Annotated in this window: 45 protein-coding genes (1 of these 45 running past the window's edge); 37 read left to right on the top strand and 8 right to left on the bottom strand. The window is 66.1% G+C overall.

Annotated features, from left to right (window positions below):
- Window positions 1–208, bottom strand: partial view of a CDP-alcohol phosphatidyltransferase gene (locus ACULPM_RS03730; RefSeq protein WP_075280645.1) — the 5' portion only. Its footprint begins 98 nt before the window's first position; 208 of the gene's 306 nt are visible here — the first part of the coding sequence; the start codon lies at window positions 206–208; the stop codon falls past the left edge of the window.
- A gap of 109 nt (window positions 209–317) precedes the next feature.
- Window positions 318–986: an HAD family hydrolase gene (locus ACULPM_RS03725; protein ID WP_445331653.1), complete on the bottom strand. Its 669-nt coding sequence runs from the start codon at window positions 984–986 to the stop codon at window positions 318–320.
- 260 nt (window positions 987–1,246) lie between these two features.
- Between ACULPM_RS03725 and ACULPM_RS03720 the strand changes: the two genes are divergently transcribed.
- From ACULPM_RS03720 to ACULPM_RS03705, 4 genes are all read left to right on the top strand, one after another.
- Window positions 1,247–1,609: a hypothetical protein gene (locus ACULPM_RS03720; RefSeq protein ID WP_167930992.1), complete on the top strand. Its 363-nt coding sequence runs from the start codon at window positions 1,247–1,249 to the stop codon at window positions 1,607–1,609.
- A gap of 353 nt (window positions 1,610–1,962) precedes the next feature.
- Window positions 1,963–2,646 carry a DUF3800 domain-containing protein gene (locus ACULPM_RS03715; RefSeq protein ID WP_445331654.1) on the top strand — a complete coding sequence of 228 codons (684 nt, stop codon included), beginning with the start codon at window positions 1,963–1,965 and terminating at the stop codon, window positions 2,644–2,646.
- Between the two features lie 542 nt (window positions 2,647–3,188).
- Window positions 3,189–4,958, top strand: coding sequence for an aspartate--tRNA ligase (gene aspS, locus ACULPM_RS03710; RefSeq protein WP_445331655.1), 1,770 nt, complete (start codon window positions 3,189–3,191; stop codon window positions 4,956–4,958).
- A gap of 78 nt (window positions 4,959–5,036) precedes the next feature.
- Window positions 5,037–5,159 (top strand): hypothetical protein, encoded by a 123-nt coding sequence (locus tag ACULPM_RS03705; protein ID WP_445331656.1) that lies wholly within the window; start codon window positions 5,037–5,039, stop codon window positions 5,157–5,159.
- A 342-nt stretch (window positions 5,160–5,501) separates the two neighbouring features.
- On the opposite strand, the gene ACULPM_RS03700 is transcribed toward ACULPM_RS03705, so the two are convergent.
- A complete protein-coding gene (locus ACULPM_RS03700; protein WP_286163416.1) occupies window positions 5,502–6,215 on the bottom strand; it encodes an aquaporin in 714 nt (237 codons plus the stop codon).
- A gap of 260 nt (window positions 6,216–6,475) precedes the next feature.
- Here ACULPM_RS03700 and ACULPM_RS03695 point away from each other — a divergent pair, with 260 nt between their 5' ends.
- The 7 genes from ACULPM_RS03695 to ACULPM_RS03665 all read left to right on the top strand — a co-directional run bounded on the left by ACULPM_RS03695 (window position 6,476) and on the right by ACULPM_RS03665 (window position 15,894).
- Entirely contained in the window at window positions 6,476–7,303 is an 828-nt protein-coding gene (locus tag ACULPM_RS03695) for a transporter substrate-binding domain-containing protein (protein ID WP_167930996.1), read from the top strand.
- Between the two features lie 16 nt (window positions 7,304–7,319).
- The gene (locus tag ACULPM_RS03690) at window positions 7,320–10,430 is read left to right on the top strand and encodes a mechanosensitive ion channel domain-containing protein (protein ID WP_445331657.1); all 3,111 of its coding nucleotides are present in this window, start codon (window positions 7,320–7,322) and stop codon (window positions 10,428–10,430) included.
- 153 nt (window positions 10,431–10,583) lie between these two features.
- Window positions 10,584–11,081 (top strand): MarR family winged helix-turn-helix transcriptional regulator, encoded by a 498-nt coding sequence (locus tag ACULPM_RS03685; RefSeq protein ID WP_206109103.1) that lies wholly within the window; start codon window positions 10,584–10,586, stop codon window positions 11,079–11,081.
- A complete protein-coding gene (locus ACULPM_RS03680) occupies window positions 11,081–12,820 on the top strand; it encodes an ABC transporter ATP-binding protein (protein WP_445331658.1) in 1,740 nt (579 codons plus the stop codon). The genes ACULPM_RS03685 and ACULPM_RS03680 overlap by 1 nt, the downstream gene beginning before the upstream one ends.
- Window positions 12,821–14,659 carry an ABC transporter ATP-binding protein gene (locus ACULPM_RS03675; protein ID WP_445331659.1) on the top strand — a complete coding sequence of 613 codons (1,839 nt, stop codon included), beginning with the start codon at window positions 12,821–12,823 and terminating at the stop codon, window positions 14,657–14,659.
- 40 nt (window positions 14,660–14,699) lie between these two features.
- The gene (gene crcB, locus ACULPM_RS03670) at window positions 14,700–15,074 is read left to right on the top strand and encodes a fluoride efflux transporter CrcB (protein WP_445331660.1); all 375 of its coding nucleotides are present in this window, start codon (window positions 14,700–14,702) and stop codon (window positions 15,072–15,074) included.
- Between the two features lie 214 nt (window positions 15,075–15,288).
- Window positions 15,289–15,894 carry a flavin reductase family protein gene (locus ACULPM_RS03665; RefSeq protein ID WP_445331661.1) on the top strand — a complete coding sequence of 202 codons (606 nt, stop codon included), beginning with the start codon at window positions 15,289–15,291 and terminating at the stop codon, window positions 15,892–15,894.
- A 5-nt stretch (window positions 15,895–15,899) separates the two neighbouring features.
- Here the strand turns inward: ACULPM_RS03665 and ACULPM_RS03660 are convergent, their stop codons facing one another.
- The gene (locus ACULPM_RS03660) at window positions 15,900–17,363 is read right to left on the bottom strand and encodes a lipopolysaccharide biosynthesis protein (protein ID WP_206109104.1); all 1,464 of its coding nucleotides are present in this window, start codon (window positions 17,361–17,363) and stop codon (window positions 15,900–15,902) included.
- Between the two features lie 644 nt (window positions 17,364–18,007).
- On the opposite strand from ACULPM_RS03660, the gene ACULPM_RS03655 reads away from it, so the two are divergent.
- From ACULPM_RS03655 to ACULPM_RS03610, 10 genes are all read left to right on the top strand, one after another.
- Complete coding sequence (locus tag ACULPM_RS03655) at window positions 18,008–20,731, top strand: phosphoenolpyruvate carboxylase (RefSeq protein ID WP_445331690.1); 2,724 nt, start codon at window positions 18,008–18,010, stop codon at window positions 20,729–20,731.
- Between the two features lie 484 nt (window positions 20,732–21,215).
- On the top strand, window positions 21,216–22,211 hold the full coding sequence (locus tag ACULPM_RS03650; protein WP_445331662.1) for an Abi family protein: 996 nt from the start codon (window positions 21,216–21,218) through the stop codon (window positions 22,209–22,211).
- Window positions 22,212–22,401: 190 nt separating this feature from the next.
- Entirely contained in the window at window positions 22,402–22,563 is a 162-nt protein-coding gene (locus ACULPM_RS03645; protein WP_445331663.1) for a hypothetical protein, read from the top strand.
- A gap of 221 nt (window positions 22,564–22,784) precedes the next feature.
- Window positions 22,785–23,129, top strand: coding sequence for a MarR family transcriptional regulator (locus tag ACULPM_RS03640; protein WP_445331664.1), 345 nt, complete (start codon window positions 22,785–22,787; stop codon window positions 23,127–23,129).
- Window positions 23,130–23,368: 239 nt separating this feature from the next.
- Window positions 23,369–23,782, top strand: a complete 414-nt coding sequence (locus tag ACULPM_RS03635) for a hypothetical protein (protein ID WP_445331665.1) — start codon at window positions 23,369–23,371, stop codon at window positions 23,780–23,782.
- A 424-nt stretch (window positions 23,783–24,206) separates the two neighbouring features.
- Window positions 24,207–27,935 carry a SpaA isopeptide-forming pilin-related protein gene (locus tag ACULPM_RS03630; RefSeq protein WP_445331666.1) on the top strand — a complete coding sequence of 1,243 codons (3,729 nt, stop codon included), beginning with the start codon at window positions 24,207–24,209 and terminating at the stop codon, window positions 27,933–27,935.
- 112 nt (window positions 27,936–28,047) lie between these two features.
- Window positions 28,048–29,523 (top strand): SpaA isopeptide-forming pilin-related protein, encoded by a 1,476-nt coding sequence (locus ACULPM_RS03625; RefSeq protein WP_445331667.1) that lies wholly within the window; start codon window positions 28,048–28,050, stop codon window positions 29,521–29,523.
- Between the two features lie 175 nt (window positions 29,524–29,698).
- Complete coding sequence (locus ACULPM_RS03620) at window positions 29,699–30,751, top strand: class C sortase (protein WP_445332317.1); 1,053 nt, start codon at window positions 29,699–29,701, stop codon at window positions 30,749–30,751.
- The gene (locus tag ACULPM_RS03615) at window positions 30,744–31,721 is read left to right on the top strand and encodes a class C sortase (RefSeq protein ID WP_445331669.1); all 978 of its coding nucleotides are present in this window, start codon (window positions 30,744–30,746) and stop codon (window positions 31,719–31,721) included. Before ACULPM_RS03620 ends, ACULPM_RS03615 begins: the two co-directional genes overlap by 8 nt.
- A gap of 245 nt (window positions 31,722–31,966) precedes the next feature.
- A complete protein-coding gene (locus tag ACULPM_RS03610) occupies window positions 31,967–32,638 on the top strand; it encodes a DUF3800 domain-containing protein (protein WP_445331670.1) in 672 nt (223 codons plus the stop codon).
- A gap of 193 nt (window positions 32,639–32,831) precedes the next feature.
- Here ACULPM_RS03610 and ACULPM_RS03605 read toward each other — a convergent pair whose 3' ends face one another.
- Window positions 32,832–33,743: a PPK2 family polyphosphate kinase gene (locus tag ACULPM_RS03605; RefSeq protein ID WP_445331671.1), complete on the bottom strand. Its 912-nt coding sequence runs from the start codon at window positions 33,741–33,743 to the stop codon at window positions 32,832–32,834.
- 366 nt (window positions 33,744–34,109) lie between these two features.
- Between ACULPM_RS03605 and ACULPM_RS03600 the strand changes: the two genes are divergently transcribed.
- The 4 genes from ACULPM_RS03600 (at window position 34,110) to ACULPM_RS03585 (ending at window position 38,523) form a co-directional block, all read left to right on the top strand.
- Window positions 34,110–34,340 (top strand): FeoA family protein, encoded by a 231-nt coding sequence (locus ACULPM_RS03600; RefSeq protein WP_445331672.1) that lies wholly within the window; start codon window positions 34,110–34,112, stop codon window positions 34,338–34,340.
- A gap of 46 nt (window positions 34,341–34,386) precedes the next feature.
- The gene (locus ACULPM_RS03595; protein WP_445331673.1) at window positions 34,387–34,626 is read left to right on the top strand and encodes a FeoA family protein; all 240 of its coding nucleotides are present in this window, start codon (window positions 34,387–34,389) and stop codon (window positions 34,624–34,626) included.
- Window positions 34,627–34,778: 152 nt separating this feature from the next.
- A complete protein-coding gene (gene feoB, locus ACULPM_RS03590) occupies window positions 34,779–37,442 on the top strand; it encodes a ferrous iron transporter B (RefSeq protein WP_445331674.1) in 2,664 nt (887 codons plus the stop codon).
- 271 nt (window positions 37,443–37,713) lie between these two features.
- Window positions 37,714–38,523, top strand: coding sequence for a ZIP family metal transporter (locus ACULPM_RS03585; RefSeq protein ID WP_445331675.1), 810 nt, complete (start codon window positions 37,714–37,716; stop codon window positions 38,521–38,523).
- A gap of 467 nt (window positions 38,524–38,990) precedes the next feature.
- Here the strand turns inward: ACULPM_RS03585 and gpmA are convergent, their stop codons facing one another.
- On the bottom strand, window positions 38,991–39,755 hold the full coding sequence (gpmA, locus tag ACULPM_RS03580; protein ID WP_075280621.1) for a 2,3-diphosphoglycerate-dependent phosphoglycerate mutase: 765 nt from the start codon (window positions 39,753–39,755) through the stop codon (window positions 38,991–38,993).
- Between the two features lie 129 nt (window positions 39,756–39,884).
- On the opposite strand from gpmA, the gene ACULPM_RS03575 reads away from it, so the two are divergent.
- The 10 genes from ACULPM_RS03575 (at window position 39,885) to ACULPM_RS03530 (ending at window position 51,070) form a co-directional block, all read left to right on the top strand.
- Window positions 39,885–40,079, top strand: a complete 195-nt coding sequence (locus ACULPM_RS03575; protein ID WP_274958358.1) for a FeoB-associated Cys-rich membrane protein — start codon at window positions 39,885–39,887, stop codon at window positions 40,077–40,079.
- Between the two features lie 204 nt (window positions 40,080–40,283).
- Entirely contained in the window at window positions 40,284–41,624 is a 1,341-nt protein-coding gene (locus tag ACULPM_RS03570) for a glutamine synthetase family protein (protein ID WP_445331676.1), read from the top strand.
- Between the two features lie 275 nt (window positions 41,625–41,899).
- Window positions 41,900–42,727: an ABC transporter substrate-binding protein gene (locus tag ACULPM_RS03565; RefSeq protein ID WP_167930341.1), complete on the top strand. Its 828-nt coding sequence runs from the start codon at window positions 41,900–41,902 to the stop codon at window positions 42,725–42,727.
- 85 nt (window positions 42,728–42,812) lie between these two features.
- Window positions 42,813–43,640 carry an ABC transporter substrate-binding protein gene (locus ACULPM_RS03560; RefSeq protein WP_445331677.1) on the top strand — a complete coding sequence of 276 codons (828 nt, stop codon included), beginning with the start codon at window positions 42,813–42,815 and terminating at the stop codon, window positions 43,638–43,640.
- A 113-nt stretch (window positions 43,641–43,753) separates the two neighbouring features.
- Window positions 43,754–45,127 carry an ABC transporter permease subunit gene (locus ACULPM_RS03555; protein WP_445331678.1) on the top strand — a complete coding sequence of 458 codons (1,374 nt, stop codon included), beginning with the start codon at window positions 43,754–43,756 and terminating at the stop codon, window positions 45,125–45,127.
- Complete coding sequence (locus ACULPM_RS03550; RefSeq protein ID WP_445331679.1) at window positions 45,117–45,977, top strand: amino acid ABC transporter ATP-binding protein; 861 nt, start codon at window positions 45,117–45,119, stop codon at window positions 45,975–45,977. The genes ACULPM_RS03555 and ACULPM_RS03550 overlap by 11 nt, the downstream gene beginning before the upstream one ends.
- Before the next feature lie 164 nt (window positions 45,978–46,141).
- The gene (locus ACULPM_RS03545; RefSeq protein WP_167930338.1) at window positions 46,142–46,816 is read left to right on the top strand and encodes a response regulator transcription factor; all 675 of its coding nucleotides are present in this window, start codon (window positions 46,142–46,144) and stop codon (window positions 46,814–46,816) included.
- A 254-nt stretch (window positions 46,817–47,070) separates the two neighbouring features.
- The gene (locus ACULPM_RS03540) at window positions 47,071–48,552 is read left to right on the top strand and encodes a S1C family serine protease (RefSeq protein ID WP_445331680.1); all 1,482 of its coding nucleotides are present in this window, start codon (window positions 47,071–47,073) and stop codon (window positions 48,550–48,552) included.
- A 146-nt stretch (window positions 48,553–48,698) separates the two neighbouring features.
- Window positions 48,699–50,444 carry a DUF2130 domain-containing protein gene (locus tag ACULPM_RS03535; protein ID WP_445331681.1) on the top strand — a complete coding sequence of 582 codons (1,746 nt, stop codon included), beginning with the start codon at window positions 48,699–48,701 and terminating at the stop codon, window positions 50,442–50,444.
- Window positions 50,445–50,485: 41 nt separating this feature from the next.
- Entirely contained in the window at window positions 50,486–51,070 is a 585-nt protein-coding gene (locus ACULPM_RS03530; RefSeq protein ID WP_167930335.1) for a Crp/Fnr family transcriptional regulator, read from the top strand.
- 15 nt (window positions 51,071–51,085) lie between these two features.
- Here the strand turns inward: ACULPM_RS03530 and ACULPM_RS03525 are convergent, their stop codons facing one another.
- Window positions 51,086–52,843 carry a 1-deoxy-D-xylulose-5-phosphate synthase gene (locus ACULPM_RS03525; RefSeq protein WP_445331682.1) on the bottom strand — a complete coding sequence of 586 codons (1,758 nt, stop codon included), beginning with the start codon at window positions 52,841–52,843 and terminating at the stop codon, window positions 51,086–51,088.
- A 179-nt stretch (window positions 52,844–53,022) separates the two neighbouring features.
- Here ACULPM_RS03525 and ACULPM_RS03520 point away from each other — a divergent pair, with 179 nt between their 5' ends.
- Entirely contained in the window at window positions 53,023–53,883 is an 861-nt protein-coding gene (locus ACULPM_RS03520; protein ID WP_167930333.1) for a DegV family protein, read from the top strand.
- A gap of 42 nt (window positions 53,884–53,925) precedes the next feature.
- Here ACULPM_RS03520 and ACULPM_RS03515 read toward each other — a convergent pair whose 3' ends face one another.
- Window positions 53,926–54,864 carry a D-2-hydroxyacid dehydrogenase gene (locus ACULPM_RS03515; RefSeq protein WP_445331683.1) on the bottom strand — a complete coding sequence of 313 codons (939 nt, stop codon included), beginning with the start codon at window positions 54,862–54,864 and terminating at the stop codon, window positions 53,926–53,928.
- 352 nt (window positions 54,865–55,216) lie between these two features.
- On the opposite strand from ACULPM_RS03515, the gene feoB (ACULPM_RS03510) reads away from it, so the two are divergent.
- On the top strand, window positions 55,217–57,571 hold the full coding sequence (feoB, locus tag ACULPM_RS03510) for a ferrous iron transport protein B (RefSeq protein ID WP_445331684.1): 2,355 nt from the start codon (window positions 55,217–55,219) through the stop codon (window positions 57,569–57,571).
- The last annotated feature ends 100 nt before the right edge of the window (window positions 57,572–57,671 follow it).

Below are 57,671 nucleotides of genomic sequence, written 5' to 3'. Positions count from 1 at the left end.
CAACGGTGGGGACGAGCTCGGAGCAGTCGACGAAGTGGTCCTTCTCGTTGCGGCGGCTCGTGTCCTGCGCGCGCCAGGACTCGAAGTTGCAGTCAGTCAGGTAATAGATGGCGGAGCCGGTCTTCATGTAGACCGAGTGGTTGCAGTGCAGGTACTCGGCCAGCTCGTCGTAGTTGATGTCGAGGGCCTCTGCTGCCTTCTTTCCCATGGCGGTTCCTTTCTCCGGAATACCAAATGGACGATAGACAAACTATAACCCGTCTCGCCGCCTGTTATGCGTCTGTTCCCGAAATGTTAGGTGAGCGTAGCCTCTGCGGTCACTGAGCGCTGGCGAGAAGAACGCGCTCCAGCTCGTCAGGCGTGTCCACGAAGGTGGTCGCCCCCGCCGCCACGAGCTCGTCTCGCCCGCGGAATCCCCACGTACATGAAATGCAGCTGCACCCGACGGCCTCGGCGGTCTGCACGTCGACCTCGGAGTCGCCCACGTACGCCATGCCCTCGTGCGTGACGCCCATGCGCCCGAGCGCTGCCTCCACCATGTCCGGGGCTGGCTTCTTGCGGATGCCGGCCGCCTCGTTCTCCCCGAGCACCGCGTCGAAGGCGCCCGGGAACTGCCGCGCGATCAGCTCCTGCACGGCGAAGTCGCCCTTGTTGGAGACCACGGCCAGGCGCACGCCTGCGGCGCGCAGGTGGGCCAGGAGCTCGGGGATGCCGGGGTAGGGGCCGGTGTGGTCCTCGCAGTGGGCGGCGTAGTGAGCGCAGAAGTCCTCGTAGACGGCCCCCTCCGTGGCGGCGTCCGTGCCGGCGGGCACGGCCCGGTGGATGAGCAGGCGAATGCCGTTGCCCACGAAGCGGCGCACGTCGTCGATGGAGTGCGGCGGCATGTCGTGCGCGGCGAGCGCCGCGTTGGTGGAGAGGTGCAGGTCCTCGAGGGTGTTCAGGAGGGTTCCGTCAAGGTCGAAGACGACGGTCTGGTATGCGGGCATGTGCGCTCCTTCGGTTGGCCGGCGCTAGGGTAGCACGTACGACGGGGGAGCGTCTTAATTATCACGTGCTTCTTCATGACGCCGATGAGCACCGAGGAGCGATGGGATCTCATCGAGGAGTACTTCCTTGGAAACGACGACTATGTCGCCGCGCGGCTTGGGCTTGAACCCACTACTGGAGGCTTGCCTGATGATGAGGTAACGACAGAGGTGAGGTTCAGAGGAAAAAGAAGTTTTTTACTGGCCTCTACGCAACGGTGATGAATGAGGGGATGGGCTTTCCGCCACAGCCATACTTCAGGATTTGGAGGAGCCTTATCAAGGGTGATGTCCAGCCTGAGGAACAGGCCGATCTCGACAGGCTGCGGGCTGCCACCAAAGGTGCTCGCTATGAGTATCCGTCTCTGAACCCAGAACTCAGGATAGAGAGCACTGGAGAGACGCTTCATCCGCTGCTCGCCTGGAAGGAGCACCGCGTACTTCTCTTCAGGCTGAGGTCGGCAGCGGAGTATGACCTTGCCAGGAAAACGGATTGGACGCCGTACTTGCTCGGCCAGGGAGAGTCGATCGTCAAACTAGTTGATGACATTCAGACAAGGAAGCATAGGAACAACGAGGAATGACGTGAGCCGACGCCTGAGCCCGCGGTGGAGGCTACGTCGCAGCACCTGCCCGTCCTTCTCGCCAGCAGCTTGACTCCATCGAGGTCGGCGACGTCGTGCGCCACAAGGCGTTCGGCCAAGGTACGGTGGTGAGTCTCGACGAGGGCTACATCGTCGTTCATCTGGGCGGCAAGGACCGCATGTTCGCGTTTCCTGGTGCTTTTGAGCAGGGATTTCTGGGATTGTAGGCCATCTGAGGTGGCAGCGCGTTTGGAGCGCCCCCAGTGTGGTATAAGAGAAGTGGGCCCTTCGGGGTCTTCCAAGCGCCGGGGGCGTTTCCCCCGGCATTTTTTATATCGAGAGGGGGGGTTGAGTTGCGAGAACTGAGCGTCTTCGTAGACGAGTCTGGAGCCGACGGCCTGGACTCAGACTACTACCTTCTGACACTTGTGTTCCATGACCAGAGTGCTCCTCTGGTTGACAGCGTTTCTCGGTATGAGCGGAGCCTTGTGGCGCGCGGCCTCCCCAATCTGCCCTTTCACGCCTCGCCCCTGATGAACGGGCACGACGACTACTCCTTTATGAGCGTTGAAGATAGGCTGCGGCTTCTTGCGGCGTTTCGCGTCCTGTTCCGATACCTCCCCATCCGCTACAAGACCTTCTCGTACCGGAAGCGTGAGTTCTCGGATGCTGAGCACCTCTCCGAGCGGATGCGTCGGGATGTGGTCAACTTCCTTTTTGATAACCTCGACTATCTGCAGCAGTTTGACCGGGTGAAGGTCTACTACGACGGTGGCCAGCACGCGGTGACGCAGGCGATTCACGATGCGCTCGAATACGCGCTCGCCCGCGAGGCTGTGGTGTTTCGAGCTGCCTCGCCTTCAGAATACCGACTCGCGCAGGCGGCCGACTACGCCTGCGCGGTCGAGCTGACGGCGCTCAAGTACCAGGCCCATGAAGAGACCGCCACTGATCGTCGCTTCTTTGGCTCGTGGGGTATGTTCAGAAGAAATGTCCTCAAGACGGTACGCAAGAAGGTGTTCGTCGATACTCCGTAGGGTCCTTCTCGGCGCTTCGGTTAAATGGACCGGCCCTGCTCGTTCCCCGGGGCCTTTGAGCAGGGGTTTACGGGCTGAAGCTGAAGGAACGATCGGCGTAGCCTTTCGTCTCCAAGCCCAGGGGGGTTGCATGAGGTTCGGTTTTGCTGGCTGCGGTGCGCGGCTGGCGTTCGTGACATGCTCGGTTCTGCTGGCGGTGCCGCCCGCTCTTGCTTTCCCGCGACGGTAGGAGCTACACCTGAGTAAGAGCAGTAAGTTCTGAGTCTACTTATCGACTGGCGCATACATTGGCAGAGCTGGGCTGCCAATTCTGGAGGCTGCCACGAACGAAGCGATTGCCTCCGCACTCTCCAAGGGTGCGCACCGCTTCTTTGACGAGCTGCATCGTCCGCGTGATTATTGTCGTCCGGTTACGCTCGCTCGCCGCGCACGTCGCCCGTAGTACAATCACCCCCGCTGTGACGTGCGCCGTTTACGTGCGCCGCGGCCATCCGGCAGGCGCCGCCCGTACGGCACGGGGCGGCAGGACGAGAAAGGCAATCATGGACTCCCACACCATGCATACCCACACCTGCGGCGAGCTGCGCCGCGAGCATATCGGCCAGCAGGTGACCCTCACCGGCTGGGTCTGGCACCGCCGCGACCACGGCGGCCTCATCTTTGTTGACCTGCGCGACCGCGACGGCGTGACGCAGGTCTCCTTTGACCCGGAGCACTCCGGCGGCGAGGCCTTCCACGCGGCCGAGACCATCCGCTCCGAGTGGCCCATCAAGGTCACCGGCGTCGTCCGCGAGCGCCCCGAGGGCATGGAGAACCCCAAGCTCGCCACCGGCGAAATCGAGGTCCTTATCGACGCCATCGAGGTCCTCAACTCCTCCAAGACGCCGCCCTTCCAGATCGAGGACCACGTGGACACCTCCGAGGACGTCCGCCTGCGCTACCGCTACCTCGACCTGCGCCGCCCGCGCATGACGGCCAACCTCAAGATGCGCTCCGACTTCACCTTCGCGCTGCGCCAGGCGCTGCACGACCGCGAGTTCCTCGAGGTGGAGACCCCGGCGCTCTTCAAGTCCACGCCCGAGGGCGCGCGCGACTTCCTCGTGCCGTCCCGCACCCAGCCCGGTCACTTCTACGCGCTGCCGCAGTCCCCGCAGCTCCTGAAGCAGCTCCTCATGGTCGGCGGCGTCGAGCGCTACTACCAGGTTGCCAAGTGCTTCCGCGACGAGGACCTGCGCGCCGACCGCCAGCCCGAGTTCACGCAGGTGGACATCGAAATGAGCTTCGTCGAGCAGGACGACGTCATGGGCGCGCTCGAGGACGTGCTGGCGGACGCCTTTGCCAAGATGGGCGTCGAGATGCCCACGCCGCTTCGCCGCCTGGACTACTGGGACGCGATGGACACCTACGGCTCCGACAAGCCGGACACCCGCTTTGGCATGGAGCTCCACGACGTGACGGGGATCTTCCAGGCCTCCAAGTTCAAGCTCTTCGCGAGCGCCGCCGCGACCGACGGCCAGTACGTCAAGGCCATCAACGCCAAGGGGGCCGGCGCCTGGCCGCGCGCGCAGATTGACAAGCTGGCCAACGTCGCCGCCGAGTTTGGCGCCAAGGGCCTCGCGTGGATCGCGTTCCGCGAGGACGGCTCCGTGAACAGCCCGATCGTCAAGTTCTTCTCCGACGAGGAAATGGAGGCCCTCAAGGCCGAGATGGACGTCGAGCTGGGCGACCTCGTGATGTTCGCCGTGGCCGACCGCAAGACGGCCGACGAGATCCTCGGCGGCATGCGCCTGCACATGGCAAACGCGCTCGACGTCCCGCGCGAGGGCCACGACTTCCTCTGGGTGGTCAACTTCCCGCTCTTCCACTGGGACGACGAGACCAAGCGCTACGAGGCCGAGCACCAGCCCTTCACCCTGCCCACCGAGCTCGACGTCGAGAAGATCAAGGCGGACCCGCTGGCCATTGGCTCGGCGACGTACGACTTCGTCATGGACGGCTGCGAGGCGGGCGGCGGCGGCATGCGTATCCACAACTCCCAGATGCAGCTCGACATGCTCGAGCTCATGGGCTTCACGGTGGAGCGCGCCCGCGAGCAGTTCGGCTTCCTGATGGACGCCCTCGAGTACGGCGCGCCCCCGATGGGCGGCTTCGCCCTCGGCCTCGACCGCGTGTGCATGTTGCTGGCCGGTGAGGACTCCATCCGTGACGTCATGGCGTTCCCCAAGACGTCCTCCGGCAGCGACCTCATGTCCGAGGCCCCCAGCGAGGTCTCCGGCAAGCAGCTCAAGGAGGTCGGCCTCCGCCTCCTGTAAAAGGGGACGGGTTTTTCTCTCAGAGAAAACGGGACAGGTCTCAGGGACCGTCCGGCGCCAGCTGGCGAAGGGAACGGCATGAGCGACAAGCGCGAGCAGGTCGAGAAGCTCCAGAAGGGCACCGCCAAGCTCTACGCTGGCATCCTCATCGCGGTGCTGCTGGTCGCGATGGTATGGGCCGTGGTCTCTAACCTCGGGTAGACCGTCCTTCTCGCCAGCATCTTTTAGTCTGCGTTCTCACCGAGACAGAGGAACGGGACAAAACGTGCTTTCAAACGACCCCGTTTTGTCCCGTTCCTCTGTCTCGGCGCAAGCGCAATGGGCGAGAAGGGCGTCGGCCGGAGGGCCCGCGCGCGAGCAATGGGCGAGAAGGGCGTCGGCCGGAGGGCCCGCGCGCGAGCAATGGGCGAGAAGGGCGTCGGCCGGAGGGCCCGCGCGCGAGCAATGGGCGAGAAGGGCGTCGGCCGGAGGGCCCGCGCGCGAAAAAACGGCGCCCGCCGGGAGTGGCGGGCGCCGCAAGGTGGGGGCATGTGCCGAGAAGGACTACTTCTCGGAGCCGTAGAAGCTCTTGAAGCCCTTGAAGATGACCGCGGCGAGGGCGGCGCCGGCGAGCGGCGCGAAGATGAAGACCCAGACCTGCTCGATGGCGACGGTGTTGCCGGTCACGGCCATGGCGAGCGCGGGGCCGAAGCTGCGGGCGGGGTTCACGGAGGTGCCCGTCAGGGGGATGCCCATGATGTGCACGAAGGTGAGGCAGAGGCCGATCACGAGGCCGCCGAAGTGGCTGGTCTTGACGTCGGCGGTCACGCCGAGGATGGTGAGCACGAAGACGCAGGTGAGGATGACCTCGACGACGAAGGCGCCGATCATGGAGAGGCCGGTCGTGGAGGCGTCGCCGAAGCCGTTGCAGCCGAGGCCGGTCTCGGCCACGCCGCCGAGGGAGCCGCACTGGGTCACGATGAACAGCAGCACGAAGGCGGCCGCGATGGCGCCGACGAACTGGGCGATCCAGTAGCAGTAGAGGTCCTTGAGGGAGATGCGGCCGTCGACGTAGCAGCCGAAGGTCACGGCCGGGTTGATGTGGCAGCCCGAGACGTTGCCGATGACGAAGGCCATGGCGACGATGGACAGGCCAAAGGCCAGGGCGATGCCCACGGTGCCGAGCGTGGTGCCGGCTATGCAGGCGCTGCCGCAGCCGAAGAGCGTGAGCACGAACGTGCCGAGGGCCTCGGCGAGGTACTTCTTGGTGGAATCCAAAACATCCTCCTTCATGAAACGTGCCCGACGGCTGAGGTCCGCCGGGCGACAAAACGCTCGCCATTGTGCCGAAGCGGATGGGCTCCCACAACAGGGCGCGCTCAATTTCAATGGGAAGTTGAACAAATGAACTGCAGGTCAAGAGTTAGCTCAAAGCTAGGTTGAAACTGAAAAAGAATACGATTACCTGCAATTTTGTACGAGATAATGACAAATCGTGTGAATCAGCTGGTTAACGAGAAGTTCAAGGGGGAAGGACGTTGAATTTGACGAGACGGTCCTTCGGCGCGCTGATGCTTGCGGCGCTGCCGGTGGGAATGCTTGCGAGCGGGTGTGACGGCGCGCCCGTCGCGATCGGCGGGTTGAAGGGGACCCTGCGCGCCGGCGTGCGCGCGGACGTGGTGGGGTTCGGCTACCTCAACGAGGGCACCGGCAACTACTACGGCATGGAGATCGACCTCGTCAACCAGCTCGCCGACCGCCTCGGCTACGGCGAGGTCGAGTTCGTCACCGTGCTCCCGGAGAACCGCAAGGAGATGCTCCTCAACGGAGAGATCGACCTCATCGCGGGCTGCTACTCCATCGCCGACTCCCGCCTGGAGAACTTCGACTTCTCTCCCGCGTACTATGACGACCGGGTCATCGCGGTGGTCCAGAACTCCTCCCTCTTCGAGGGCATCGACGACCTGCGCGGATGCACGTTCGGCACCATGTCCGGCGCCAACGCCGCGCCTTTGCTCTCCATCAAGCTCTATGAGATAGGCTTCACGAACGGCGAGGTCGTGACCGCCAACGAGGACAACTCCGACGTCACCTTCGACACCTGGAACCTCGTGCAGTACCCCAGCTACCAGGAGCTCTCCGACGCGCTCGAGTCCGGCGAGGTCGACGCCATGGTGCTCGACGGCGCCATCGCGCATACCTACATGGACGACAAGCGCACCGTGCTCCCCGACTTCGTGGTGGCCGAGCAGTCGTTCGGCGTGGCCACGCAGAAGGGCTCCGAGCTCTCCCAGCCCGTGTCCGAGGCGGTGCAGGAGATGCTCGACGACGGCACCATCGCCGCGCTCGTGGACAAGTGGGACTAGGGGGATAGCGATGCGGATGTCACGTAACCTCAAGATCAAGATCGCGGCCATCGTCATCGCCGCGCTCGCGAGCATCGCCGTCATGGGGGTGCTCCTCTCCAACATGCAGAGCGAGCTCACGCGCGCCAACTATGACGTCGAGATGGAGGAGGAGGCCAGGCAGCTCACCTCCCTGCTCGCCGAGGCGGACGAGGAGAACGCTCAGAACAAGGAGACCTTCGACGCCATCTACCAGTCCAAGGCCCAGAGCGTCTCGTTCCTCGTCGCCAACGACACGGGCTTCGAGGCCACGGACGCCAAGATGCGCGAGTACCAGGAGCTCCTCGGGGTCGACAACGTGCTGCTGGTGAGCGCCGACGGAACCGTGGTCGCCAAGGCGGCCGACACCCGCGCGGACTTTGCCGCCGCGCGCTTCAACTACCTGCGCGAGTCGCTCGCCACGGGCGAGCCGTCGCGCGCCGTGGAGATCGACCTGCCCGAGCAGGACTGGAACGTGCGCTACTACGCCGCGCGGATCGACGAGGGCACCATGGTGGTCATCGAGCAGAGCCCCGCGGAGCTGCACGAGCTCGTCGACTCCACCGGCTCGACCGCGAGCGTGCTCAAGGGCATCCAGATCGGGCAGGACGGCTACGTCTTCGCCCTCTCCGCGCAGACCTACGTGATCGAGTACCACCCCGACGAGCGCCTCATCGGCGCGGACGCCATCGACGAGGGCATCGACGTCGAGGACCTCGAGGACGGCTTCACCGGCTGGATGAGGCTCGACGGCAAGAGCATCTACGGGCGCGTGTGCCTCGTCGACGACACGTATTACATCGAGGCCGTCCCCGCGGCCGACATGAACGCCTCGGGTGACGTCACCGTGGGCGTCATCCTCTTCGCGTTCGCCGTCGTGGCCGCGTCGGTGGCCCTCTACGGCATCTTCGTGCTGCGCGAGGACGAGCGCAACGGCCACGAGGGCGTGGAGGAGATCCGCGCGCTCGGCGGCGTCCGCGTCAACCGCCGCATCGCGAGCCGCGCGGCGGTGCTGTCCGTCGTGGGCTTCATCTGCATCGTGGTCATCTCCTTCTACATGCAGACGCTCTTCGCGCTCTCCTCGCAGTCGCTCACGCTCTCCGAGCGCGTGGACCAGGTTGCCTCCACCATCGACCGCAGCCAGGACCGCGCGGCCGAGCTCGAGTCCCAGTACAACGAGCGCTACCTCTCCAAGGCCAACGTCGCGGCCTACGCGCTCGACCACAACCCCGCCCTCGCCACGCGCGAGAAGCTCCAGGAGCTCGCCGACGTCCTGCAGATCCAGTACCTCTTCACCTTTGACATCAACGGCACGATGACGGCCACCAACTCCAACTTCACCAACTTCGTGCTCTCCGAGGACCCCGAGGACCAGTCATACGACTTCCGCAAGCTCCTCCAGGGCGTTGACTCCGTCGTGCAGGAGGCCGGCCCCGACGAGGTCTCCGGCGAGCTCAGGCAGTACATCGGCGTGACCACGCACGACGAGTCGGGCACCGTGAACGGCTTCGTCCAGCTCGGCATCCGCCCGACGCGCCTCGAGACCCTCCTCGAGAGCGTCCAGATTGAGAACGTGCTCGACGGCGTCCACGTGGGCGCGGACGGCTTCGCCTTCGCCGTCAACAAGTCCGACGGCACCTTCGCCTACTATCCCGCCGACAACATGGTCGGCAAGCTTGCCACCGACTGCGGCATGACCGACGACCAGCTCAAGGACGGCTACAGCGACTACATCTCCATCAACGGCGAGCAGCTCTACGCCGCGTCCGCCGAGACGAGCGACTACTACGTCTTCGCCGTCGGGCCCGACGGCGCGCTCATGGAGGAGCGCGGCCCGCTGACCATCGCCACCGGCGGCGTGGCCATCGCCTGCCTCGTGGTCGTCTTCTGCATCATGGTCCTCGAGCCCCGGCCCAAGCCGGGCTCCCAGGCCGAGGCTGCCGAGAAGGACGAGGGCGACGACTCGCGCCCCAAGATGGTGAACGTCACCGTGGGCGGCCGCACCATGCGCACCGTGAGCGCCGCGAGCCGCTGGTTCCACCGCTCCTTCAACTGGTACGAGATGTCGCCCGAGCAGAAGCTCGGCACCGTCCTGCGCTGGTTCATGGGCGTGGCCGTCATCATCGTGTGCGTCGCGGTCATCTTCAAGGACGCGATCTTCGAGAAGAGCTCGATCTTCTCGTACATCCTCGGCGGGAGCTGGCAGCACGGCCTCAACATCTTCGCCATCACCGCGTCGATCATGTTCGCCTGCGTGATCGCGACCATCGCCGAGGTCCTGCAGCAGATCCTCATGCTCATCGCCCGCGTCGTCGAGGCGCGCGGCGTGACCATGTGCCGCCTCATCGCGAGCGTGGTGAAGTACGCCTCCGTGATCATCGCGCTGTACTGGTGCCTCGCGCTTCTCGGTGTGGACACGGCGACGCTGCTCGCCTCGGCCGGCCTGCTCACCTTCGCGGTCTCCCTCGGCGCCAAGGACATCGTGACCGACATCATATCGGGCCTCTTCATCATCTTCGAGGGCGAGTTCCGCGTCGGCGACATCATCCAGGTGAGCGGCCAGCGCGGCACCGTCATGGAGATCGGCGTGCGCACGACCAAGATCAACGACGGCTCCGGCAACATCCTCGTGCTGCGCAACTCCAACATCTCCAACGTGGTCAACATGACCAAGGAGCACTCCTACGCCGCCGTCGAGGTGGGCATCGAGTACGGCGAGAGCCTCGAGCGCGTTGAGAGCATCCTCGCCAAGGAGCTGCCCAACATCAAGAAGCGCCTGCCGGCCATCATCGACGGCCCGTTCTACAAGGGCGTCACGATGCTCGCGGACAACTCGGTCAACATCAAGATCGTGGCGGAGTGCGCCGAGAAGGACCGCGCGCCCCTCACCAACGACCTGAACCGCGAGATGAAGCTCCTCTTCGACCGCTACGACATCTCGATCCCGTTCCCGCAGGTCGTGGTCAACCAGCCGACGGTCTTCAAGAAGGCGACCTTCGCCGAGAAGATGGCCGCCGACAAGTTCAACGCGGAGCAGAAGGAGGCCATCAGGAACATGGTGGACGAGGACGAGGACTTCGACGAGTCCAACGACTCCGAGCGCCGCTAGCCGTGAGCTGGGGGCAGTCCCCAACCCACCCACATAGGTGACACGAGCGCCCGTCTCCGCGTCGCGGGGCGGGCGCTCTGCCGTCGGCCCTTGACACGGCGGCGCCCTGTCGTATTCTTGCATGGTCAACCATTGACGTGTCAAGGAGTCACCATGCCCATTCCGGAGCGGGGGTCCTCGCTCGAGGACTTCCACATGCGCCTCATGCGCGCCTTCCACGCGCAGCGCACCTACCTGAGGCCGCGCGTCGACGAGCTCGGGCTCGGCCCCGGCCAGCCGAAGATGCTCGTCTACCTGGCCGTTCACGGCCCGTCAAGCCAGCGCGAGGTCGCGGACTTCTTCGAGTGCGACCCCGGCGCCGTCTCGCGCATGTTCGACTCCCTCGAGCGCGCGGGCTTCGTGACCTCTGCCCCTGGACGGGACCGCCGCACGAAGGCCCTCGAGCTCACGGAGCGGGGCCGTGCCGCCGCGGACTCCTGGGACGCCATCTGCGCCGATGAGCAGGAGGTCATGCTCGCGGGCTTCTCACCCGAGGAGCGTGCCGCCTTCGCCGACCTTCTCGCCCGCGCCCGCGCCAACCTCTGGCGCGCCATCGACGACGCCGACCCCGCGCGCGACCCCGCCGGCGGCGCGAAGGGGGGCGAGGCCTGATGGACGGCGTCCGCCTCATCGCCCGCTACCTGGGGCCGTATCGTCGCGACTTCCTCATGGCCGTGCTCTGCGTGGCCGTGGAGACCTCGCTCGAGATCTTCATCCCCGTGCTCATGGCCTACGTCCTGGACGAGGGCATCATGGCCGGCAGCCTGCCCACCGTCCTCAGGGGCGGCGCCGGCATGCTCGTCTGCGCGCTCCTCTCGCTCGGGCTGGGCTTTCTCTACGCGCGCTTCTCGGCCCGCGCCGCCATGGGGCTCGGCGCGCGCCTGCGCGAGGCCGAGTACGCGCACCTGCAGGAGTTCTCCTTCGCCAACCTCGACGACTTCGAGAGCTCGTCTCTCGTGACGCGCCTCACCACCGACGTCACGGTGGTCCAGAACGCCCTGGTCTCCGGCACGCGCCCGCTCGTGCGCGGCCCCGTGATCATGGTGATGGGCCTGCTGTGCGCCTGGCTCATGTCGGCGGAGCTCGCGGTGGTGTTCTTCGTGGTGATGCCGGTGCTCGCGGTGGCGGTCTTTCTCGTGGTGCGTCGCGTGGGACCGCTCTACCGCGTGCTCCAGGGCGTGATGGACAGGCTCAACGACGCCCTGCAGGAGGACCTCGCGGCCATCCGCGTGATCAAGGCCTACGTGCGAGAGGGGCATGTCGCCGAGCGCTTCTCGGACGTGAACGGGGAGCTCGCCTCCACCGCCACGCGCACCTTCCGCACGGCCGTGCTCAACCTCCCGATCTTCCAGGCGACCATGTACACGACCTGCGTGGGCATCATGTGGCTCGGCGGCCAGATGATCCTCGCGGGCACGCTCACGGTGGGCACCTTCACGGGCTTCATGAGCTACGTGCTGCAGATCGTGAACTCGCTCATGATGATCTCAAACGTCTTCCTGCTGCTCGCGCGCGCCGTCACCAGCGTGGAGCGCGTGGGGGAGGTGCTGGACGAGAAGCCCACCATCGCCTCCCCGCACCACGCGGTGCGCGACGTGCGCGACGGATCGGTCTGCTTTGACCACGTGAGCTTCAAGTACGCGAGCACAGCCGAGAAGAACGTCCTCGAGGACGTCTGCCTGGACTTCCCGGCGGGCTCCACCATAGGCATCCTGGGCGGCACGGGCTCGGGCAAGACCACGCTCGTGCAGCTCATCGCCCGTCTCTACGACGTGACCTCGGGCTCCGTGCGCGTGGGCGGGCGCGACGTGCGCGACTACGACCTCGCGCGCCTGCGCGACGCGGTGGGCGTGGTGCTGCAGAAGAACGTGCTCTTCTCGGGCACCGTTCGCGAGAACCTGGCCTGGGGAGACGCGGGCGCCTCGGACGAGGACATGCTCGAGGCGTGCCGCCTCGCCTGCGCGGACGAGTTCCTGGACCGCATCGGCGGGCTCGACGGCGACCTCGGCCAGGGCGGCGCGGGCGTCTCGGGCGGGCAGCGCCAGCGCCTCTGCATCGCCCGAGCCCTGCTCAAGCGTCCGCGCGTCCTCATCTTTGACGATTCCACGAGCGCCGTGGACATGGCGACCGACGCCACGATCCGCGAGAACCTGGCGTCGCTCGCCGACGTCACCAAGATCGTGATCGCCCAGCGCGTGGCCTCCGTGATGGACGCCGACAAGATCGTGGTGCTCGACGACGGGCGCGTCCACGCCTGCGGGACGCACGAGGAGCTTCTCGCCAGCGACCCAATCTACCAGGAGATCTACGAGTCCCAGATAGGCTCTGGAATCAGCGGGGAGGTGGCGTAGATGCCGTCCCGTCAGACCGCGGCGCCCGCGCGCCCCGCAAACCCGCTCGCCACGCTGCGGACGCTCCTCTCCTACATGAGCCACGCGCGCTGGATGCTCCTGCTCGTGGCGGTGCTCGTCACCGTGAGCGCGCTCGCCAACCTCTTCGGAACGTACATGATCAAGCCCGTGGTCAACGCGGTGGGGGAGGGCGACTTCGCGTCCTTCGCGTCCGGCGTCGCGCTGACCGCGGTGATCTACCTCCTGGGCGTGGCGTCTGCTGCCGGCTACACGCAGACGATGGTTCGCGCGGCGCAGCGCGTGGTCTTTGACATCCGGCGCGACCTCTTCGACCACATCGAGCGCCTCCCGCTCTCCTTCTTTGACCGCAGCCGGCACGGCGACGTGATGAGCTACTTCACCAACGACGTCGACACGGTCTCCGAGGCGCTCAACAACAGCTTCGCGAGCCTCGTCCAGGCGGGCGTGCAGATCGTGGGCACGCTCACGCTGCTTCTGGTGCTCGACTGGCGCCTCACGCTCGTCACCCTGGCGTGTGACGCGGGCATCGCGCTCTACGTGCGCTTCTCGGGCGGACGGAGCCGGCGGTTCTTCTCGCGCCAGCAGCACGAGCTGGGCGCGCTCGACGGCTACGTGGAGGAGATGATCTCCGGCCAGAAGGTCGTGAAGGTCTTCAACCACGAGGCCGCAAACCTCGCCGGCTTCCGCGAGCTCAACGAGCGCCTGCGCGAGGCGGGCACGTCGGCGCAGGCGTACGCCTCCACGATGGTGCCCGTGACCGTGTGCGTGGGCTACATCAACTATGCCATCGTCACCATCCTGGGCGCGGTCCTGGCGCTGGGTGGGCAGATGGACGTGGGGTCGCTCGCGAGCTACCTCGTGTTTGTCCGTCAGGCCACGGCGCCGCTCAACCAGTTCACGCAGCAGGGCAACTTCCTGCTCACGGCGCTGGCGGGCGCCGAGCGCATCTTCTCCGTGATGCGCCTTGAGCCCGAGGTGGACGAGGGCGTGGTGCGCCTCGAGCACGCCGACGACGTGGAGGCCGCGCGCGTGGCGGCGGGCGCCGCGGGCTGGGCGTGGCTCATCGACGGCGAGCACGTGCCGCTGCAGGGAGACGTCCGCTTCTACAACGTGGACTTTGGCTACGAGGAGGGGCAGACGGTCCTCAAGGACCTCACCCTCTACGCCAAGCCGGGCCAGAAGATCGCCTTCGTGGGCTCCACGGGCGCGGGCAAGACCACCATCACCAACCTCATCAACCGCTTCTACGAGACGCGCTCCGGCGTGATCACCTACGATGGCATCGACGTGCGCGACATCGAGAAGGCGAGCCTGCGCCGCTCGCTCGGCATCGTGCTGCAGGACACGCACCTCTTCTCGGGGACCATCGCCGAGAACATCCGCTTCGGCAAGCTCGACGCCACGGACGAGGAGGTCCGCGCCGCCGCGCGCGTGGCAAACGCCGACGGCTTCATCTCGCGCCTGCCGCGCGGCTACGACACGCCCGTGGTGGCCGACGGCGCCAACCTCTCGCAGGGGCAGCGGCAGCTCCTGGCCATCGCCCGAGCGGCCGTGGCCAACCCGCCGGTGCTCATCCTCGACGAGGCCACCTCGAGCATCGACACGCGCACCGAGGCGCTCATCCAGCGTGGGATGGACGCGCTCATGGCGGGGCGCACGGTCTTCGTGATCGCGCACCGGCTCTCCACGGTCCGCAACGCGGACGCGATCATGGTGCTCGAGCACGGGCGCATCGTGGAGCGCGGCACACACGAGGAGCTCCTCGCGCTTCGCGGGGAGTACTGGCAGCTCTGGACCGGCGCCAAGGAGCTCGACTAGACGCTTCGAGGGCCCGCGGGCGGCGGGAGAGGGGATTCGCATGATCGAGCTTGTGGCCGTAGCGCTGGGCGGCGCCGTGGGAAGTGTGGGACGCTGGGGCCTGGGGCTGGCGCTCTCGTCACTCCTGCCGGGCCTGCCGGCGGGGACCTTCGTCGCCAACGTCCTCGCCGGGCTCATCATCGGCGTTGTGAGCGGCGCGAACGCGGCCTCTCCGCTGCCCGAGCCCGCGCGCCTGCTTCTCACCGTGGGGCTCTGCGGCGGGCTCTCCACGTTCTCGACGTTCTCCAACGAGACGTTTCAGCTGCTCGAGGCGGGCAACGGTCTGGCTGCGGCGGTGAACGTCGCGGCGAACGTGGCCACGTGCCTCGTTGCGGTCTGGGCGGGCACGCGCCTCGGCGGCGCGCTCTGCTCCTGAGGCCCCGGGGTCGCGTCGCACAACCCGACAAATCTGAGGAAAAATCGCCCGTTTTGTCGGGTTGTGCGACGCGGACGCTCTACCCCGCGCCCCCGATGGGGCGAGGCTGCTCGTTCCGACTGTACACATGCCGCGTTTTGATGCCAGAATTGGGTTGAAAACGCGGCATGTGCACAGTCGGGGACTCTATGGCCCGGCCAACGAAAGGGGAGTCATGGCGAAGCAGGCCTGGAAGGGCGGCAACATGCTCTACCCGCTTCCGGCAGTGATGGTGAGCTGCGCAAACGAGGCGGGCGAGAGGGACATCGTGACCGTCGCCTGGGCGGGGACCGTCTGCACCAACCCGCCCATGCTCTCCATCTCCCTCAGGCCCGAGCGCCACAGCTACCACATCGTGCGCGAGTCCGGCGAGTTCGTCGTCAACCTCGTGACCACGCGGCTCCAGCGTGCGTGCGACTGGTGCGGCGTCCGCTCCGGCCTCGACTTCGACAAGTGGGCGGAGTGCGGCCTCACCCCCGCCCCGGCAGCGACGCTCGAGCTTGCGCCCGCAATCGAGGAGTCGCCGGTGAGCATCGAGTGCCGCGTCCGTGACGTGCTCGAGCTGGGAAGCCACCACCTCTTCCTCGCGGACGTGACCGCCGTCCAGGTGGAGGAGGGCCTCCTCGACGCGCGCGGCAGGCTCGACCTGGGCCGTGCAGGCCTCACCGCGTACAGCCACGGCGAGTACTTCGAGCTGGGAAGGCGCATCGGGTCCTTCGGGTACTCCGTCCGCAAAGACCGGCCTCGCCAGGGGCCGCGGCGCGGCGGCCGCCCGAGATAGGGCGCCTAGCGCCCTCCCGCCATGCGCTTGCGGATGGTGAAGTACTCCGTCACGAGCAGCACCAGCAGGATGGCCATGGAGACGAGGCTCGAGACCACGGCGCCCGCGAGCCCGGCGAAGTTGACCAGCAGCATCGAGACCGGCACGGCAAAGGCGATGGCGATGAGGTAGAGCCTCGAGACCTGCTCCTGCGCCCGGAGCACCGTGATGATCTGATAGAGGAAGTCGATGCACGCGCAGACGCCGCCCGTCGCCACCATCACGAGGCAGAGGCTGCGGAACTGCTCGAAGTCGATCCCGTACATGAAGCTCATCACCGGGATGCCCACCGTGCCCATCACGAGCGCCATGCCGCCGGAGATGAGCGCGATCACGCCCATCATGGCCAGGACCAGCAGGTCGAAGCGCCGGTGCTTCTCGGGGTCGTCCCAGATGCGGGCCAGGCGGACGAGCTGCGGCTTGTAGATGAAGCCCGCCGCCATGAGGATGGAGTGGGCGGGGAAGTACATGGCGTTGTAGTAGAGCTGGTTGTCGTAGCTGAGCGCGCCCTCCATCGTGAACTTGGGCACGGAGTCGATGAGGTTGTAGAGGAAGAGCGCGAGGAACAGCGGGAAGCACTGGACGAAGAGCTCCCTCACGCCGCGAAAGCTCGCCGGGAGCGACCGCTCCGTCTCGAAGAAGGCAAGCGGCAGGGAGAGCAGCAGCAGCGACGCCACGCCGCCCACGGCGAGCCCCCAGCTCGCCCACGCAAGGTTGCGCGTCACGAGCAGGACCACGAAGAAGACCACGATCCCCAGCACGCAGCGCGCCGCCTGGGAGAGCCCCGCCAGGTAGAGCTTGTCCGCCTGCTGCAGGCGCCCCTCGTAGACGTCGGCCAGGCCGTCGACCGCGCGGAAGACGAGCACGCCCATGCAGATGGAGAACATGTAGCCGTCATATCCGCGGAACTGGCACCACAGCCATCCCACAAGCAGCATGAGCGCGCACGTGATGATGCGGTTGACCTGGTAGTCCAGAAACGTCTGCATCTCGTCGAGGTCGGAGACCTGATAGGTGCGCACCCCGTAGTTGGCGAGGAACAGCAGCAGCGTTCCCACGGTGAAGGCCATCGAGAAGAGGCCTGCCTGCTCGGCGCCCACGAACCACGTGGCGATCATTGTGAGCAGCGGGAACAGCATGCCCCAGGCGGCCTGCCCCAGGGTGTTGCACACGTAGTCGCGCTTGGTCTGGTGGGCGAGGTACTGCTCGGTCTCGCTCGAGAAGGTGCCGCCGAAGACGGCTCCGATGAGGCGGTTCCACCAGTCGTTGGCCACGCGGGCGAGAAACCCGGGCTGCCTGTCGGCCGCCGCCTTGGGCGGGCGCTTCCGCTTGCGGCCCTTCACCACCACGCCATAGCGCGGCGTCTTGGGCGTCTGGTTTGCGGGTCGCACGGGCGTGACCTCGTGGCGCTTGAACGGGTTGCGTGGCATGGACGACTTGTTTCCTTTCAGGGCTCTTCTCGCCCTACGATTGTAGCGTCCTGCCGTGACGGGAATGTAAAGCGCGCCGCGCCGCCGTCTGGCTGACCCCTGCGCTGGCGGGCGGCCCCGATGCCCCCGCGCTCAAATCCGGAACTGCGTACAGCGCGGCGCTCAAATCCGGAACTGCGTGCCAGCCGGGCGCCTGGAGTCGCGGCCGAGCATGGATGTCTGGTCGCAAGCCCAGATTACGCATGCCGAACGGCACTCAAATCCGGAACTGAGCACGGGGCTGTACTCAAATCCGGAACTGAGCACGGGGCTGTACTCAGTTCCGGAACTGCGCACAACCCGAGCAGGCAAGGCCGCGGTCAGGCGAGAGGGGCTAGGCCTCAGCCCGAGCCTCAGGCCCCGATTGTCGCTCAGTTCCGGAACTGAGCGCCAGCCGCCAGCCGCCGACCGCCAGCCGCCACCCACCCGCGCCCCCGCCCGCCCCGCGTGAACAACGCGTTTCCCCCATGGGTCTTTCTTGCGCGGTCTTCTCGCCGGGCCCCCACTCACGCTATGGTGGATACGCATCGCACGTGTACCGCCCGCCCGTCAAAGGAGACACGTTGGCCGAGAAGAACCTCTCGCCCGAGAGCCCGTCCGCTATCATGCCCGCCTCCCCGGAGCTGGCCGACGCCGTCCGCGCCGCCACCGACTCCGCGCGCCAGGCGCTCTCCGGCGTCGACCTCCCCGAGAGCATCGCGGAGAACATGGCCCTGTTCCTCCGCCTGGTCCGCAAGGTGCTCGAGGAGTTCGACCCCGAGGTGCGCGCCACCTTCGACGTCCTTCTCGCCGACGCGATCCGCGCCAACGCGGACGAGGCGGAGGAGACCGAGGGCGAGCGCGCCGCCTTCTCCGACCTCGAGCGCATCATCGACGGCCTGGACGAGGAGCGCGCCACCATCATCATGCGCGCCTTCACGGCGTACTTCCACCTCGCCAACATCTGCGAGGAGAACTACCGCGTGGAGTCGCTGCGCAGCCGCGAGAGCGCCGTGCCCACCACGGCGGACGAGGATCCCATCAACGACATCACCGTCGCCTATCGCCAGCTCGTGGACGAGTGCGGACGCGGCAAGGCCATCGCCCTGCTCAACCGTCTGGAGTTCCGCCCGGTCTTCACCGCGCACCCCACCGAGGCGCGCCGCAAGGCCGTCGAGGGCAAGATCCGCCGCATCGCCGGGCTTCTCGCTGCGCGGCAGGGCCTCGCGGGGATCGCGCTCGCGGAGAACGAGCGCTGCCTCCTGCAGGAGATCGACGCGCTCTTCCGCACCTCGCCGATCGCGCACAAGAAGCCCACGCCCGTCGAGGAGGCCGACACCATCATCGACATCTTCGACAACACGCTCTTCGACATGGTGCCCGAGGTCTATCGCCGCTTCGACGACTGGGAGCTCGGCGAGCGCGCCGGCACCGTGCCGCCCGTCTGCCCGGCGTTCTTCCACCCCGGCAGCTGGATCGGCTCCGACCGCGACGGCAACCCCAACGTCACCGCCCGCGTGAGCCGCCAGGTCGCCGAGAAGTTCCGCGCCCACGTGCTCGAGGCCCTCGCCGAGGCCACGCGTGCGACGGGCCGCAACCTCACGCTCGACGCCGCGTCCACGCCGCCCTCCGACCAGCTCGTCAACCTCTGGAACCACCAGATGGAGATGAGCGAGGCCATCACCGCCCGCGCGCTCGAGGTCTCCGCGAGCGAGCTCCACCGCGCGTGCATGCTCGTCATCGCCGAGCGCCTGCGCGCCACCATCGGGCGCACCGCGGACATCATGTACCCCGACGCGCGCGCCTACATCGCCGACCTGCGCGTGGTCCAGCTTTCGCTCGCCAAGGCGGGTGCCGTTCGCACGGCCTACGGGCCCCTGCAGAAGCTCATCTGGCAGGCCGAGACCTTCGGCTTCCACCTCGTTGAGATGGAGTTCCGCCAGCACTCCGTCGTGCACACGCGCGCCCTCGAGGACATCCGCGAGCACGGACGCTGGGGCGAGCGCGGCGAGCTCCAGCCCATGACGCGCGAGGTGCTGGACACCTTCCGCGCCATCGGGCAGATCCAGCGCAAGAACGGCGTGGACGCCGCGCGCCGCTACATCATCTCCTTCACCAAGTCCGCGCAGAACGTGGCGGACGTCTACCGCCTGGCGCACCTCGCCTTCGCGCACGAGGCCGACGTCCCCGTGCTCGACGTCATCCCGCTCTTCGAGCAGGCCGAGGACCTGGAGAACGCCGTCGCCACGCTCGACGAGATGATTCGCCTCCCCGAGGTCCAGCGCCGCCTGGAGCAGACGGGCCGCCGCCTCGAGGTCATGCTCGGCTACTCCGACTCCTCCAAGGACGCCGGCCCCACCTCCGCCACGCTCGTCCTGCACGCCACGCAGGCCGCCATCGCGCGCTGGGCGGACGAGAACAGCATCGACCTCGTCCTCATGCACGGCCGCGGCGGCGCGGTCGGGCGCGGCGGCGGGCCCGCCAACCGCGCGGTGCTCTCCCAGCCTTCGGGCTCGGTGAACTGCCGCTTCAAGCTCACGGAGCAGGGCGAGGTCATCTTCGCCCGCTACGGCGACCCCACGCTCGCGCGTCGCCACGTGGAGTCCGTCGCAGGCGCCACGCTGCTGCAGTCCGCGCCCTCCATCGACTGGGTCAACACCGAGGCCACCGAGAAGTACGCGGAGCTCGCGCGCACGCTCGACGCCGCCTCGCGCGAGAAGTACCTCGACCTCCTGCACACGGACGGCTTCGCGGAGTGGTTCTCCACGGTGACGCCGCTCACCGAGGTGGGCCTCCTGCCCATCGGGTCGCGCCCCGCGAAGCGCGGCCTCGGCGCCACCTCCCTCGACGACCTGCGCGCCATCCCGTGGATCTTCTCGTGGAGCCAGGCGCGCATCAACCTGGCCGCGTGGTTCGGCCTGGGCACCGCGTGCGAGCGCCTGGGCGACCTCGACCGCCTGCGCGAGGCCTACGCCGAGTGGCCCCTCTTCACCACGTTCGTGGACAACGTCGAGATGTCGCTCTCCAAGACCGACGAGCGCATCGCACGGCTCTACCTCTCGCTCGGCGACCGCTCTGACCTCGCCGAGAAGGTCCTGGACGAGATGGCGCTCACCCGCCGCTGGGTGCTCGCCATCGTGGGCGACGCCTGGCCGCTCGAGCACCGCCGCGTGCTCGGGCCCGTGATCCGCATGCGCCTGCCGTTCGTGAACGTGCTCTCTGTGACGCAGGCCCTCGCGCTGCGGCGCCTGCGCGCGGGCGACCTCACGCCCGAGGAGCGCGACGCCCTCACCTACCTCATCCTCTGCACCGTCTCCGGCGTGGCGGCCGGCCTGCAGAACACGGGGTGATCCCGACTGTGTCGTGTTGGCCCCGCGGAGCTGACGTGCGGGGGATTTGCGACAGATTGGCCCTGTAGAACGTCGCCGGGCCCCCGCGGAGTGGGTGTGCGGGGCCCCGGCGACGTTTCCGGCCCGCGGTTTGTCGCCAAGCCCCCGCACGGCAGCTCTGCGGGGGAGAGGCGACGTTCCTCCCGCGCGTTCCGTCGCGAATCCCCCGCCCGGCCGCTCCGCGGGGGAGAGGCGACGTTCCTCCCGCGTGTTCCGTCGCGAATCCCCCGCACAAGCACTCCGCGGGGGAGAGACGACGCACCCCGCGACGCGGCGAGCCCCTGTACCCCGCCCATCCCCGCATTCCCGCCACCCGCCGAGAAGAACCATGGCTCGCGGTTCCCCAAACCCGCACTGACCTGCGGGCGCAGCAACGCGTCAGCAACTGGGAAGACACCTCTGCCGCCCCGGGTGCTACGCTCGCACCCTGGGGAGGTGAGATGCCATGCCGAGCAGTGAGAAAAACCAATCAAAGCCTCTGCTTACCGTGAATCAGCAGATAGAGCACCTCAAGTCGAGAGGAGTGACCTTCAACCTCTGTAGCGATGAGGAGGCCGCAGACTATCTTGCCCATGCGAACAATTACCTTCGTGCGGCGTGTTACCGCAAGCTATATCCCATGCGCTCTTCGGGTGAGCGGGCGGGGAGCTACATCGGGCTAGACTTCGGAGCACTCGTCAGACTGTCGTCTGCTGATCGCGTTCTTCGCTCTGCACTGCGTGAGATTACCCTTGACGTCGAGCACTTTGCTCGAGTCGAACTGCTCGATAGGGCAAGCGGGCAAGGGGAGAATGGCTACGACTTAGTTCACGACTATGTCTCTGACCTGAGAGGCCGAGAAAGGCAGAGGATAAGCTCAGGACTAAGCCGCAGGGCTCGAAAGGGCGCATCCCATGATGAGTATACGGGCGACCTCATCGCTCGCTATGAGAATGGCTACCCGCTCTGGGTTTTCCTTGAGGCGGTTGATTTCGGCATGCTCTGCGACCTGTGGCTGTTCTGCGCTCGCAGGTGGAATGACAATGAGATGTTGGGAGTGCATTATGTCCTCAAGAGCGTGAAGTCCCTCCGGAATGCGGCATGTCATAATAGCTGCATAATTAACGGCTTTCAGGCATCCGCTCAGAGGGCAGGGTATTCGCCGCCGGCCGTTCTGCTTGCATCCATGGGAGCCCACGGGATAAGAAACACAAAGGCACGGCGGGCTAAGATGCATAACCTGCGAGTTGCCCAGATCGCCGCGTCCCTCTACGCGTCGTACAGATTCTGCGTAAGGAGCTCAACAAGGCATCGACATGCCGCACTGATGATGGACGTGAGGGATGCGTTTTCTCAGGTAGAACCGCTCTGCCCGAAGGATGGGTCTCTCGTGTCGTTTTTCGATTTCATACTGAGGCTAGTTGACATCTGGCTCCCGGCGACAGAGACTGAGAACAGATGAAAAAACCGTCTCGGTTTTGTAAGGGCGTGTCCGCATAGACGGATGCGCCCTAGTTTTTTTAGCTGTCCATTTGTTCCTGCGATGCCGCTGTGTGTCCGAATTTGTGGACGATGAGAGTGTCCACAAGAGGCGCTCGGACAGGGACGTGGCTTAATGGTACAAGGCGCTTGTAGAACGAATGGGGGATGACATGGCCGAATACAAGCTGGCAAACGGCAAAGTCCTCACGGACGAGGACATCGACCGCATCTGCAGGGAGTTCGAGACCGAGTCCTGGGCGGGCTGCCTCCAGTGCATCCACCAAGGCCCGATAGCCGGCACCCACGCGTCAGACCCCCTCCCCACGAAATGATGACGGTTTGATGGCGCGCCGCGGATTGCGCAACGCCTTGCGCGGACGCGCCCCCGCTCGCCCCGTACACTTTCCGCAATGATTGGAACAATGTGGCTTGCGCGACCAGAGGGCTAGGCTCTGATTGGTCGGGCACGTGACGGGAAGGGCGCAGGATGGCGCGCATAGGGGCGAAAAAAGTGCAGTGGGGGGGGGGTTCCTCACCGGATAAACCCCTGGAGATGACGCCCGGACCCGAGGACGCCACCCAGGCGCGCGGGGCCGCCGACACGCGGAGGCCGCGGGGCGCGCGCGGTGCCAAGCGCATCCGCATGACCGCCGCGGGGCCCGTCCGCCTTACCCCCACTGAGGCAAGGATCATCGAGTTCATCGAGCGGCACGAGGGAAAGCCCTGCTCCAAGGCGCAGATAGCGGCCGTGCTGGGCCGCAACGAGAAGACCGTCGATCGTCTGCTCTCCCGCATGCGCCGGGAGGGCATCGTCATATCCACGCCCGTCCACGCGGAGAACGGCGCGCAGCTCGCCAACGTCTACGAGGTGGTTGAAGAGCCGCAGCCGCTCGACTGACGAGCGGGCGCAGGGCGAGAAGAACGCGTTGGTCGGACGGGGCGTTCCCTCTGCAGCGCGATGCCCCCAGGCACCAAATCCGTGGGCTCCGCGTGTGCTGCCCGCACGTGAGCTGCCCCGATGCAATGTTGCGCAATCTTGCTGCCGCGTTCCCTCCGTAACGTAGGGGGGCGGCGGTCGCCCGGCCTCGTCGTCGGCCCGTCGCCAAGTGATAGAACTTGGGTGGAGGGACGTGGCTCATGGCGCGCATCGGCGCAAGCAAGGTTCAGTGGGGCGGGGCTGCCCCTCGGGGCGGCGTGCCCGTCGAGGGCGCCGAGCGCGATGCGGCGAAGGACGCCCGCGACGGTGGGCGCATGAGCGACCGGCCGCGGCGCGAGCGGCGCTCCAAGCGCATCCGCATGACGGCAAACGGGCCCGTCCGACTTACGCCCACGGAGGCGCAGATCATCGAGTTCATCGAGCGGCACGCGGGCAGGCCCTGCTCCAAGGCAAAGATCGCGCTTGCCCTGGGGAGAAACGAGAAGACCGTCGACCGGCTGCTCTCCCGCATGCGCCGAGAGGGCATCGTGCTCTCCGAGCCCGTCCACGCGGAGAACGGCGCTCAGCTTGCCAACGTCTACACGGTGGTGGACGAAGTGTGGCCCGAGGACTGACGTCCCTCAGGTCGTAGTTATAACATTTGATAATGCTCTGACCGTGGTGTCAATCGCGGGCGTGTAAAAATCTCGTGAGTGAAAGAAATACCCCCTCTCAGCAGAATGGTGGAGGTGGCGTGAGGCGAATAACGTGCACGGATGCGTTATTCCAGCTCAGCGCTCTCATAGGAACGCTGGTTCTCGGCGAGAAGAACCAGTCGATATCCGCAGCATGAGAATGCTGTTTCGAAATATACGTACCCCCTCCCTATAATATTGCGAATATGATGCGATTTCGGTACCCCCTATCATAAAACAGGAAAAGAGATTAGCCCTCAACCAACCCTAAACTTGCCTACATGTGATTCAAAAATGCGTCTCGATTTATGACACGCAATGAAGCATGGACGCATTGGCGCTCCAAAGGCATGGAGGTAGGCGGATGAAGGTACCGAGAAGAACGGCGTTGAGGAGGGTCGCCTCGCTGGTGGTCGTGATGGTCGTTGCGACTCTGGCGGTCATGGGCGTGACCTCGACGGTCGCGATGGCGGCAAGCGCGATGACTTCGGCGACGAGCTATGAGGCGACCACCGAGGACGGCGTTAAGGTGAGCGTCAGCGCTCCCCAGGGCGCGCTTCCCGATGGCGCGGCGCTCCACGTTGACCCCGTCACGTCCGACGAGGACGTTCAGGTGGTCACGGACGAGCTCGACGAGGCCGAGGCCTCCTACGACGGCTTCGCCGCCTTCGACGTCTACTTCACAGATGCCGATGGCAACGAGATCGAGCCGACCGAGGCCGTGAGTGTCCGCTTCGAGCTTCCCGAGGGCTCCGTGCCCGAGGGTGCCGAGGACCTCGCCGTCCACCACCTCGCCGAGGCCGAGGACGGTACCGTCTCTGACGTCGAGGCCGTGGCCGACGGCGCCGACGCCACCGAGGGCACCGTCGCCGTCCAGGACGACGCCACCGTCGATGCTGAGTTCACGGTAAGCGATCTCTCCGTTTTTACCGTCGTATGGTCTGGAGCTAAGTCGAGCGAGAGCGATGTGATGGAGGCGTCGGAGGAGTTCACATCGGATGAAGTCGTGCCGCTTTCCGTCCAGGGACGTGCTGTCGGCGACGGCAGCGACATGACGATCAACCTGCACGATTACAGCAGGGAGAACCCTGACATCAACGAAGGGCATACTCTGAAATTCGGCAGTGTCGGTGGTCAAGCTGGAGAGAATATCAACGCTTGGACTGGTAGCAACGGCGGTGTGTATCAGGGTATCGTTGCCAGCACGATTGGCGATACCGGGTATCCGTACCTTGCAAGCAATCGTAACGAGAGCCTGGCATATCTGTTCCAGTCCGAGCTCGGGACGTCCGGCGTTACAAGCTATGACAACGTGACCGGTCTGTTCCGTCTGGACAGTGAGGGCTACTACGTCTACGACAGCAGCGAGAACTACGCGTATTACGACGAGGACAGCAATTCGTTCGTGCGCTCGGACTATCCGCGCTTCGACGAGTATGGTGACAACGGTAGCATCGCTCCTTCGCTGCCGCAGTTTCTGCCGTTCAACAGTTTGACCAATGAAACGAGCACGTACGACAGCAGTGGTAACGTTCTGGAACAGCATCAAACTGGTGGATTTTGGAATCCTAAGTATGAATGGGGATATTACGACGACTACGGTCGTTGGCATCAGTCTGACCCCGCGGCAACCGGTTACAACATCAACGGTGAAGAGAACTACTCCTTCGGCATGGACTTCACCAAGACGTTCTATATGCCCAAGGACGGTCAGGTCAACGGCGAAGAGATGGTCTTCGACTTCACGGGCGATGACGACGTGTGGGTCTTCATCGACGACGTGCTCGTGCTCGACCTCGGTGGCATCCACGATGCCTATAACGGTTCGATCAACTTTGCCACCGGCGAGGTGATCGTCAACGCGACGAACAGGGGTCAGGCGATTGAGACTAAGAGCATCGCCGATATCTTCGAAGCTGCTGGTGAAGAGTGGGACGGGTCCGACTACAGCACGCACACCATCAAGTTCTACTACTTGGAGCGCGGTAACGGCGGTTCCAATTGCCGTATCCGCTTCAACATGCCGACTGTACCCGATGGCACGATCGAGGTAGGCAAGCAGGTCACCGACACCAACACAGCCGACTTCGTAAACGCCGAGTTCACCATGAAGGTCGATACCGCCGATTCCGAGAATGGTCCCTGGTCGACGTACGTCGGTGAGTACAAGCTCTTCGATTTGGACGGAAACCCGATTTATGACGAGAATGGCGTGCAAGTTACTGGGCAAACCAACGAAGACGGCACCTTTACGCTGAAGCATGATCAGGTTGCACAGCTGACGGGAGCCGTGCAGCACGAGGGAGACGCTGAGGCCCATAAAATCCGCGCCAACACCTGGTACAAGGTGACCGAGACGGGTGCCGACGGCTATTCTGATGATTATGAGTTCGATCTCCAGAATACGGATCTTATTGATGATTCCGGAGATGAGCAGACCGATCCCAGCTTGATTGGTAAGTCGAAGCCTGTCCGCGTGGATAGAAGTGCGCGTATGGTCGTGCGCAACAGGTTTACGGCGAAGGACAAGTATTCTTTCTCTATCCAGAAGCACATGGAAGACAACTCGACGCCCGACGATACGTTCTACGTCAAGGTGACCGATGCCGACGGTAACGCGGTGACGGGTGCACAGTATTACGTGCGCACCATCGGTGAGGGCGTGGGTGAGACCCAGGCCATGCCGGAAAGCGGCATCATCGAACTCAAAGCAAACCAGGAGATCGTCATCCTTGACGTTGCCTTGGGTGCCACCTTCAAGGTCGAAGAGGTCAACGCAGATGGCACTCCGTTTACGAGCGATGAGTTCAAGGATCCGAAGTATGCCGTCCAGGTGGGCACAGATAAGACGGAGCCGTCAACTGAGCCTGTGACCGTGACGATCGAGCATAGCGACGGTGATCAGATCTCCTATATCGCTCACGTGATCAACGCGTACCAAGTCGTGCCCGTGACCGCCCCCATGGGGATCGGTATCACCAAGACCCTCAACGGGCTTGACCTTGATGAGAACATGTTCGAGTTCAAGATCGAGGCTCAGGCGACCGGCGAGGGAGATACCGCGGTGAGTGCCGAGGAGGCAGCTAGCAAAGCCGGATGGCAGGGCACGGAGATTACGTTCAACAATGGCAACACCACCGCAGAAGCCGGCGAGGAGAGCGATTCCCTCTTCAACTTTGGAGGCGATCCGGTTACGCAGGACCGCCTGACCTTCACGAAGGACGATGCGGGCAAGACGTATGAGTATGTCATCTCCGAAGTGGGCTTGAGCGATGACTATGACGGTACGCATAAGAGCGAGTCTGAGTACGTTTTTGACACCACGCAGTATCGCATCCAGCTTGTTCCGACGATTGTTCAGGAAGACGGAGCCGATATTCTTCACCTGGCGGTGTATCAGGCGACCCGTGATGGCTCCGAAGGCGCATGGAGCGATAACGAGCTGATTGCTACTTTCGATGCGTACGGCCCCGTACACGATGGAAGCGCGCAAGCATCGAGTCGCGCACTCGTTCCCTATCACACGGTCAACTTCACCAACAGCTATCAGCCACTCGGACTGCAAATTGTGAAGGTCGATAAGGTGACCGACGAGAGGCTTTCCGGAGCTTACTTTTCCCTGACGGATTCTGAGGGTAATTCGGTCGTGGCTTATAAAACGTCGACACCGTCTGATGAAAGCAAGCTCGATGAAGGTAAACAGTCGACTAATGACCAGGGCATTCTCTACTTTTTCGGTCTGGAGAATGGTGAGTACACTCTGACTGAAACTAGATTCCCGTCTGGCTATCAGAGTGAGTCGCCAGATCAGCAGGTCGAGATCAAGTTGAAGGTTAGCAACGGGTCTATCTCGGTTATGAATTCGCATGATGATTGGAACCAGCTCGATCTCGCTTACGAGAGCGGCAACCCAGATGAACCTGGCAGTGAGGCGATTGCAAATTGTTTCTATCTTAGGGTTGCCAACACTCCGTTGCCCGACCTCCCATCTTCGGGCTCTTCTGGCGCAATCCTCATGATGTCGGTTGGCATTGCGTCAGTCGTCCTCGGCATGGCTTACCTGGCGAGAAGGAAGAGCCTGCTCCGAGGCTAGAGGCGATGTCTCATCAGCAACTCCCATCCGGTAATACCGGATGGTGTTGATAGGTAATTCATTAGCAATTTGTGGGCAATGCCGGCGGGGAGTCGGCGAAAGGAGAAGAGAAATGGCTCACATTAAGAACAGGCTGAGGGGGCTGCTCGTCGCATTTGTGGCGATCGTTGCCGCCCTCGCCATCGTCCCGGGCGTGGCAAAGGCTGCCCTCGTGGACTTTGACCCTGTCATCACCGGCAGCGTTACCATCACGGGCGAGGATGTCACTGTTGATAGCGACATCACCGTCTATCAGGTGGCCACCATTAAGGTCGACGGCACCACCAACGTGCCTGGCTACGAGTATGTCGATGGCATGCAGACGACTGTCGACGCTTGGGTCAAGGCAGACGGCACTGCTAACAGCGCCGCCGACCTTGTCCAGGCAGTCACCGACAACAACGTTGCTGCCATGGACCCGCAGCCTCAGATCGAGGCTGGCACTCCCGATGGCGTTGTCATCTCTGGCCTTGTCCCCGGCGTGTACTACATCGACATCGCTGATGTTGCTGCCACCGATACTACTCCTGGCATTACTTACCAGAACATCGTTGTGGCCATCGAGCCCGCTCGTGATGGCGATACGAACGACTGGGTTGCTGTCGACGAGGAGATTGCTGTTAAGAGCGCCGACTCTACCCTCGATAAGACTGCCACCTCGGTTGATAAGGGCGACGTGAGCGCTGACGGCTCCACCGTCACCGCCGTCACGGGCTCCAAGATCGAGTTCAAGGTTGAGTTCACCCTCAGCAAGAACATGTCCAACTTCTACCTCGAGGACACCATGACGGGCATGACGTTCGGCAACGACGTCAAGCTCTTCACCGTTGACGGCACTGAGATTGTTCTTGATGACGTCGCTGAGGTTGTAACCGAGGGTCTCGATGGTGCGACCTTCAAATTCAACATCGCCGATGTCTCCGTGCTTAAGGACTACATTACTGAGGGCGATACCGCCGACTTCTACATCACCTACTCCGGCACCGTGAACGACGATGCTGAAACCGGTGTTGCCGGCGCCAAGAACGAGGTCACTTCGAGCGTCAACACCAAGGGCGATGAGGTTACTGTCGACCTTGCCTCCCTCAAGATCACCAAGTACGGCGACGATAACAGGGACGGGGTTGTTTCCGAGGGCGATTCCACTCTTGTCGGCGCCGAGTTCAGCCTCTACACCGAGCTCAACGCCGATGGTACCGCCGTTGACGAGAGCTCCATCGTCACCATCGACGACAAGACCGTCTTTACGACTAACGAGAATGGTGTCATCGAGCTCGTGAACGTCCTCGATCCCACTGAGACCTACTACCTCGTCGAGACCAAGGCCCCCTCGGGCTATAAGCTCCTCGAGGGCTTCGAGACGGTTACGTTCTCTAAGGACAAGGGCTACGCTTGGACGAAGGACATTCTCGACGAGAAGCTGACCAAGGACGAGGGCGTCGACCTGCCCGAGACCGGTGGCATGGGCACTGTCGCTCTGACCGCCGCGGGCGTCGTGCTTGTCGCTGGCGCCGCCGCGTTCATCGTTCGTTCTCGCAAGGAGAGCTAGGGGTTTGTAATTCCGTCACACTCCTGTGTTGATTGAAATGCAAACAGGCCCGGCCCCCGCTTTGGGGCCGGGTCATTTGCAATCCCCCTTGTTTATTTATAACGCCTTAAGAGCCGCTGAAGAGTTGACTGACTCTCAGGGGCTTATAGAATGCCGTCATAAGATTGAGTGTGGGATGAGCATGAATAGACGTCGTTCGCGTCACGGGGTATTTATCGCACTATTTGCGTTGTTGCTTGGTTTTGTGTTTATCACATATCCATTTGTGAGCAACTTCGTCAATCAGGCTCGCGAGCATTCTGTTATCAATGCAACAGATGATGCAGTTGCTAAGGCAAGAGAAGATACCCTCGCCGCAGAGCGCGAGAAGGCTGTCACCTACAACCAGCAGCTCCTCGACGGTCGTGCTGTGGTCACGGACCCCTTTGACCCAGATGCCGAGCGTCCCACGGACGAGGACTACGACAACGTCCTGAACCTTTCCGGCGACGGGGTGATGGCCACCATCAACATCCCGAAGATCCACGTCGAGCTCCCCGTCTACCACACCACGGACACCGACGTGCTCGAGCATGGCGTCGGGCACCTCGAGGGCACCTCCGTCCCCATCGGCGGCGAGTCGACACACTGCGTCCTCTCCGGCCACACCGGTCTCCCCTCGATGAAGATCTTCGACAACCTCGACCAGCTTGAGGTGGGGGACTACTTCGTCATCTCAGTCCTCGGCGAGGATCATGCCTATCGCGTCACCTCCGTCGAGGTGGTCCTTCCCGACGAGACCGACTCCCTCGTCATCGAGCAGGGCCGCGACCTCTGCACACTCGTCACCTGCACGCCCTATGGCATTAACTCCCACCGCCTGCTCGTTCATGCGGAGCGCTGCGAGCTGCCCGCGGAGTGGCTCGACAAGGGCGACGCCGACTTCCCCTCTGGCTACACCGAGCCGCCCGACAAGGCGCTGCTGCCCTCCGTCCTTCTCGGCCTTCTCCTGGCCGCGCTGGTGATCGGCGCCTACGTGCTCGTGTCCAAGCTGTGGTCACGCGGGCGCGGCGGCTCGGGGAGCGCTCCCGTCTCCGCGGGTCGTCCCACGCCAAGGCCGACGGGCAGGCACTTCGCCGGCCAGGGTCCTGGAGGCGGCGAATCGGCCGGCCCGGGGCGCGCCGTGGGCGTGAGGCCCGTCATCCCGCGTGACGGACGTCGCCGTGACGGGAGGCGCTACCGTGGCTAGGCACCTTGCCCAGGGGGCGCCCGACCCCGAGGGGCCCCATAGGCAGCGGGGCGGGGTGGCGCCCCTCGTGGCCGCGCTCGTCCTTCTCGCCATTGGCGCGTGCCTGCTCCTAGCGCCGAGCGTCTCGGCGGTCATCGAGCAGGGGCGCGTGGAGCAGGTGGTCGAGGAGTCTCGCACGTCCGCGACCGTGTCCGACGAGGAGGATCCCTCCGCTGCCGCGGAAGACGATGGGGACGCCTTCCGCCCCAAGGAGGGCGACCCCACCTACGAGGCGCTCGTCGAGTACAGCGAGCGGGTCCGCGAGGGCACGGGCGACGAGGTGAACGACCCCTTCGCCTTCTCCGGCGACGAGCTGGCCGCGATGGGCCTGCCTGACGGCATCGTGGGCTCGATCGACATCCCGGCCATGGGCGTCACGCTGCCCATCTACCTCGGGGCGACCGAGGCCAACATGGAGCTCGGCGCGGCGGTGGTCGCCGGGACCTCGATGCCCGTCGGCGGGGAGTCTTCCAACTGCGTGATCGCGGCGCACCGGGGGGTCTGGCACGGCGTGCAGATGTTCCGCGACATCGAGCTTCTCGAGGTGGGGGACACGATTACCATCACGACGGCCTGGGACGAGCTCACCTACCGGGTCTGCGAGATCCGCGTCATCGAGCCGGACGACGTCGACGCGCTTGCCGTCCAAGAGGGCAGGGACCTGGTCACGCTCTTCACCTGCCACCCCTACGCCGTCTCCTCGCACCGCTACCTGGTGTACTGCGAGCGAGTGGAGAACGACGAGGCACAGGCGAGCCCGGGCGCCGTCGAGCGTGTGGTCGCGGCGTTCCTCCCGGCGGAGTCGACCGGCTCGCCCGCGCTCGAGGCCGAGCGCTGGCTGCGCATCGGCGGGCTGGCGCTGCTGGTCGTGGTGCTTGTTCTGCTGGTGGCCACCATCGCTCGGAGGGTCCGCGGCCGGGCGGGGCGGTAGCGAGTCTACGGCTGCGCGTTCTTCTCGCCGGGTGTCTTTGGTGTGCCCTATTCTCGGCTTCTGGTGACATGCACGAGAAGATTATATAGTATGACATTGTGTTAATATTAAAACATAATAACCTAAGAAATACCTTGCATCATGAAGCAGGCTGTGGTATAAACAAGCTGGTCGTCTCGTAAGAGGGGGCTATCAAGGGCCGGGGGGTTCCCCCCGGCATTTTTAATATCGCGAGGCGGTGGAAGGTGGGGGAGCTCTCGGTATTCGTTGACGAGTCGGGCGACTTGGGCGGTGAGTCCAAGTACTATATCCTTGCGCTTGTCTTTCATGACCAAGCAGATGATCTTGGGCGAACGATTCGCCTCTATGAGGGCGATCTGGCTGTCCGAAGGCTTGAAGACGTCCCTCTACACCTCAGCCCCCTGCTTCGGGGTAACGATGACTATGCCACGATGGAGCCAAAGCGTCGTGCTGCCTATCTTGCCAGCTTTAGCACCTTCGTTCAGCACTCTCCCTTCACCTACCACGTGTTTGTGTACCGCAAGAGCGAGTTTCGCGACCGTGCCTCGCTCGGCGCCAGAATGAGGCGCGACCTCGTCGAGTTCCTCTTTGACCACTTCGAGCGCCTCCAGGGGTTTGACCTGGTGAAGATCTACTATGACGATGGCCAGACGCTCGTGACGCGCGCGCTGCACGACGGATTTGAGTACGCGCTCGCCCGCGAGGCGGTCATCTATCGCGACGCGCGGCCTGACGAGTATCGCATGCTGCAGGTCGCCGACTACGCCTGCGGCGTGGAGCTGGCGGCGCTGAGGTACGACGCGCACGAGGAGAACGCGACGGACCGGCTCTTCTTCGGCACGCGCCGCGACTTCGTGAAGACGTTCCTGAGGAAGCTCCGCAAGCACCTGCTGTAGGGATCGAGCCCGCGGTGAGTCCGTTCTTCTCGCCAATGACGTGAGTGACGGGTTTTGGACAGACTGCTTTCTGAGTGACGCGTTCTGGCTGGATGGACACCTGATCTGAGGCCCGTTTGGTCAGAGTGCGTCACTCGCCGAGTCGCTCGCATGAGTCGCTCGCGCGCGGTGCCCGCCGCCATGTTCTTCTCGTCTACTCGTCGACGTCCGCCGCGGGGCCGTCCACGAGCGCGGCACGGCACTCGTCGAGCCGGTCGAGCGACGTGCGCGGCAGCTCGGGGTAGCGCGGGTCCATGTCCTCCAGCACCCGGAGCAGCGCCTCGGACACCAGCGTGCGCGCGACCCACTTCTGGTCCGCGGGGATGACGAGCCAGGGCGCTCGCCGGGTGGCGGTGCCGTTGACCATCTCCTCGTAGGCGCGCTGGTACTCGTCCCACTCCATGCGCTCGGCAAGGTCGCTCTCTGAGAACTTCCAGTTCTTGGCCTCGTCGTCGATGCGCTCGAGGAAGCGCTCGCGCTGCTTGTCCGCGCTCACGTTGAGGAAGATCTTCACCACGCGGTTGCCCGTGCGCCAGAGGTATCGCTCGAAGCCGCGGATGTCCTCGTAGCGCTCCTCAAAGTAGCGCTTCTCGCTCATGTCCGTGCAGCGACGGGGCAGCTGGTAGTCACGCCAGAGCCCGTGGACGCGCACGACGAGGCACTCCTCGTAGTAGGAGCGGTTGAACACGGCGATCTTGCCGCGCTCCGGCAGCGCGGAGAAGCTCCGCCAGAGGAAGCCGTGCGCCCGGTCCACGCTGGTTGGCTGCTTGAAGCTGCGCACGTCTATGCCCGTGGGGTTGATGCCTCCGAGCACGTGGCGGATCGTGGAGTCCTTGCCGGCGGCGTCCATGGCCTGCAGAATCACGATGAGGCTCTCGCGCGCCTCGGCGTAGAGGCGGTCCTGCAGCCCCTCGATGCGTGCCTTGTTGCGCTCGAGCTGCGCCTCGTACGCGGGGCGCTCGTCGGCGTCAACCTTTAGCGTGGTGGGGAAGTCCTCCAGGTGGAAGTCCTTCTCGTCCGTGACGACGAAGTCGCTGACGTCACGCATGCCCTTTCCCGCCCCCATGCTGCCTCCTCGTCGCGCCCGCCCGTGCCCGTTCCTGTATATGTTCCCCATTTCCGCTGCGGTGCTGGGCGGGAGTCGGGGGGTGGGCGCTGCTGGCGGCTGGGGCGGCTGGGCTGGCTGGGCTGAGCGGGCGGGGTTGAGTGACTCGTTTCGACCGGATGGGGTCTCGTTTGAGGCCTCGTTTGGCCGAAACGGGTCACTCAGCCAGGGCGGGCCGCCCCGTTTGGCCGAAACGGGTCACTCAGCCAGGCGATCTCCCGAAAAAGTCACCGTTGTGTAACTCAATCGGTGAACGGTGGTTGCGTCCCCGCGAGTTAGACGTATATTACTCATGTCCTGTTTACTAGAGCTAACTTAGGGGGCAAGATGGCGGCGTCTCAGCTTCCGCTGGCGATGGTGGGCCCGGACGAGAGGGCCCGCGTGGCCGGCGTGCGCGGCGGCGCAGACCTGCGGCAGCACCTGGCGGAGCTCGGCTTTGTGGAGGGCTCCGAGGTCAAGGTCATCTCGCGCGCCGCGGGCGACGTCATCGTGTTCGTGAAGGGCGCGCGCCTGGCGCTCAACCGCTCGATGGCGAGCCGCATAACCGTGACACTGTGACGAGGGGGGACCGTCCCGCTTCGTCATTGGGGAGAAAGGAAGGTAGATGGCAACTCTGAAGGACGTGAAGGTGGGGGAGAGCGCGACGGTGACCAGGCTCACGGGCACCGGGGCCCTCAAGCGCCGCATCATGGACATGGGGCTCACCAAGGGGACGCGCATCCACGTGCGCAAGGTGGCGCCGCTCGGCGACCCGCTCGAGCTCACGGTGCGCGGATACGAGCTCTCGATCCGCAAGGACGAAGCGGCGAGCGTCGAGGTCTCCGAGGTCTCGCGGGGCGAGTAGGGCGAGAAGGGCGAGAAGGGCGTCGGGCGTGCCAAATAAACCTGACGCCAGTGGCACGGCCGGGAGCGGCCGTTTTTCTCGCCCATCAAGTTAACTAAGTCTAACAATTGTCACCGTGCAAGTAGCAAATAGGTAACTCTGAAAGGCAGGACATGGCTGAGATCACGATCGGTCTCGCAGGCAACCCAAACTGCGGCAAGACCACGCTGTTCAACGAGCTCACCGGCTCCAACGGGTACGTGGGCAACTGGCCCGGCGTCACCGTTGAGAAGAAGCAGGCGACCTGGCGCGCGGACCGCGACGTCACCTTCGTCGACCTGCCCGGCATCTACTCGCTCTCCCCGTACACGCCCGAGGAGGTCGTCTCGCGCGACTACCTGGTGAACGAGCGGCCGGACGCCGTGATCGACCTCGTCGACGCCACCAACCTCGAGCGCAACCTCTATCTCACCACGCAGCTCCTGGAGGCGGGGCGCCCCGTCGTGGTGGGTCTCAACATGTGCGACCTGCTCAAGGAGAAGGGCGACGTCATCGACGCCGCCGCGCTCTCGGAGCGCCTGGGCGCGCCGGTCGTGGAGGTCTCCGCGCTGCGCAACACCAACCTCGACGAGCTGGTGGGCAAGGCCGTGGCCGCCGGGCGCGCGGGCAAGGTCCAGCCCGGGGCGCGCTGCTTCTCCCCCGAGGTCGAGGAGGCGCTCGGCAAGATCGCGGAGATCGTCTCCGGCAGCTGCGACGCCAACCTCGTGCGCTGGTACTCGATCAAGGTCTTCGAGCGCGACGCCGAGGCGGTGAAGGCCCTGCACCTCTCGCCCGCACAGCTCGGCCAGGCCGAGCGGGCCATCAAGGCCGTGGAGACGTCCCGCGACGACGACGCGGAGTCCATCATCACCTCCGACCGCTATGACTGGATCGCGGACGTCATGGGCGCGTGCGTCAAGAGGGCGCCCAAGCGGCTCAGCATGTCCGAGAAGATCGACCGCGTGGTGACCAACCGCGTGCTTGGCCTGCCGATCTTCGTGGCCGTGATGTTCGTCGTGTACTTCATCGCGGTGTCCACGGTGGGAACGTGGGGCACCGACTGGGCCAACGACGGCGTCTTCGGCGACGGCTGGCTCTGGAACCCGTCCGACCAGGCCGCCTACGAGGAGGCGACCGAGGAGTACGACGCCAACTACTATGGCGACAAGATCGACGGCTTCCTGGCCGCCGCCGAGGCCGACGGCCTTGATACCGCAGGCGTGAGCGCCGCCGTCGGGGCCTTGGCCGAGGACCCGGAGGACACCGACGCGCAGGCCGTGGTGAGCGCCTTCGCCGCCGAGGCCGAGGCTGCGGGCGTCACGGCCGTCGACGTGCCGATGCACGACGGCGACGGCAACTTCATCGACGCGGACGACGAGGTGGTCACGCGCATCGACGCGGAGGGCAACCCCGTCCTCGCCGAGGGCCAGGAGCTGGCCGTCATCGACTCCGTGAGCGCCGCCGACTTCGAGGAGGCCGCGCTCGCGCAGGGCGAGGCCCCGGCCATGGAGGACTACGGCAGCTTCGTGCCGTCGATCCCCTCCGTCATCGAGGGCTGGCTCGTGGCGGCCGGCGCCTCAGACTTCGTGCAGGCGCTCGTTCTCGACGGCATCGTCGCCGGCGTGGGCGCGGTGCTCGGGTTCATCCCGCAGATGCTCGTGCTCTTCGTCATGCTGTGCTTCCTCGAGGACTGCGGCTACATGAGTCGCGTGGCCTTCGTCATGGACCGCGTGTTCCGCCGCTTCGGCCTCTCCGGCAAGAGCTTCATCCCCATGCTCATCTCGTCCGGCTGCGGCGTCCCCGGCGTCATGGCCACCAAGACCATCGAGAACGAGAAGGACCGTCGCATGACGGCGATGCTCACCACCATGATCCCGTGCGGCGCCAAGACCCCGATCATCGCGCTCGTGATGGGCGTCCTTATCGGCGGCTCCGACGCCTGGTGGGTGGCGCCGATGTTCTACTTCCTCGGCCTTGCCGCGATCGTCGTCTCCGCGCTCATGCTGAAGAAGACGCGCATGTTCGCGGGCGACCCCGCGCCGTTTGTGATGGAGCTCCCCGACTATCACCTGCCCACCCTCAAGAGCTGGTGGCTGCACGTGTGGGAGCGCATCTCCGCGTACCTCAAGAAGGCCACGACGATCATCTTCGCCGCGTCCGTGGTGGTGTGGTTCCTGCTCGAGTTCGGCTTCGCCAACTGGGAGGGCGGCAACGGGGCCTTCGGCTTCATGTCGCTCATGGAGGGCGCGCCCGAGTACTACACCGACTACTCCCTGCTCGCGATCGTGGGCAACGCCGTCGCCTGGATCTTCGCCCCGCTCGGTGCCGACACCTGGCAGGCCGCGGCGGCGTCGATCAACGCCCTCATCGCCAAGGAGAACCTCGTCTCCACCTTCGGCGTGATCTACGGCATCGGCGACGCCACCGAGAACTCCGTGACCATGTGGAGCGGCTTCGCCGGCATGTTCACCGACGCCTCGGGCATCCTGCACGTCGGCGCCATGTGCGCGTTCGTGGCGTTCAACATGCTCGACGCCCCGTGCTTCGCCGCCATCGGCACCATCCGCAGGCAGATGGACTCGCCGAAGTGGTTCTGGTTCGCGATCGGCTATCAGTGCGTCTTCGCCTGGGTCGTGGGCCTGATCATCAACCAGCTCTGGGAGCTCTTCGCGCTGGGGAACTTCGGCGTGTGGACGGTGGTCGCGTTCGCGCTGCTCGCGGGCATGATCTTCCAGATCGTGCGCCCGATGCCGCGCGACGAGCAGCCTGACGAGAAGGTCCTCGCCCAGCTCGCGTAGCGTGCAAAGGGGACAGGCACTTTTGCACATGTTGGCGCGCCGCCGGTTCTTCTCGCCGGCGGCGCGCCCGTTTTGCGCCCCGCGGAGGCTCACTGGGCCGCGTGCGAGCCGATTGTCGGTGGTTTTTGGGCTCCCATGCGAGTCTCGGACTTGCCCGAACTGGATAACCGCTGGTAAATAAATGGTACTAGTTTAGTAGTACTTAGGGGTATCCTGTAAAAGCACAGACAATCGGCTCGCCTGCCCCCAGGGTGGGCTCGAGGAGGCACATATGGTCGACAACATACCTCAGGCGCTCGCGTGGGCGGCGCTCGGCTGCGGCTTCACTTGGCTCATGACCACGGTCGGGTCCGCCGTCGTGTTCTTCTTCCGCTCCGAACGCAAGAACATGCATCACATCTTCCTCGGCTTTGCCGCCGGCGTCATGGTGGCGGCGAGCGTGTGGTCGCTGCTCAACCCGGCGATCGAGCAGGCGGAGGGGCTCGGCGTCCCCGGCTGGCTTCCGGCCGCGGGCGGCTTCCTTTTGGGCGTTGCCTTCCTCATGGCGCTCGACACCTTCCTGCCGCACCTCCACGCGGACTCCGACGAGCCGGAGGGCATACGGTCTGACTGGAAGCGCACGACGCTGCTCGTGTCCGCGGTGACGCTCCACAACATCCCCGAGGGGATGTCCGTGGGCCTGCTCTTTGCCATGGCGGCGCAGACCGCCGGAGCGGCGGGGGAGGCCTACCTCGGCATGGCCATGGCGCTCGCCATCGGCATCGGCCTGCAGAACTTCCCGGAGGGCGCGGCCATCTCGCTGCCCCTGGCCCGGGAGGGCATGAGCCGCGGGCGCGCCTTCGTGATGGGCAGCCTCTCCGGCATCGTCGAGCCGGTCTTCGGCGTGCTCGTGGTGCTCGCGAGCGGCTGGATCAGCCCGTACATGCCGTGGCTCCTGGCGTTTGCCGCCGGCGCGATGGTCTACGTGGTGGTGGAGGAGCTCATCCCCGAGTCGCATCTCGGCGAGCACTCCAACGTGGGCACGCTTGGCTTCATCGTGGGCTTCGTCCTGATGATGGTGCTCGACGTCGCGCTGGGGTAGCTGATAGTAAACCATAGCTTACTTATGGAGAACCTGTGATATTGCCCTATCTGCGATAGGAATTAGCCTGAGTTAACTTATTCTAACCATGCGCCGAGAAGAACAGCGACTCACATCGGCGCCAGCGAGTTTAACCCTGCCCGAGCGGCGGATCCTCTCCCCGCCGCAGAGGCCAGCCTACGCGCCACCTGCCAACCCCCTCTATGGCAGGTGGCGCCTTTGCGCTCCGGGGTCCGGCACCCCCTCGCCGCCGTGATTAACGCGCACTCGCGCACGAGTTCTAAAGTGTCAACTGGGCAAACGCGAGAAGAACCGTGCACGAGTGCGCGTTAATCGAGCCACTCTTTCCCTGCCGGTCTGTGACCCGCGTCCTCACGAAAAGGCCCCGCCCCTTGCGGAGCAGAGCCTTCCGCGAAGCGCAGCTCTGCGTGCAAGGGACGGGGCCTTTTCGTGAGGACGAACGCTACTTACTTCTTGGCCTTGCCCTGGTTGGCGACGGCGTTGATCTTGGCCTCGATGGTGGCGGGGTCGCCGATGTAGTGCTTGTCGACGACGTTCCAGTCCTTGTCGAAGGTGTAGGCGCACGGCACGCCGGTCGGGATGTTGACCTCGAGGATCTCCTCGGGGGTCAGCTTCTCGAACTGCATGACGAGGGCGCGCAGGCTGTTGCCGTGGGCGGCGATCAGCACGCGCTTGCCGGCCTCCATCTGCGGCTTGATCTCGGCCTCAAAGTACGGCCAGGCGCGGGCGATGGTGTCCTTGAGGCACTCGGTGTAGGGGAGGTCCTCCTTGGGCACGTCGCGGAACATCTCGAGGACGTGCGGGTCGCGCTCGTCGCCGGGCTCGAGGGCGGGCGGGCAGACGTCGAAGGAGCGACGCCAGATCTTGACCTGGTCCTCGCCGTGCTCGGCGGCGGCGTCGGCCTTGTTCAGGCCCTGGAGGGCGCCGTAGTGGCGCTCGTTGAGCTGCCAGGCCTTGTGGACGGGAAGCCAGTTGCGGTCGAGCTCGTCGAGCACGCAGTTAAGCGTGTGGATCGCGCGCTTGAGCAGCGACGTGTAGCAGACGTCGAAGTCGTAGCCGGCCTCCTTGAGGGCCTTGCCGCCCGCGTGGGCCTCCTCGCGACCGGTGTCGGTGAGGTCAACGTCGGTCCAGCCGGTGAAGAGGTTGAGCTTGTTCCACTCGGACTCGCCGTGGCGGACGATGACGAGCTGCATGGTCTGATCGTCGTTCATTGGAGACACGTCCCTTCTGATGCAAAGTTTGTGCGACCGCGGCCGCCTTGCCCCTCTAGTATGACGCAGATGGGTATAGTTGCCTTTGGTTAACAACAAACTTTTCTCCTCTTTTCGGAGGTTGGTCGCATGGGGCTCGTCGACGTCGTCATCATCGCCGCGATCGCGGTCCTTCTCGCCCTGGCGCTGCGGTCTATCAGAAGGTCGGGTGGCGAGTGCTCGAGCTGCGGCAGCAGGGGCTCGTGCTCCGCGCACGCCACGGGCGCGCCCTGCCCGGCCGCCCAGGACATGCTCAGGAACGTCGAGAAGAACCTCGGCAAGTAGCCGTGCCACCGGCGTCAGGCTTATTTGGCGTGCCACCGGCGTCAGGTTTATTTGGCACGCGCGTGCCGCGTGCCAAATAAACCTGACGCCGGTGGCACGCCAAATAAACCTGACGCCAGCGGCATTAACAGGCGCGAAACACGCGTGTGAGAACCTATCGCTGAATAATGAGTAGCCCTGCCGGTCAACCGGAAAGGAAACCGCATGAGCAGCGAGAAGGACATCGACTTCGTTCTCCGGACCGTCGAGAAGCGCGACATCCGCTTCGTGAGGCTGTGGTTCGCCGACGTGCTCGGCAACCTCAAGTCGTTCGCGATCTCCCCCGAGGAGCTCGAGGAGGCCTTCGAGGAGGGCATCGGCTTCGACGGGTCGGCCGTCGACGGCTTCGCCTCGCTCGAGGAGTCGGACATGCTCGCCTTCCCCGACCCGGACACCTTCGCTCTTCTGCCGTGGCGCCCCTCGGAGTCCGGCGTCGCGCGCGTCTTCTGTGACGTGTACACCCCGTCGCGCGAGCCCTTCGAGGGCGACCCGCGCCGTTGCCTCAAGAAGGTCTTCCAGGCGGCCGAGGAGCGGGGCTACGTGCCCAACGTCGGCCCCAAGATGGAGTACTTCTACTTTGACAACGACCTCGACCCGGTGCCGCTCGACAACGCGGGCTACTTCGACCTCACGCCCATGGACACGGCCAACGACCTGCGCCGCCAGACCACGCTGACGCTCGAGAAGATGTCCATCCCGGTGCAGTACTCCTATCACGCCGCCGGCCCGTCCCAAAACGGCGTGGAGCTGCGCTTCACCGAGGCCGTGAGCTGCGCGGACAACATCATGACGGCGCGCCTCGTCATCAAGCAGGAGGCCTCCGCCCAGGGCATGTACGCCTCGTTCATGCCCAAGCCCATCACCAACGTGCCCGGATCCGCGATGTTCCTCTACCAGTCGCTGCTCGACCACGACGGCGAGAACCTCTTCTGGGGCCCCAAGGAGTTCCACGAGGCGCACCTCTCCGAGGTCGCCCAGCACTACATCGCCGGCATCCTCAAGTACGCGCCCGAGTTCACGCTGGTCACCAACCCCACGGTGAACTCCTACAAGCGCTTCATCTCCACGGGCGAGGTGCCCACGCACGCCACATGGGGCCGCAAGAACCGCGCCGCGCTCGTGCGCGTGCCCACGCACAAGCCGGGCAAGCACATCGCCACCCGCGTCGAGCTGCGCAGCCCCGACCCCACGGCGAACCCCTACCTGGCCCTCGCGGTGACCATCGCCGCCGGCCTCAAGGGCATCGAGGAGGGGCTGCCGCTCCCCGAGGAGGCCACGAGCGAGATGCTCGCCCTCTCGGACCGCGAGCTCGCCGCCCGCGGGATTGCCCGCCTGCCGCGCACGCTCGGCGAGGCCGTCGACCGCTTCGAGTCCTCCGAGCTCATGCGCGCCGTGCTCGGCGACCACATCTTCGACTACCTGGTCCGCGAGAAGCGCGCCGAGTGGTACGAGTACTGCACCGCCGTCACCGACTGGGAGCGCGAGCACTACTACGGGGGATTCTAGGCTCGCGCGGAGCGCTGGCGAGAAGAACGACGACGCGCGGCGCCGTCCGGGGATCTCCGGGCGGCGCCGTTCTTCTCGCCACCCCTTGCGCCGCAGCTATCCCCATACGTGTCAATCTTGTTAAGAAACCTGGTGAGAAGGACCTCTTCAGGCGAGTTGAACCAAACTGAGTCTTTGGCGACGGACGGGGCATGCGCCCTGACACGGGAAGACCCGTGCCACCGTCGGGAAAGGGCGTGACCACGCGCCGAAGCATTGGGGGAAGGAAACCCACCATGAAGCTCTCCAGCCGGATTGCGGGCGGCCTCGCGGTTGCCTGCGCGTTAGCCGTGACTATCGCGGGATGCAGCGGGGGAGGGCAGACCAGCACCCCAGCAGATGACTCCGCGGACGCCGCCGCCTACACCCTCGTCGAGGACGGCAAGATCATCGTCGCGTCCGACCTCGCCAACGCGCCGCTCGACTTCGTCGACGAGAAGACCGGCGAGGCCCAGGGCTTTGAGATCGACCTCATCAACGCCGTCGCCGACAAGCTCGGCCTCGAGTGCGAGGTCCTGCCCGCCATGAAGTTCGACACCATCGTCCCGCTCATCGAGCAGGGCGGCAAGGCCGACGTGGGCGTCTCCAACATCACGATCACGGACGAGCGCTGGGAGCAGGTCGACTTCACCGACTCCTACATGGACTCCAACCAGGGTCTCGTGACGCTCGCGAGCGCGGGCGACGTGACCGAGGAGTCCCTCAACGTCGAGGGCACCAAGATTGCCGTCCAGGCCGGCACGACCGGAGCCTCCTGGGCCGAGGAGAACCTGCCCAACGCCGAGGTCGTGGCGCTCGACGACCCGGTCGTGGCCGTGACGGGCGTGCAAACCGGGCTCTACGCCGCCGCCGTGGCGGACCTGCCCGTGATGACCTACCTCTGCTCCAACTCGTTCACCGACTGCCAGGTGGCCATCGAGATCCCCACCGGCGAGCAGTACGGCATCGCCGTCAACAAGGACAACCCCGGCCTCACCGAGGCCATCAACGGCGCCCTGGCCGAGCTCGAGGAGGAGGGCTACATCTCCGAGCTCGAGGTCAAGTGGCTCGGCGCCGAGCTCTAGCAGTAAGCGTGCAAAAGGGACAGGCACTTTTGCACGCTTTGCACCGCAACAGGCACTTTTGCACATCACAATGGGAGGAAATGAAATGTCCAGCATGACCCGCCGCAACTTCTTCGCAACCCTCGGCGCCGCCGGCGCCCTCGCCCTCGCCGGCTGCAACGGCTCCGACCAGCCCGCCGAGACCGACGACGCCCAGACCACCGACGAGGCCTCCTACACTCTCGTGAAGGAGGGCGTGCTCACCAACGTGGCTGAGCTCGGCTTCGCCCCGTTCGAGTACATCGACGACGAGGGCACGACCGTGGGCTTTGACGTGGACCTCTCCAACGCAATCGCCGAGAAGATGGGCCTCACCTGCGAGTGGCTGCCCAACCAGGCCTTCGACACGCTCGTCCCCACCATCAAGCAGGGCGGCAAGGCCGACATCTCCATCGCCGGCATGACGATCAGCGACGAGCGCCTCGAGCAGGTCGACTTCTCCGACCCCTATCTGAACTCCAACCAGGGCATCGTGGCCGCCGCCGGCTCCGACCTCAACTCCGAGAGCCTCAACGCCGAGGGCATGCAGGTCGCCTGCCAGACCGGCACCACCGGTGACGAGTGGATCTCCGAGAACCTGCCCAACGCCACCAAGGTGCCGCTTGCCGACGTCACGGCCGCCCTCATGGGCATCTCCACGGGCCTCTACAACGCCATGGTCATCGACCTGCCCGTCGCCCAGAACATGATCGCCGAGTCCTTCTCCGACCTCGAGGTCGTCGAGGAGATCCCCACCGGCGAGCAGTACGGCATCGCCGTCTCCAAGGACAACCCCGGCCTGCTCGCGGCCATCAACGACGCCCTCGCGGCCATCGAGGAGGACGGCACGATGGACGAGATCAAGCAGAAGTGGTTCGGCACCACCGAGATCTAAGCGAGAAGAACCTGCGGCGGCCGTGCAAAGGGGACAGTCACTTTTGCACGGTCGCCGCAGCGACACCGTGCAAAAGTGACTGTCCCCTTTGCACGCCTGGAAACGGAGGAAGCATGCAGCATAGACGGGGGGCGCTTCTCGTTGCCCTCGCCCTGGCGCTCACGGGCGTCTTCGCGACGGCGGCACCGCAGCCCGCTCAGGCGCTCACCACCGAGAAGGCCACCGCGCGCCCCAACGAGGACGGCGGCGACGGCGTCATCGGCGGCATGGACACGCGCCTCACCTGGGAGGGCACGGTCGAGCCCGGCGAGGAGGTCACCTCGGTCACGCTGACCCTCCCCGAGGGCGCGACGTTCGACGGCTCCACGACGCGCATCACCGCCCTCGAGGGCCTCACGCGCATGGACGTGACCGGCGAGGCCGTCCCGTCTGGCAGCTCCATCACGGTGACCTTCGACCAGGCCATTCCCGAGGGGTCGCTCCTGCGCCTCGAGATCACCAACATGCAGTTCCCCGCCGAGGGCGGGGAGTGCGTCGTCTCCGGCACCTACGAGAGCGCCGGCGCCACGCACGGGCTCGCGGACTCTGCGCCCATCGCCACGATCGCCAACACCCCGCTCCAGAGCCTCGTCAACTGGCTCGACGAGCAGCCGTGGGTGGAGGCCTGGAACTCCAACCAGTTCCTCGGCATGTTCCTCAAGCCCCAGCTGCTCGTGACGTCCTTCTCGTCCCTCGCGCCGGGCTGGCTGCTCTGCCTGGGCATCGTGGTGGCCGCCTACCCGTTTGCCATCGCGCTCGGCCTGCTCTTCGCCATGCTCAAGATCTCCAAGTGGCGGATCCTGCGCGCCATCGCCGTGGTCTACATCAACGTGCTGCGCGGCACGCCGCTCTTCCTGCAGATCTACATCATGTTCTTCGGCCTGCCGATGCTCAACATCAACATCGACAACAACCTGCTGGGCATCATCGTCATGGCCATCAACTCCTCGGCCTACCTCGCCGAGATCTTCCGCGCGGGCATCCAGTCCATCCCGCAGGGCCAGTACGAGGCCGCGAGCTCGCTCGGCATGAACTACGTGCAGACGATGTTCTCCATCATCCTGCCGCAGACCGTGCGCCGCGTGATCCCCACGGTGACGAGCGACTTCATCACCGCCTTCAAGGACACCTCGCTGCTCTCCTCGGTGGGCGTCATGGAGCTCATGATGTTCTCCAAGAACCTCACCACCGTCACGGGCAACATCACGCCGTACGTGGCCGCCGGCATCTTCTACCTCATCGTCACGCTGCCGCTGATCAAGGTCGTGGGCATCGTCGAGGAGAACATCGCCCGCTCCGAGCGTGGCGGCGGCCCGCGCCCCAAGCGCCGCGCCGACGTGGCCGACAACGCCGACGAGCTCGTGGAGAAGAGCGTCGAGAAGGACGTCGAGAAGGACGCCCCCTCCGCCCCCGTCGCCCAGATCAAGGAGGTCGCGAATGCCTGCTAAGCACCACCGCCGCGTGGCCATCGACGTCCCGCCCGCGCTGCCGGCGGACGAGGCCGCGCGCATCGCCTACGCGCACGACCAGGGCCTCACGAGCCACCACTTCACGCCCGGCGAGCACCCCATCGTGCGCATCGAGCACCTCAACAAGAGCTTCGACGACACGCTGGTCCTGAAGGACGTGAACCTCAACGTCTGGCCCGGCGAGGTCGTCGTGGTGCTCGGCCCCTCGGGCTCGGGCAAGTCCACGATGCTGCGTTGCATCAACCTCCTCGAGCGCCCGAGCGCGGGCCACATCCTCATCGAGGACGAGGAGATCACCAACAAGAGCACGGCCGAGGTCAACCGCCTGCGCCGCGACGTGGGCATGGTCTTCCAGCAGTTCAACCTCTTCCCGCACCTCACGGCCAAGGAGAACGTCATGATCGGCCAGACGAAGGTGCTCAAGAAGAGCAAGGAGGAGGCCGAGGCCGAGGCGCTCAAGCAGCTCGCCGCCGTCGGGCTCGCCGACCGCGCGGACTTCAAGCCCACGCAGCTCTCCGGCGGCCAGCAGCAGCGCGTCGCCATCGCGCGCGCCGTGGCCATGCACCCCAACGTGCTCCTCTTCGACGAGCCCACCTCGGCGCTCGACCCCGAGCTCGTCCGCGGCGTCCTCGACGTCATGCGCGACCTCGCGGAGAACTCCGGCATGACGATGATCGTGGTCACGCACGAGATGGGCTTCGCGCGCGACGTGGCCGACCGCGTGGTATTTATGGAGGACGGCTACGTGGTCGAGCAGGGCCTGCCCGAGAAGGTCTTCGACCACCCCGAGAACGCCCGCACGGCCGAGTTCCTCGGCAGCATCAACTAGCTGCGGCTCGTTTGAAACATAGCGTTTCCGGCTCGTTAAGCGACGTTTCAGAATGGTCACTGAGCTGCGGCGCGTTTACGAAGTTCTGACATCGCCCCCGTCGAACGCGGGGGCGATGTGCTAATCTTTTCAAATACATGTGCTCAATTTCGGGAGGCCTGAGGATGCACCACAAGAACATCCTGCTCGTATCTGCAACCACGCGGCTGCACGACCGCATGCGCGAGCTCTCCCACGCCATCGACGTCTCCATCGCCCTCGCGAGCGAGGAGACCTTCTCGCAGGCGGTCTCGTCCGGCCACGAGTTCGACCTCGTCATCCTGGACGGCGAGGGCATGAGCCAGGACATCCTGAACGCCGTGGACGCCTTCGTTGCGGAGAACGGCTTCATCCCGATGCTCCTCGTCCAGGACCCCGACAAGCTCGCCACGCTGCGCATGCCCATGCAGGGGAAGAACGACTTCATCCTCTCCACGGCTGGCGTCGCCGAGCTCGAGGTCCGCTGCACCCTGCTGCTCTGGCCCGGCGAGGAGTCCGCGCCGGCCGACATCGTCACCGTGGACAACATGACGATCAACCTCGCCACCTACCAGGTCTACATCGACGACAAGCCCGTCGACCTCACCCTCATGGAGTACTCGCTGCTGTCCTTCCTGGCCACGCATCCCTCGCGCGCCTACTCGCGCGAGACCCTGCTGCACCGCGTCTGGGGCTTCGAGTACTGCGGCGGCACGCGCACCGTCGACGTCCACATCCGCCGCGTCCGCTCCAAGGTGGGCCCGCAGGTGGCGAGCCACATCGTCACCATCCGCGGCGTGGGCTACCTCTTCCGTATCTAGAGCCCTCCCGGGCCCGTCGGCCCCTCGGCGAGAAGGACGCGAGCGGCGCGAGAAGGACCTGCGACTCGGCGGTCCCCTCGCACCCGTCGTTCTTCTCGCTGCCTTGTGACCTGCGTTTTCAGGAAGCGGAAAGCATCATGCCGCCCCGATGATGCGCGCCCGGGCGGTGTATGCGCCCCCTTCGGCGGGGTACATTCGACAGCGGACACAAAGACGCGCCCCGAACGCACGGGGCCAGACGAGAGAGGGAAGACATGAGCGACTATCCGTATGGCGCGCAGACCCCGCAGAACCCGCAGACCCCGCAGAGCCCCTACCAGCAGCCCGCCGACCAGCAGCCCACGCAGGCCCAGCCCACCCAGCAGCGGCCGCCCTTCCCGGGCGCCCACAGCGCGCAGGGCGCCTCCTCACAGGGGGCGCAGTACCAGGCGCAGCCCGGGCAGACGCAGCGCCAGACGCCGCCCCAGCCCGAGCCGAGCGCGCCCCAGCCGCCCGCGGCGCCCGAGTTCGGGGCCGAGAAGAGGCAGCGTCCCGGCCTGAGGGCGGTGCTCGCCGGCCTCCTTGGCGGCGTCCTTGGCGCGGCGGCGCTCACGGGCGTGCTCGTGGGCACGGGCGTGGTGGGAACGGGCGGCGGGACCGCCTCGACCGGGACCTCGCAGTCCATCACCATCGACCCCTCCGACGAGGACACCACCGTCGCCAACGCGGTCGCGGCGAAGACCCTGCCCTCCGTGGTGACCGTCTACAGCACCTACGCCAACGGCGAGGGCATGGGCTCGGGCGTCATCTACGACACCAACGGCAACGTCATCACCAACAACCACGTCATCGAGGACGCCGAGTCCATCAGCGTCACCCTCAACGGCCAGAGCTACGACGCCACCCTCGTGGGCACCGACGCCTCGAGCGACCTCGCGGTCCTGCACGTGGACTTCGGCGACACCGAGGTCACGCCGATGGAGATCGGCGACTCCTCGGAGCTCCAGGTCGGCGACTGGGTGATGAGCGTGGGCAGCCCCTTCGGCCTTGAGAACTCCGTCTCGCAGGGCATCGTCTCGGCGCTCTCGCGCAGCACCCTCATGGAGGGCGCCTCCGGCAACACGCTCTATACCAACCTCATCCAGACCGACGCCACGATCAACCCGGGCAACTCCGGCGGCGCGCTCGTGAACGCCGAGGGCCAGCTCGTGGGCATCTGCACGCTCTACTCGTCCGACACGCAGAGCTTCGCCGGCATCGGCTACGCCATCCCGAGCGACTACGCCACGGAGGTGGCCGACAAGATCATCGCGGGGGAGACCGTGACGCACGCCTACATCGGCCTCTCCATGCAGACCGTGAACGCCCAGAACGCCTTTAGGAACAACCTCGCGGTCAACCAGGGCGCCTACGTGGTCGAGGTCGCGGCGGGCGGCCCGGCCGAGGCGGCGGGCATCCAGGAGGGCGACGTCATCACCAAGATCGGCGACGACGCCATCTCGTCCGCGGACGCCGCCATCCTCGCCGTGCGCTCCCACAGCATCGGCGAGACCGTCAAGGTTACCGTCATGCGCGGCAGCGAGGAGCTGACCCTCGACGTGACGCTCGGATCCGACGAGTCCCTCCAGCAGGAGCAGGAGGAGCAGGGCGACCAGACCGTCAACGTCAACGGCCAGGAGGTCACGATCGACGACCTCATCGACCTCTATCAGCAGTACCAGCAGGAGCAGCAGATGAGCCCCTTCGGCGGCAGGTAGCCTGACGGGGGGACAGGGTCGACTGACAGGCTCTCGGGGGCCCGCGGCGCGCGTCGCGGGCCCCGTTCTTCTCGCTTTTCCATCCACGGCCATTTCTGTCCGGCGGTACGGGTACCCTAGGGAGCAGGAGAAGAACGGGAGGGACCATGGCAGAGATCAGATGCCCGCACTGCGGCGAGGTGTTCCAGGTCGACGAGACCGAGTACGCGCAGATCGTGCGCCAGGTGCGAGACGCGGAGTTCACGCGCGAGCTCAAGGCTCGCGAGCAGATGGCGGAGCGCGAGCGCGCGAGCGCCGTGGAGGCCGCCGTCGCCCAGGCGCGCCAGGAGGCGCGGGAGCTCGCCGCGCGCGAGCGCGAGGAGCTGCAGGGGAGGCTCGCCAAGGAGCTTGCCGGGGCGCGCGACGCCTCGGCCAAGAAGGACGAGGAGCTTGTCCGCCTGCGCGCCGAGATAGAGAAGGGCGCGGACGCCGTCGAGCTCGCCCGCGCGGCGGTGGAGCGCGAGCTCACCCAGGCGATCGCCGAGCGGGACCAGAAGATCGCCGAGCAGCAGCGCGCCCTGCTCGAGGCCGGCGCGGCCCAGGAGCGCGCGCTCAGCGAGGCGGCCACGAAGGGCGCCTCGGAGCTCGCCGAGCGCGACCGTCGCGTCGCCGAGCTCGAGGCGCAGCTCAAGGCCCGCGAGTCCGCCTTTGCCACCGAGAAGGCACTTGCGGTGAGCGAGGCCACGGACGCCCAGGAGAGGCGCATCGCCGAGCTCGAGGGAGACCTGCGCGCGGCCAGGCTGGAGCAGGAGCGCCGCGTCTCCGAGCTCGAGGCCCAGATCAAGGCCCGCGAGTCCGCCTTCGTGACGGAGAAGGCCCTCGCCGTCACGCAGGCCACCGGCGAGCAGGGCGAGCGCCTTGCCGCCCTCGAGGGAGACCTGCGGGCGGCCAAGCTCGAGCGCGAGCAGGTCGAGGCGTCGCTGCGCCAGCAGATGGCCGAGCAGGAGCGCTTCAAGGACCAGACGATCCGCGACCGCGAGGACGAGATCGAGCGCCTGCGCAACCAGCGTGCGCGCCTGTCCACCAAGCTCATCGGCGAGACGCTCGAGCAGCACTGCGAGATGGAGTTCAACCGCTGGCGCTCGCTGGGCTTCCGCGGCGCCGAGTTCCACAAGGACAACGAGGTCGTGGGCGGCTCGAAGGGAGACTACGTCTTCCGCGAGGTCGACGACGAGGGCGTCGAGGTCGTCTCCATCATGTTCGAGATGAAGAACGAGGACGACGCCTCGGCCGCTACGAGCCGTCACAGGAACTCCGACTTCTTCAAGAAGCTCGACCAGGACCGACGCAACAAAAACTGCGAGTACGCGGTGCTCGTCTCGATGCTCGAGCCCGAGAGCGAGCTCTACAACTCCGGCATCGTGGACGTGTCCTACGAGTACGAGAAGATGTACGTCATCCGCCCGCAGTTCTTCATCCCCATGATCACGCTGCTGAGAAACGCGGCGGAGAACGCGCACGCCTACCGGCGCGAGCTCGCCGAGGTGCGCCAGCAGAACATCGACGTCACCAACTTCGAGAACGCGCTCGAGAAGTTCAAGGACGGCTTTGGAAAGAACTACGCGACGGCGAGCAAGAAGTTCGGGGACGCCATCGAGGAGATCGACAAGGCCATCGCGCGCCTCCAGAAGGTTAAGGAGGACCTGACCTCCTCGGAGCGGCAGCTGCGCTACGCCAACGACAAGGCGGAGGCGCTGACCATCCGCAAGCTCACCTTCAAGAACCCGACGATGCGCGAGAAGTTCAACGAGGCCCGCGCCGCCCGGGAGGAGGCTGACGCACGGGCGGCCGATTCGGCCGCTGAGCAGGGAGGGGCGGCATCCGAGGCCGTCGAGCCGGACGACGTGGAGTAAACTGAAAGCTCATAGACTCAACCTGGGGAGGAGGCCAGGGGATGGATTGCCGAGCCTTTTTCAGGGACGTCGTCAAGGTGAGCGACGAGGAGCTCCTCGACGTCCTGTCGCATAACGCCACGCACCGCGAGCTCTTCAAGGGGGACTGCGTGGTCCGCTCCGGGGAGCTGCAGACCGAGGTCGGGTTTCTCGTTCGCGGCATTGTGAGAAGCTTCTCCGTCGACGCGGACGGCCACGACATCACCGACTGCATCCTGTTCATGCCGGGGTCCGTGCTCGTGCCGAGCGTGGAGCTCGAGGGGCCCTCGTCCGCGACCGTCGAGATGCTCTCGGACGGCGAGGTGGTCTGCCTGGACATCGCCCTCATCAAGGGGCTCCTCGAGACCAGCCTGCCGGCGAACCACCTCTTCATCCGCATCGTCTGCGAGGCGTGGCACATGCACTGGGAGACGCGGCGCGTGGTGTCGCAGCTCCGCTCGCGCGACCGCTACCTGTGGTTCCTCAGGCGCTATCCCGGCATCGTGGGCAAGATCCCCAACCGCTTCGTGGCGTCGCTGCTCGGCATGACGCCCGTGACGCTCTCGCGCCTGCGCACGGAGCTGAGAAACGAGGGCGTGGTCCAGTAGGGGTTACGGGGACGCCTACGCGCCGAGGAGGGCGCGCACGTCCGCGGCGATGCCCTCCGCGGTCATCCCGCAGCTCTCGAGCAGCGTGGCGGGGTCGTAGCGGTCCGCGAAGGCGCGCGGCAGCCCGTAGCAGCGCACGCGCACGTCGTCGCAGGAGAGGGCGCGTGCCACGCGCTCGCCGAAGCCGCCGTCGAGGATGCCGTCCTCGATCGTGACGACGACGTCGTGGCCGGCCGCGAGCCGTCCCAGCAGCTCCTCGTCGATCGTCGTGGCGAGGCGGGGGTTGACGAGGGTGGCGCCTATGCCGCATGCCGCGAGCATGTCGGCGACCTGCTCGCCGAGGGGGAAGAGGTCCCCGAGGGCGAGCAGCGCGACGCCCGAGCCCCTCCGCACGACCTCGGCGCCACGCGCGTAGTCCCCCGCGGGGCGCGAGAAGCCCGGGCGCGACGTCGCGCCCGTCACCGGGACGCGGATGGCGACGGGGCCCTCCGCGCGGTCGAGCGCCCATGAGAGCATGTCGAGGTACTCCTCGGGGCAGGTGGGCGCGAGGTAGGGCAGGCCCGGCATGGCGCCGAGCATGGGGATGTCGAAGAAGCCGAGGTGCGTGGCGTCGGTGGTGCCGAAGGCGGACGCGCCGAAGACAAGGATGACGGCGCGCGCCGCGTTGAGGCAGAGGTCGTGCCACAGCTCGTCATAGGCGCGCTGCAGGAAGGTCGAGTAGATGCCGAGCACGGGGGTGGCGCCCGCGCGGGCGAGCCCCGTCACGTACGTCACTGCGTGCTCCTCGGCAATCCCCACGTCCACGAACTGGCGGCCGGCCTGGGCGCGCAGCTCGGGCGTGAAGCCCATGATGTAGGGGGTCGCCGCGTTCACGGCGACGAGGCCCGGGTCGCCCGCCATGCGCCCCATGAGGAAGGAGGCCGTGATCTGGGCGTAGTCCGGGCCGCCTCCCTGGCCCAGCGGGGAGCCCGAGGAGAGGTCGAACGGGGCGGCGTGGTGCCAGCCCTCGGGGTCCTCGAGGGCGGGGGCGTAGCCGTGGCCCTTCTCGGTGTGGACGTGCAGCACGACGGGGTGGTCGACGTCCGCGAGCTCGGCGAGCGCCGCCTCGAGCGCCTGCTCGTCGTGGCCGTCCTCGAGGTAGCGGTAGTCCAGCCCGAGCGCGGTGAAGGGGTTGCGCGGCGAGGCGCCGCCCGTGGCGCGCAGCTCGGCGAGCGCGCCGTAGACGCCGCCGTGGTTGGGCGCGATCGACCACTCGTTGTCGTTCACGACGATGATGAGGCCGCTCGTGAGGGAGGCGGCGTTGTCGAGCCCCTCGAAGGCGAGCCCGCCGGAGAGCGAGCCGTCGCCGATGACCGCCACCACCGCGTACTTCTCGCCAGCGAGCTCGCGCGCGGAGACGAGGCCGCAGGCGAGGCTCACCGAGGTCGAGGTGTGCCCCATCGCAAACAGGTCGTGCTCGGACTCCCCGGGGCTCGAGAAGCCCGAGACGTCCTCGTAGCGCGCCGGGTCGAGAAACGCGGCGGCGCGTCCGGTGAGCATCTTGTGCGGGTAGGTCTGGTGCGAGACGTCGAAGACGATCTTGTCGCGCGGGCTCTCGAAGACGCGGTGCAGCGCCACGGTGAGCTCGACGACCGAGAGGTTCGGCCCCACGTGCCCGCCCACCACGGCGGAGCTCTCCAGGATGGCGGAGCGGATCTCTTCGCAGAGGGGGCCGAGCGCCTCGGCGGGCAGGGCGCGCAGGTCCTCGGGGGAGCCGATGCGCTCAAGATACATGATGCCCCCTCCCATCCGCGTTCGACCGTGCCAGAGGTTTCTAGGTTCTCATATTTTGATGCCAGAGTTGTGTCGCGCCTGCGGAAAACTGCGGGACGGGAGGGTTTTCGCGGCCCTTGGCCCCGACGTGCCCGAACGACTAAAATGTGCATACTACTGCGCCGAGACGGGAGCTTGCCATGGCACACATCGTCATCACCGCCGAGACGGGCTGCGACGTCCCCGCCGCCGAGGCGGCCGAGCTGGGGGTCGAGCTCGTTCCCATGCACGTCACCGTGGGGAGCCGGACCATCGACGACGGGGAGATCTCCCCGGCCGAGATGCTGGAGCAGTGCCGCCAGCTCGGCGTGCTCCCCAAGACGAGCGGCTGCACCCCGCACGACTTCGAGGTGGCCTTCGACCGCATCCACGCCGAGCGTCCCGACGCGCAGATCCTGCACGTCGCCTACTCGGCCGCCACGACCTGCTCGCTCGAGTCCGCCCTCGCGGCGGCCGAGACGCGCGCCTACGTGACCGCCGTCGACACCCGCCACGTGACCATCGGCCAGGGGCTCGTCGTGCGCGAGGCGGCCCGCTGGGTGCGCGAGCACCCCGAGGCGGGCGTCGACGAGGCGCGCGCCTACGTCGAGGACCTCTCCGCGCGCGTGCGCATGGCGTTTCTCCCCGGCGACCTCGGCTACCTGCGCGCCGGCGGCCGCCTCTCCAACGTGGCGTTCCTGGGCGCCACCCTCCTCAAGATCAAGCCCGTCGTCGAGCTGCTCGAGGGCAAGCTCGTGGCCACCAAGAAGCTGCGCGGCTCCATGGCGGCGGCGTCCGTCCGCCTCGTCGACTACCTCGTGCTGCGCGAGGACTTCGACCCCGCCCGCATCGTCTTCGTGAAGTCGCCGGGCCTTCCCGACCAGGTGCGCGAGCTCGTGAGCGCGCACGCCCGCGAGCTGGGCTTCGCCGAGGTCGAGTGGTACGAGACCGGCGACGTCATCACGTCGCACTGCGGTCCCGGCGCCCTCGGCGTGGCGTTTGCCGTGAGGGCGCGGGCGTAGCCCCGGCGGCCACCGACCGGCGGGCCCCCCACCCCGGTGGGCCTAGCCGAGCTCCACGAGGTTGCGCGGCCGCTCGCCGCGCGCGAGCCGCCCCAGGTTCTCCGCCGCGATCCCCACGATGTTGTCCAGCGTGGCGGGCAGGTGGTACCAGCCCGAGACGTGCGGCGTCACGAGCGCGCCGGGCGCGTCCCAGAGCGGGTGGTCCGCGGGCAGCGGCTCGGGGTCCGTGACGTCGAGCGCCGCCCCGGCAATCTGGCCCGCCTCAAGCGCCGCGATAAGGTCGTCCGTCACCACGAGGTCCCCGCGCCCGCCGTTGACGAAGTACGACCCCTGCCGCATCGCCGAGAAGAACCGCGTGTCGGCGAGCCCCCTCGTCTCGGGCGTGCTCGGCAGGAACGACGCGACCACATCCGCCTGAGGCAGGAGCTCCGGGAGGCACGCCATCGGGGACACGGCCTCGAAGGGCGGCTCGGCCGGCCGGGACGAGCGCCGGACGCCCGTGACGCGCGCCCCGAGCGCCGCGCAGAGCGAGGCGAAGTGCGTCCCGATGTCGCCCGCGCCGAGCACGAGCACCCGCGCGCCGCGCAGGGTGGTCACGACGCCCTCGTCCGCCCAGCGGTGGGCGCGCTGGTCGTCGCGGTAGGCGGGGAGTCGCTTCATCAGCGAGAGCAGCATCGCGAGCATGTGCTCGGAGACGGCCTGGCCGTAGGCGCCCGAGGCCGAGGCGAGCATCGCCCCCTCGGGAAGCGTCCCGGCGGCGGCGTAGTTGTCGTACCCGGCGGAGTTGAGCTGCAGCAGGCGCAGGCGCGCCGCCTCGCCGAGCCGCTCGGGCGGGAGGTTGCCCACGATGACGTCCGCCCGCTCGACGGCATCCGCGGGTGCGTCGGACGTCGTGGCATAGGTGAAGCGCGCCCCGGGCGCGGCGGCCTCGAGCCGGGCGCGCTGGGCGTCATCCACGGGCAGCAGCACGAGCACGTTCATGGGGCTCCTCTCGCCTCGGCGCCGCGGGCGCACGTCCTTCTCGGTTCTTCTCGCCATTCTAGGCCATGGGGCGCTGGCCCCTCTCGAGTTTGCACGAGCAAACGACACGGGCTCCTCGGGCGCCTTCCCGCCGCGCGGCGCCCCCCCCACCGAGTTTGCACGAGCAAACGCCGCGCCACGTTCACGCCAAATTACAAGGCTGCTGGCATTTGCGCAGCTCAGAGGCTTGCTCGATTGTGCTGTTCCCGGAGCTCCTCTCGAGTTTGCACGAGCAAACGCGAAGGGGGCCGCGCCGGGGCGAGCGCACACGCTACAATGGCGTGCGAGTGGAGCTGCGAGGGGAGAAGCGCGCATGAACCTGGACGAGCTGGAGATCGGCAAGGACGCCGTGGTGGCGTCGGTGGACTGCGACGAGCCGTCGCTGCGCCAGCACATCCTGGACATGGGCCTCACGCCGGGCGTGGAGGTCACGCTCATGAAGCGCGCCCCCATGGGGGACCCGCTCGAGATCCGCCTGCGCGGCTACGAGCTCACCCTGCGCCGGGACGACGCCGCTCACATCGCGCTCACGCAGGTGCACGACATGCACGACGCCCCGCGCGGCCGCGAGCGCCTGGAGGCGGCCGTCCACCCCGCCATTGGCGAGAAGTACGCGCCGCGCGCGGCCGGCAAGGCCATCCCGGAGGGCCGTCCGCTCAAGCTGGCGCTGGCCGGCAACCAGAACTGCGGAAAGACCACGCTCTTCAACGCGCTCACGGGCTCCAACCAGCACGTGGGCAACTTCCCGGGCGTGACCGTGGACCGCAAGGACGGCCAGATCAAGGGCCACCCCGAGGCCACGGTCACGGACCTGCCGGGCATCTACTCGCTCAGCCCCTACACGAGCGAGGAGGTGGTGAGCCGCCGCTTCATCCTGGAGGACGACCCCGACGCGATCATCGACATCGTGGACGCCACCAACATCGAGCGCAACCTCTACCTCACGCTCCAGCTCATGGAGCTCGACCGGCCGATGGTGCTCGCCCTCAACATGATGGACGAGCTCACGGCCAACGGCGGCACGGTGAGCGTGAACCGCCTGGAGGCCGCGCTCGGCATCCCCGTGGTTCCCATCTCCGCCGCGCGCGAGGAGGGCATCTCCGAGCTCGTGGAGCACGTGCTGCACGTGGCGCGCTTCCGCGAGCACCCGGGCCGCGTGGACTTCTGCGCGGCGGACGGCCCCGACCACGGCGCCCTTCACCGCTGCATCCACGGCATCTGCCACATCATCGAGGACCACGCCGCCGCGGCCAGCCTCCCCGTGCGCTTTGCCGCGACCAAGCTCATCGAGGGCGACCAGCTCGTGATGCGCGCCCTGGGGCTGGACCAGAACGAGCTCGACGCCGTGGAGCACATCATCAGCCAGATGGAGGGCGAGTCCGGCCGCGACCGCATGGCGGCGCTCGCGGACATGCGCTTCTCGTTCATCGAGGGCGTCTGCGCCGAGTGCGTGGTCAAGCCGCACGAGAGCCGCGAGCACGCGCGCTCGGTGGCGGCCGACCGCATCCTCACGGGCAAGTACACGGCCATCCCGGTGTTCGTTGGGATCATGGCGCTCGTCTTCTGGCTCACCTTCGACGTGGTGGGCCAGCGGCTCTCCGACCTTCTCGCCGCCGGAATCGACTGGGTGACGGCGCAGGCGGACGCCGCGCTCACGGCCTTTGGGCTCAACCCGGTGGTGCACAGCCTCGTGATCGACGGCGTCTTTGCCGGCGTGGGCAGCGTGCTCTCCTTCCTGCCGATCATCGTGGTGCTCTTCATCCTGCTCTCGATCCTCGAGGACTCCGGCTACATGGCACGCGTGGCCTTTGTGATGGACAAGCTGCTGCGGCGCCTGGGCCTCTCCGGCCGCAGCTTCGTGCCAATGCTCATCGGCTTTGGCTGCTCGGTTCCCGCCATCATGGCCACGCGCACCCTGCCCTCCGAGCACGACCGCAAGATGACGGTCATGCTCACGCCGTTCATGAGCTGCTCGGCCAAGGTGCCGGTCTACGCGCTCTTCTCGGCCGCGTTCTTCCCGGAGTGCGCGCCGCTCGTGATGATCGCCCTCTACCTCATGGGCATCGTGGTGGGCATTCTCGTGGCGCTCGTGCTCAAGGGGACGGCCTTCAAGGGCGACCCGGTGCCCTTTGTGATGGAGCTCCCCAACTACCGCATGCCCGCGCCGCGCACCGTGGCGCGCCTGGCCTGGGACAAGGCCAAGGGCTTTGCCACCAAGGCGTTCACGATCATCTTCGTGGCGAGCGTGGTGATCTGGTTCCTGCAGACCTTCGACGTGCGGCTCAACGTGGTCGCCGACCAGTCGCAGAGCATGCTCGCGGCGCTGGGCGCCCTGCTGGCGCCGCTCTTCGCCCCGCTCGGCTTTGGCAACTGGCGTGCGGCGGCGGCACTCGCCGCGGGCTTCGGCGCCAAGGAGAACGTCGTGGCCACCCTCACCGTCCTCATGGGCGGGTCCACGGCGGGGCTGCCCGAGCTCTTCTCGCCGCTCACGGCGTTTGCGTTCCTGACGTTCACGCTGCTCTACACGCCGTGCGTGGCTGCCGTCTCCGCGGTGAAGGCTGAGCTTGGGACGCGCATGATGTGGGCCGTGGTCGCCATGCAGTGCGGCGTGGCGTGGGTCGTGGCGCTCGCCGTGCGCCTGGTGGGGACGGCGCTCGGTCTGGGGTAGCTACCGCCGTGCCACTGGCGTCAGGCTTATTTGGCGTGCCGCTGGGCCACTGGCGTCAGGTTTGTTTGGCACACGGGACATGTGTGCCAAACAAACCTGA

Source organism: Thermophilibacter sp. ZX-H3 (assembly GCF_052599055.1).
This window is presented reverse-complemented; position numbering and strand designations above follow the sequence as displayed.

Coding starts and splice junctions, on each gene's coding strand:
- ACULPM_RS03725 (WP_445331653.1), bottom strand. CDS start 986: ATGCCCGCATACCAGACCGTCGTCTTCGACCTTGACGGAACCCTCCTG.
- ACULPM_RS03720 (WP_167930992.1), top strand. CDS start 1,247: ATGAATGAGGGGATGGGCTTTCCGCCACAGCCATACTTCAGGATTTGG.
- aspS (WP_445331655.1), top strand. CDS start 3,189: ATGGACTCCCACACCATGCATACCCACACCTGCGGCGAGCTGCGCCGC.
- ACULPM_RS03705 (WP_445331656.1), top strand. CDS start 5,037: ATGAGCGACAAGCGCGAGCAGGTCGAGAAGCTCCAGAAGGGCACCGCC.
- ACULPM_RS03690 (WP_445331657.1), top strand. CDS start 7,320: ATGTCACGTAACCTCAAGATCAAGATCGCGGCCATCGTCATCGCCGCG.
- ACULPM_RS03685 (WP_206109103.1), top strand. CDS start 10,584: ATGCCCATTCCGGAGCGGGGGTCCTCGCTCGAGGACTTCCACATGCGC.
- ACULPM_RS03680 (WP_445331658.1), top strand. CDS start 11,081: ATGGACGGCGTCCGCCTCATCGCCCGCTACCTGGGGCCGTATCGTCGC.
- ACULPM_RS03675 (WP_445331659.1), top strand. CDS start 12,821: ATGCCGTCCCGTCAGACCGCGGCGCCCGCGCGCCCCGCAAACCCGCTC.
- crcB (WP_445331660.1), top strand. CDS start 14,700: ATGATCGAGCTTGTGGCCGTAGCGCTGGGCGGCGCCGTGGGAAGTGTG.
- ACULPM_RS03665 (WP_445331661.1), top strand. CDS start 15,289: ATGGCGAAGCAGGCCTGGAAGGGCGGCAACATGCTCTACCCGCTTCCG.
- ACULPM_RS03660 (WP_206109104.1), bottom strand. CDS start 17,363: ATGCCACGCAACCCGTTCAAGCGCCACGAGGTCACGCCCGTGCGACCC.
- ACULPM_RS03655 (WP_445331690.1), top strand. CDS start 18,008: ATGCCCGCCTCCCCGGAGCTGGCCGACGCCGTCCGCGCCGCCACCGAC.
- ACULPM_RS03650 (WP_445331662.1), top strand. CDS start 21,216: ATGCCGAGCAGTGAGAAAAACCAATCAAAGCCTCTGCTTACCGTGAAT.
- ACULPM_RS03645 (WP_445331663.1), top strand. CDS start 22,402: ATGGCCGAATACAAGCTGGCAAACGGCAAAGTCCTCACGGACGAGGAC.
- ACULPM_RS03640 (WP_445331664.1), top strand. CDS start 22,785: ATGACGCCCGGACCCGAGGACGCCACCCAGGCGCGCGGGGCCGCCGAC.
- ACULPM_RS03635 (WP_445331665.1), top strand. CDS start 23,369: ATGGCGCGCATCGGCGCAAGCAAGGTTCAGTGGGGCGGGGCTGCCCCT.
- ACULPM_RS03630 (WP_445331666.1), top strand. CDS start 24,207: ATGAAGGTACCGAGAAGAACGGCGTTGAGGAGGGTCGCCTCGCTGGTG.
- ACULPM_RS03625 (WP_445331667.1), top strand. CDS start 28,048: ATGGCTCACATTAAGAACAGGCTGAGGGGGCTGCTCGTCGCATTTGTG.
- ACULPM_RS03620 (WP_445332317.1), top strand. CDS start 29,699: ATGAGCATGAATAGACGTCGTTCGCGTCACGGGGTATTTATCGCACTA.
- ACULPM_RS03605 (WP_445331671.1), bottom strand. CDS start 33,743: ATGGGGGCGGGAAAGGGCATGCGTGACGTCAGCGACTTCGTCGTCACG.
- ACULPM_RS03600 (WP_445331672.1), top strand. CDS start 34,110: ATGGCGGCGTCTCAGCTTCCGCTGGCGATGGTGGGCCCGGACGAGAGG.
- ACULPM_RS03595 (WP_445331673.1), top strand. CDS start 34,387: ATGGCAACTCTGAAGGACGTGAAGGTGGGGGAGAGCGCGACGGTGACC.
- feoB (WP_445331674.1), top strand. CDS start 34,779: ATGGCTGAGATCACGATCGGTCTCGCAGGCAACCCAAACTGCGGCAAG.
- ACULPM_RS03585 (WP_445331675.1), top strand. CDS start 37,714: ATGGTCGACAACATACCTCAGGCGCTCGCGTGGGCGGCGCTCGGCTGC.
- gpmA (WP_075280621.1), bottom strand. CDS start 39,755: ATGAACGACGATCAGACCATGCAGCTCGTCATCGTCCGCCACGGCGAG.
- ACULPM_RS03575 (WP_274958358.1), top strand. CDS start 39,885: ATGGGGCTCGTCGACGTCGTCATCATCGCCGCGATCGCGGTCCTTCTC.
- ACULPM_RS03570 (WP_445331676.1), top strand. CDS start 40,284: ATGAGCAGCGAGAAGGACATCGACTTCGTTCTCCGGACCGTCGAGAAG.
- ACULPM_RS03565 (WP_167930341.1), top strand. CDS start 41,900: ATGAAGCTCTCCAGCCGGATTGCGGGCGGCCTCGCGGTTGCCTGCGCG.
- ACULPM_RS03560 (WP_445331677.1), top strand. CDS start 42,813: ATGTCCAGCATGACCCGCCGCAACTTCTTCGCAACCCTCGGCGCCGCC.
- ACULPM_RS03555 (WP_445331678.1), top strand. CDS start 43,754: ATGCAGCATAGACGGGGGGCGCTTCTCGTTGCCCTCGCCCTGGCGCTC.
- ACULPM_RS03550 (WP_445331679.1), top strand. CDS start 45,117: ATGCCTGCTAAGCACCACCGCCGCGTGGCCATCGACGTCCCGCCCGCG.
- ACULPM_RS03545 (WP_167930338.1), top strand. CDS start 46,142: ATGCACCACAAGAACATCCTGCTCGTATCTGCAACCACGCGGCTGCAC.
- ACULPM_RS03540 (WP_445331680.1), top strand. CDS start 47,071: ATGAGCGACTATCCGTATGGCGCGCAGACCCCGCAGAACCCGCAGACC.
- ACULPM_RS03535 (WP_445331681.1), top strand. CDS start 48,699: ATGGCAGAGATCAGATGCCCGCACTGCGGCGAGGTGTTCCAGGTCGAC.
- ACULPM_RS03530 (WP_167930335.1), top strand. CDS start 50,486: ATGGATTGCCGAGCCTTTTTCAGGGACGTCGTCAAGGTGAGCGACGAG.
- ACULPM_RS03525 (WP_445331682.1), bottom strand. CDS start 52,843: ATGTATCTTGAGCGCATCGGCTCCCCCGAGGACCTGCGCGCCCTGCCC.
- ACULPM_RS03520 (WP_167930333.1), top strand. CDS start 53,023: ATGGCACACATCGTCATCACCGCCGAGACGGGCTGCGACGTCCCCGCC.
- ACULPM_RS03515 (WP_445331683.1), bottom strand. CDS start 54,864: ATGAACGTGCTCGTGCTGCTGCCCGTGGATGACGCCCAGCGCGCCCGG.
- feoB (WP_445331684.1), top strand. CDS start 55,217: ATGAACCTGGACGAGCTGGAGATCGGCAAGGACGCCGTGGTGGCGTCG.